The 44,544-nt window shown below is 68.0% G+C and carries 40 protein-coding genes, 3 pseudogenes and 1 riboswitch; of the genes and pseudogenes, 12 read left to right on the top strand and 31 right to left on the bottom strand.

The genetic code is table 11. The features are described 5' to 3' along the window. Window positions 1-135: 135 nt before the first annotated feature. The 8 genes from ABZ297_RS28225 to ABZ297_RS28190 all read right to left on the bottom strand — a co-directional run bounded on the left by ABZ297_RS28225 (window position 136) and on the right by ABZ297_RS28190 (window position 11,662). A complete protein-coding gene (locus ABZ297_RS28225; RefSeq protein ID WP_355351772.1) occupies window positions 136-378 on the bottom strand; it encodes a hypothetical protein in 243 nt (80 codons plus the stop codon). 377 nt (window positions 379-755) lie between these two features. Beyond that, window positions 756-4,274 (bottom strand): discoidin domain-containing protein, encoded by a 3,519-nt coding sequence (locus ABZ297_RS28220; RefSeq protein WP_355351770.1) that lies wholly within the window; start codon window positions 4,272-4,274, stop codon window positions 756-758. Between the two features lie 75 nt (window positions 4,275-4,349). Next, window positions 4,350-5,123 carry a hypothetical protein gene (locus ABZ297_RS28215; protein ID WP_355351768.1) on the bottom strand — a complete coding sequence of 258 codons (774 nt, stop codon included), beginning with the start codon at window positions 5,121-5,123 and terminating at the stop codon, window positions 4,350-4,352. After that, window positions 5,120-7,099: a hypothetical protein gene (locus ABZ297_RS28210; RefSeq protein WP_355351766.1), complete on the bottom strand. Its 1,980-nt coding sequence runs from the start codon at window positions 7,097-7,099 to the stop codon at window positions 5,120-5,122. Before ABZ297_RS28210 ends, ABZ297_RS28215 begins: the two co-directional genes overlap by 4 nt. A gap of 88 nt (window positions 7,100-7,187) precedes the next feature. Then, window positions 7,188-8,492, bottom strand: a complete 1,305-nt coding sequence (locus ABZ297_RS28205; RefSeq protein WP_355351764.1) for a Gfo/Idh/MocA family oxidoreductase — start codon at window positions 8,490-8,492, stop codon at window positions 7,188-7,190. Between the two features lie 8 nt (window positions 8,493-8,500). Next, window positions 8,501-9,334, bottom strand: a complete 834-nt coding sequence (locus ABZ297_RS28200) for a carbohydrate ABC transporter permease (protein ID WP_355351762.1) — start codon at window positions 9,332-9,334, stop codon at window positions 8,501-8,503. Further along, window positions 9,331-10,260: a sugar ABC transporter permease gene (locus ABZ297_RS28195; protein WP_355351760.1), complete on the bottom strand. Its 930-nt coding sequence runs from the start codon at window positions 10,258-10,260 to the stop codon at window positions 9,331-9,333. Before ABZ297_RS28195 ends, ABZ297_RS28200 begins: the two co-directional genes overlap by 4 nt. 94 nt (window positions 10,261-10,354) lie before the next feature. Further along, the gene (locus tag ABZ297_RS28190; protein ID WP_355351759.1) at window positions 10,355-11,662 is read right to left on the bottom strand and encodes an extracellular solute-binding protein; all 1,308 of its coding nucleotides are present in this window, start codon (window positions 11,660-11,662) and stop codon (window positions 10,355-10,357) included. 157 nt (window positions 11,663-11,819) lie between these two features. On the opposite strand from ABZ297_RS28190, the gene ABZ297_RS28185 reads away from it, so the two are divergent. Continuing rightward, window positions 11,820-13,109: an ROK family transcriptional regulator gene (locus tag ABZ297_RS28185; RefSeq protein WP_355351757.1), complete on the top strand. Its 1,290-nt coding sequence runs from the start codon at window positions 11,820-11,822 to the stop codon at window positions 13,107-13,109. A gap of 188 nt (window positions 13,110-13,297) precedes the next feature. Here ABZ297_RS28185 and ABZ297_RS28180 read toward each other — a convergent pair whose 3' ends face one another. Further along, window positions 13,298-13,801 carry an integrase core domain-containing protein gene (locus ABZ297_RS28180; RefSeq protein WP_355351755.1) on the bottom strand — a complete coding sequence of 168 codons (504 nt, stop codon included), beginning with the start codon at window positions 13,799-13,801 and terminating at the stop codon, window positions 13,298-13,300. Window positions 13,802-13,914: 113 nt separating this feature from the next. Here ABZ297_RS28180 and ABZ297_RS28175 point away from each other — a divergent pair, with 113 nt between their 5' ends. The 5 genes from ABZ297_RS28175 (at window position 13,915) to ABZ297_RS28155 (ending at window position 18,831) form a co-directional block, all read left to right on the top strand. Beyond that, on the top strand, window positions 13,915-14,376 hold the full coding sequence (locus ABZ297_RS28175) for a hypothetical protein (RefSeq protein WP_355351753.1): 462 nt from the start codon (window positions 13,915-13,917) through the stop codon (window positions 14,374-14,376). Between the two features lie 682 nt (window positions 14,377-15,058). Continuing rightward, window positions 15,059-15,661, top strand: a complete 603-nt coding sequence (locus ABZ297_RS28170) for an RICIN domain-containing protein (RefSeq protein ID WP_355351751.1) — start codon at window positions 15,059-15,061, stop codon at window positions 15,659-15,661. Between the two features lie 405 nt (window positions 15,662-16,066). Then, on the top strand, window positions 16,067-16,579 hold the full coding sequence (locus ABZ297_RS28165; protein WP_355351749.1) for a helix-turn-helix domain-containing protein: 513 nt from the start codon (window positions 16,067-16,069) through the stop codon (window positions 16,577-16,579). A gap of 212 nt (window positions 16,580-16,791) precedes the next feature. After that, a complete protein-coding gene (locus ABZ297_RS28160) occupies window positions 16,792-17,853 on the top strand; it encodes an integrase core domain-containing protein (RefSeq protein WP_355351747.1) in 1,062 nt (353 codons plus the stop codon). 288 nt (window positions 17,854-18,141) lie between these two features. Continuing rightward, window positions 18,142-18,831 carry a DJ-1/PfpI family protein gene (locus ABZ297_RS28155; RefSeq protein WP_355351745.1) on the top strand — a complete coding sequence of 230 codons (690 nt, stop codon included), beginning with the start codon at window positions 18,142-18,144 and terminating at the stop codon, window positions 18,829-18,831. Between the two features lie 7 nt (window positions 18,832-18,838). Here the strand turns inward: ABZ297_RS28155 and ABZ297_RS28150 are convergent, their stop codons facing one another. From ABZ297_RS28150 to ABZ297_RS28125, 6 genes and pseudogenes are all read right to left on the bottom strand, one after another. After that, window positions 18,839-18,982, bottom strand: coding sequence for a hypothetical protein (locus tag ABZ297_RS28150; RefSeq protein WP_355351743.1), 144 nt, complete (start codon window positions 18,980-18,982; stop codon window positions 18,839-18,841). 23 nt (window positions 18,983-19,005) lie between these two features. Then, the gene (locus ABZ297_RS28145) at window positions 19,006-19,266 is read right to left on the bottom strand and encodes a hypothetical protein (RefSeq protein ID WP_355351776.1); all 261 of its coding nucleotides are present in this window, start codon (window positions 19,264-19,266) and stop codon (window positions 19,006-19,008) included. Window positions 19,267-19,361: 95 nt separating this feature from the next. Continuing rightward, window positions 19,362-19,451, bottom strand: a pseudogene (locus ABZ297_RS28140) (hypothetical protein); the annotation flags it as partial. A gap of 459 nt (window positions 19,452-19,910) precedes the next feature. Next, the gene (locus ABZ297_RS28135; RefSeq protein ID WP_355351741.1) at window positions 19,911-20,537 is read right to left on the bottom strand and encodes a sigma-70 family RNA polymerase sigma factor; all 627 of its coding nucleotides are present in this window, start codon (window positions 20,535-20,537) and stop codon (window positions 19,911-19,913) included. Between the two features lie 717 nt (window positions 20,538-21,254). Further along, the gene (locus ABZ297_RS28130; RefSeq protein WP_355351739.1) at window positions 21,255-21,818 is read right to left on the bottom strand and encodes an MFS transporter; all 564 of its coding nucleotides are present in this window, start codon (window positions 21,816-21,818) and stop codon (window positions 21,255-21,257) included. Between the two features lie 359 nt (window positions 21,819-22,177). Beyond that, entirely contained in the window at window positions 22,178-22,720 is a 543-nt protein-coding gene (locus tag ABZ297_RS28125; RefSeq protein WP_355351737.1) for a CU044_5270 family protein, read from the bottom strand. A 74-nt stretch (window positions 22,721-22,794) separates the two neighbouring features. Here ABZ297_RS28125 and ABZ297_RS28120 point away from each other — a divergent pair, with 74 nt between their 5' ends. Continuing rightward, window positions 22,795-23,058, top strand: coding sequence for a hypothetical protein (locus ABZ297_RS28120; protein ID WP_355351780.1), 264 nt, complete (start codon window positions 22,795-22,797; stop codon window positions 23,056-23,058). A 175-nt stretch (window positions 23,059-23,233) separates the two neighbouring features. Here ABZ297_RS28120 and ABZ297_RS28115 read toward each other — a convergent pair. Beyond that, window positions 23,234-23,317, bottom strand: a pseudogene (locus ABZ297_RS28115) (ATP cone domain-containing protein); the annotation flags it as partial. Between the two features lie 174 nt (window positions 23,318-23,491). Continuing rightward, window positions 23,492-23,698: riboswitch (cobalamin riboswitch) on the bottom strand. A gap of 156 nt (window positions 23,699-23,854) precedes the next feature. Then, the gene (locus ABZ297_RS28110) at window positions 23,855-24,175 is read right to left on the bottom strand and encodes a hypothetical protein (protein ID WP_355351735.1); all 321 of its coding nucleotides are present in this window, start codon (window positions 24,173-24,175) and stop codon (window positions 23,855-23,857) included. A gap of 144 nt (window positions 24,176-24,319) precedes the next feature. On the opposite strand from ABZ297_RS28110, the gene ABZ297_RS28105 reads away from it, so the two are divergent. After that, window positions 24,320-25,384, top strand: a complete 1,065-nt coding sequence (locus ABZ297_RS28105; RefSeq protein WP_355351733.1) for an integrase core domain-containing protein — start codon at window positions 24,320-24,322, stop codon at window positions 25,382-25,384. 63 nt (window positions 25,385-25,447) lie between these two features. Here ABZ297_RS28105 and ABZ297_RS28100 read toward each other — a convergent pair whose 3' ends face one another. The 9 genes and pseudogenes from ABZ297_RS28100 to ABZ297_RS28060 form a co-directional block, all read right to left on the bottom strand. Next, complete coding sequence (locus ABZ297_RS28100; protein ID WP_355351731.1) at window positions 25,448-25,888, bottom strand: nuclear transport factor 2 family protein; 441 nt, start codon at window positions 25,886-25,888, stop codon at window positions 25,448-25,450. Further along, window positions 25,885-26,484 (bottom strand): hypothetical protein, encoded by a 600-nt coding sequence (locus ABZ297_RS28095; RefSeq protein WP_355351728.1) that lies wholly within the window; start codon window positions 26,482-26,484, stop codon window positions 25,885-25,887. The genes ABZ297_RS28100 and ABZ297_RS28095 overlap by 4 nt, the downstream gene beginning before the upstream one ends. A gap of 13 nt (window positions 26,485-26,497) precedes the next feature. Continuing rightward, window positions 26,498-27,319 carry an SDR family NAD(P)-dependent oxidoreductase gene (locus tag ABZ297_RS28090; RefSeq protein ID WP_355351726.1) on the bottom strand — a complete coding sequence of 274 codons (822 nt, stop codon included), beginning with the start codon at window positions 27,317-27,319 and terminating at the stop codon, window positions 26,498-26,500. A 30-nt stretch (window positions 27,320-27,349) separates the two neighbouring features. After that, window positions 27,350-28,723 carry a hypothetical protein gene (locus ABZ297_RS28085; RefSeq protein WP_355351724.1) on the bottom strand — a complete coding sequence of 458 codons (1,374 nt, stop codon included), beginning with the start codon at window positions 28,721-28,723 and terminating at the stop codon, window positions 27,350-27,352. After that, complete coding sequence (locus ABZ297_RS28080; RefSeq protein WP_355351722.1) at window positions 28,720-29,430, bottom strand: helix-turn-helix domain-containing protein; 711 nt, start codon at window positions 29,428-29,430, stop codon at window positions 28,720-28,722. The genes ABZ297_RS28085 and ABZ297_RS28080 overlap by 4 nt, the downstream gene beginning before the upstream one ends. Before the next feature lie 237 nt (window positions 29,431-29,667). Beyond that, a complete protein-coding gene (locus ABZ297_RS28075; protein ID WP_355351720.1) occupies window positions 29,668-32,421 on the bottom strand; it encodes a family 20 glycosylhydrolase in 2,754 nt (917 codons plus the stop codon). A gap of 85 nt (window positions 32,422-32,506) precedes the next feature. After that, window positions 32,507-33,334 carry a hypothetical protein gene (locus ABZ297_RS28070; RefSeq protein WP_355351718.1) on the bottom strand — a complete coding sequence of 276 codons (828 nt, stop codon included), beginning with the start codon at window positions 33,332-33,334 and terminating at the stop codon, window positions 32,507-32,509. Window positions 33,335-33,418: 84 nt separating this feature from the next. Beyond that, on the bottom strand, window positions 33,419-34,954 hold the full coding sequence (locus ABZ297_RS28065) for an alkaline phosphatase D family protein (protein ID WP_355351716.1): 1,536 nt from the start codon (window positions 34,952-34,954) through the stop codon (window positions 33,419-33,421). A gap of 234 nt (window positions 34,955-35,188) precedes the next feature. Beyond that, window positions 35,189-35,577 (bottom strand): annotated as a pseudogene (locus ABZ297_RS28060) (transposase). Window positions 35,578-36,394: 817 nt separating this feature from the next. Here ABZ297_RS28060 and ABZ297_RS28055 point away from each other — a divergent pair. After that, on the top strand, window positions 36,395-37,177 hold the full coding sequence (locus ABZ297_RS28055) for an integrase core domain-containing protein (RefSeq protein ID WP_355351714.1): 783 nt from the start codon (window positions 36,395-36,397) through the stop codon (window positions 37,175-37,177). 381 nt (window positions 37,178-37,558) lie between these two features. Here ABZ297_RS28055 and ABZ297_RS28050 read toward each other — a convergent pair whose 3' ends face one another. From ABZ297_RS28050 to ABZ297_RS28040, 3 genes are all read right to left on the bottom strand, one after another. After that, window positions 37,559-37,768, bottom strand: coding sequence for a hypothetical protein (locus ABZ297_RS28050; RefSeq protein WP_355351712.1), 210 nt, complete (start codon window positions 37,766-37,768; stop codon window positions 37,559-37,561). A 129-nt stretch (window positions 37,769-37,897) separates the two neighbouring features. Then, window positions 37,898-39,313 carry a hypothetical protein gene (locus ABZ297_RS28045; protein WP_355351710.1) on the bottom strand — a complete coding sequence of 472 codons (1,416 nt, stop codon included), beginning with the start codon at window positions 39,311-39,313 and terminating at the stop codon, window positions 37,898-37,900. An 8-nt stretch (window positions 39,314-39,321) separates the two neighbouring features. Next, the gene (locus ABZ297_RS28040; protein ID WP_355351708.1) at window positions 39,322-40,005 is read right to left on the bottom strand and encodes a sensor domain-containing protein; all 684 of its coding nucleotides are present in this window, start codon (window positions 40,003-40,005) and stop codon (window positions 39,322-39,324) included. 665 nt (window positions 40,006-40,670) lie between these two features. Here ABZ297_RS28040 and ABZ297_RS28035 point away from each other — a divergent pair. Next, window positions 40,671-40,805 carry a hypothetical protein gene (locus ABZ297_RS28035; RefSeq protein WP_355351706.1) on the top strand — a complete coding sequence of 45 codons (135 nt, stop codon included), beginning with the start codon at window positions 40,671-40,673 and terminating at the stop codon, window positions 40,803-40,805. Window positions 40,806-40,837: 32 nt separating this feature from the next. Beyond that, window positions 40,838-41,170: an integrase core domain-containing protein gene (locus tag ABZ297_RS28030; RefSeq protein ID WP_355351704.1), complete on the top strand. Its 333-nt coding sequence runs from the start codon at window positions 40,838-40,840 to the stop codon at window positions 41,168-41,170. 508 nt (window positions 41,171-41,678) lie between these two features. Here ABZ297_RS28030 and ABZ297_RS28025 read toward each other — a convergent pair. Further along, window positions 41,679-43,490, bottom strand: coding sequence for a serine/threonine-protein kinase (locus tag ABZ297_RS28025; RefSeq protein ID WP_355351702.1), 1,812 nt, complete (start codon window positions 43,488-43,490; stop codon window positions 41,679-41,681). Further along, a complete protein-coding gene (locus tag ABZ297_RS28020) occupies window positions 43,491-44,360 on the bottom strand; it encodes a WD40 repeat domain-containing protein (RefSeq protein WP_355351774.1) in 870 nt (289 codons plus the stop codon). It lies immediately after the preceding gene. Here ABZ297_RS28020 and ABZ297_RS28015 point away from each other — a divergent pair. Further along, a partial coding sequence (locus ABZ297_RS28015; RefSeq protein WP_355351778.1) for a hypothetical protein occupies window positions 44,305-44,544 on the top strand: 240 nt, incomplete at its 3' end. The two genes, ABZ297_RS28020 and ABZ297_RS28015, sit on opposite strands and share 56 nt — an antisense overlap.

The following is a 44,544-nucleotide window of genomic DNA, read 5'->3' as shown; positions in this document are numbered from 1 at the left end:
TTGCTACTCGAAGGATCACTCGATGGCCGTCTTCATTTCACGACGCCACGCCTGTGACCAGGCCAGACTCGTACACCACTCCCGCGGACGCAACCAGCCGGGACAAGCCACTGCCGGACTGGGCTGTCAGGGCGTTCACCCAGCTGGCAGAGGATCCGCTACATCCGTCTCAATCGCCAACTCCGCCAGCGTGATGTCGATGGTGTGGCTGGGGGAGTGCCGCACCATGAAGGTGGGCTGGCAGCCGTACGGGATCTGCGCGAGCACTGGGCCGGTGAGTGCGGAGTAGCTCGCCGACGTCGAGACCGATGTGCCGGCAGGGTTCGTGTTCGCGTGGGCCTCAGCCGGGCTGGCCGACAGCACCATCCGCAGCGACACCAACCACTTGGAGCTGATCCGGAGCTGGTTCGGCCGGCCGCCTGCCGCTTGGTCAGGCGCGCTGCGCAGACGGGGTGCGTGAGTAGGTCTCGCGCGGCGTAGGCGCCGCCGGGCGATACAGCTAGACCCAGGTGTAGTTGTCGTTGGTGATAGCTCCTATCGCGATACGTGCGCGCTAGGGAGCTGGGGAGGAGTACGACGAACTGCCCGACGGGAGCCGCGAGGTCGGGCCGAAGGCGGGCAGGTCAAGGGGGTTGGGCCGTTGTGGCGGGCCGAGGCTCGTCACCGTGTCTCCTCGTCAAGGGCGGGCTGGAACGTGCGCGGTTGGCGGGGAGGCCGCCGGCTCATGCCGGCCGGGCAGCCTCCCGATCGGTCGTTCAGACGGCGACCAGGTCGAACTCCTCCCACGGACCGATGGCGGTGCGGTTGGCGATCAGGGGCGACGCGCCGGCGTCGGCAGCGGTCACGTAGCGGTCGTTGGACAGCGACTTCAGGCTGACGCTGCCGTCCGCGTTGTGGATCAGCTTGTACGTCTCCCACGGGCCGACGGCGGTGCGGTTGGCGATCAGCGAGGACGTGCCGCCGTTGTCAGCGCACACGTACTTTCCGTTCGCGTGTGCGCGCAGCGCGATGTCGCCGTTGCCCTTGTCGATCACGTCGAACACGCTCCACTGGCCGACGGACGAGCTGTTGGCGATCAGCGCGGACGCGCCGCCGCTTGCCGCCGTGACGTACGCGCCGTTCGCGTGCGCCCGCAGGACCACACCGGTCTTGGCCGCGCCGTCGTCATACACCTGGAACGAGTACAGGGAATAACCCCACGACGTGCCGCGGGCGGTCCCGTACATCCGGACGTAGCGTCCGCTGGCGGTGAACCCGCTCAGCGTGTCGGTGCCGCCCGATCCCCCGGTGCGCGCGGCGACGGTGGTCCAGGTGGTGCCGTCGTTCGAGGTTTGGATCTGGTAGTCCTTGCCGTACGCGGCCTCCCACGCCAGCACCACCCGGTTGAACGTCTTCACCGACCCGAGGTCGACCTGGAGCCAGGTCGGGTCGGCGTACTGGCTGGACCAGCGGGTGGCCGGGTTACCGTCGGTGGCGTTCGAGGCCGGGAACGACGACGTCTCCACGGTGGAAGCGGTGGCCGGCGCGTTCTGCGCCAGGTCGATCGACGGACCGGGCAGGGCGGGAGCCGTGCCGGTGCCGGTGCCGCCGTGGACGGAGACCCGGTCGTAGAAGGTGATGCCCTTGCCGTCGGCGTTGCCCAGTTCCAGACGGCTCACGCCGGCGAGCCCGCCGACCGTGCCGACGACGGTGCCGTCGATCGAGACCGTGGCGCCGGTCCCGCCGGTGTAGTCCCAGGTGAACCGGTGCCAGCCGTAGGTGCGCGGCACGGTGGTGGCCGTCTGCGTCGCACCGTTCTGCAGGACGTAGGCCGTCGAGCTCACCGCGGTGTCCACGCCGAGGCCGACGACGCGCTGCCCGTCGTCCGCGCGGGCGAACGACCTGACCGTGGTCGGCCGGGGAACCCCCGAGTTGTACGTCGCCAGAACCGAGCTCTGCCGGTCGAAGAAGTCGACGGTGACGATCCGCTGCAGCGGCTGGCCGAAGTCGCGGACGAGGACAGGCTTGGCCCCGGCCGGAGAGTTGTCGCTGTCGAGCTGCAGGGACCGCTTGCCACCGAGGACGCCCTCGGCGATGAACTCCGTGGAGATCTGCGGCGCGGCGCCGCGGTAGGTCCACTTCGTCAGATCGAGCCCGGACTCGAAGGCGTCCTGGAAGTAGACGTTCAGCGGCGGAACCGGAGTGGTCACCTGCGGCCTGTACCCGCTCGGGAACGACGCCGTCAGCCCGATGTTCGCGTAGTCCATCCTGGTGTCGTCGAACGTGGCCAGCTGGTTGACGGCTGAGCCGTAGTCGATGTTCGTGTTCGTGAGGCTGATGACGTCCGAGTACTGCTCGATCGTCATCAGCTCGGCGTTGAAGTTCTGCGGGTTGACGGCCTTCAGATTGCTGATCGTGAAACCGGAGCAGCCCATGTCGAGGTTGAGGTCGTTGGGCGCGTAGTCGGCCATGGACGGGTTCGCGCCGACGTCGTCGATCAGCATTTGGTCGATGGTGTTGACCCGGTTCGCGGTGGCACCGTCGGTGCCCCGGTAGAGCATCGCGCAGAAGAACCCGCCGTCGTCGCCGCCATCCTGCTGGAGGTCGTGCAGGTAGTTGCGGGTGAAGACGTTGTGGTGGGCGTACAGGTCCGTCATCCGGTTGTAGCCCTTGTCGTTAGGTGTCGCGGTCCCGGTGTTGCGGGGCCAGCCGCCCATGATGAACAGCCCGCGGCGTGGGGAGTTGTAGATCTCGTTGTTGGACACCGTGGTGGCCGTGGCGTTGTTGATCGTGATGCCGGCGGTCTGGCCGACGAGCTGTCCGACGTCGTGGATCAGGCTGTTGGTCACCGTGTTGTCGGTGGTGTACCCGTTGCCGGAGGCGTCTCCGCCTGTTCCGGGGTATCCGCCTTCGACGTTGACGCCGCCGTGCCCGGTGGCCTCGATGAGGGAGTTCGAGACCGTGACGTGGTCGACGCCGAGGTAGAGCTCGACGCCGAACATCCCGGCGTTCTTGATGTGCGCGTTCGTCACCGTGATGCGGCTGGCGTTCGTCATCACGATGTTGCCAGTCTGGAACTCCACCCGCTCGGTGGACTCGCTGTAGGACGGCAGGGTGGCGCCGGCCGCCTCCGGCGGGTAGGTGCCCATGCCCGCGCCGGCGTCGCCCCAGTTCCAGCCGTAGGAGTAGTAGTCGGGGAAGTCCGTGCCCTCGAACGCCAGACCGTCGAAGGTGATGTTCGACGCCTGGTTCGTCCGCGAGGCTCCGGCGACCCGGAGGATGCTCTCGGTCGTGGGGACGACGATCGACTGCTGGTTGGGGTCGGCCCCGTTCACGGGGTAGTAGTAGAGGTCGCCGGTCGTCTTGTTGTAGTAGTACTCCCCGGGCGCGTCAAGGAAGCCCAGGTTGCCCTGCACGAAGTAGCGCGATCCGCTCGCCATCGGGTATTTGGGCCGGTTGAGCTCGGGATGCCCGGCGACTGCCTTGAAGGCGAATGTGCGGGTGGAGGTGCTGACCGACCCGAGGGGGATGGTGTCGGTCATCCAGGCCTTGCCGTAGTCCCAGGCGACGAGCTGGGCGTCGAGCTGGTTGGCCTGCTGCGCGCCGGTCAGCCCCTTGATGGAGGCCGAGGTGTTGGGCAGGTCGGTGGCGCTGTAGACCAGGCTGGTCATGCCGCCGCCGGTCGCGTTGAAGTAGCCGCCGAGCGCCGAGGGGAAGCGCGGGTCGACGGCGTGGTTCGGCGTCCTGGCCGTCGTCGCGCGGGTGCCGTCGACGTAGAGGGTGTTGAAGGGGGTGCCGGTGCCGACGTTGGTCTTGTACACGCGTCCGGCGGCGCTCGCGGGCAGCGCCGCGTCACTGCCGGTGGCGGCGGTGACGAGGTTCCAGGCGGAGGTGACCGGGTTGCCGCCGACGAACCTCGCCGAGCCGACGGCGCTGCCGGGCGCGTTCCGGTAGATCACCTGGAAGCCGCCGGTTCCGGAGTCGGCGTCTGTGAACTCCACCGGTGCGGGGGTGTAGTAGGTGCCGGGGCCGATGTTGACCACGATGTCGCCGGTCTGCGTGCCACCGGCCCGGAGGCTGTTCACCATCTGCCGTGCGTGGTTGAGCGTGGCGAACGGGTGCTGCTGGTCACCGACGTTGGTGTCGCTGCCCGGTGTCGTCGGATCGTTGGGCGGGGCGACCCAGAGAGTCGTCTGGGTCGCTGCCTGGGCCACGGGGTGACCCGGGACCATGCCGACGAGCACGAACAGCCCGAGTAAGCCGGCCGTGCCACGGCGTAAGCGGAACGTCGTCATTGCTGAGGACTCCTCACCACTGGTGCCGACGATGTGCTGGACCGGGGCGGCGTCGGCAGCCGGATCCCGTTCGCATCAGCGCCCGTCCCGCCGCCACTGCTCGTATTCGGCTCGGGTGGCCCGGGTCAGCGGATAGTAGTCGCTCAGCCGTGCGCCCTCGTCAATCCGCTGGCGACTGAACACCTCCCACTCCTCGTGGTCGCGGGCTTCGGCGACGACCGCGGCGGCCTTGCCCGCCGGGACGACCACGGCGCCGTCGTCGTCGGCGACGACCAGGTCACCGGGGAGGCACAACACGCCGCCGACCGCGACGGGGACGTCGTAGGCCCACGGAAAGAGCTCGGACTGGGAGGCGTAGTGCGGGGTCGTGCCCCGGCACCAGATCGGGACGCCGAGCTGCCGGACGCGTGGCGCGTCGCGGATGTAGCCGTCGACGACGATCCCGGCGCCGCCCTTACGTTGGAAGTAGCGGACCAGCATGTCCCCGAAGCACCCGGAGAAGGGGCTGCCGAAGGCCTGCACGACCAGGACGTCGCCGGGTTCGACGACCTCGAGCACCTCCCACAGGGCGGTGTGTTTCTCCACGTCCTCCTGCCCCAGCCCGGTCGCCACGTCTTCGCGTTGGGGCATGAACTGGAGCGTCCGCGCGACCCCGGTGACGCGGTGTCCGTCGACGAGGGGGACGGGCCCCTGCACGAAGGTGCGGCGGACGCCGTCCGCGTGCAGCTTCGCGCAGGCCGTGGCGGAACTGACCCGGGCTAGTTCGGCGACCAGGGCCGGGTCGGGCGTGGCGGGGCGCGTGCCACGCACCGGGATGGGCCACACGGCGTCGGACGGATGGGTGCTCATGCGTTGTTCTCCGAAGGTCTGATGGCGTCGAACGTCTGATGCTGCGGTGGGTAGGCGCGCAGTGTCATGTCCAGTTCGAGGCGGATGGTGTGGGCCGGCGGCAGGGACACGACGAGCCTCGGGCCGTCGACGCTCTCGCTGAACCGCTCTGCGGCCGGGGCGGGCAGCGCGTAGCCGAGCGGATCGCCGGGGTGGCTGTCTTCACGGCGGTCGTAGGTCACCCGGTCGATGCGGTGCTCGCCGAAGGCGCCCGCGCTGAGCCACAGCAGCCGGGGCCGGGTCGGGCTGAGGTTCACCAGGGTCACGTGCGTCGAGCGGTCGTCGAGGTGGTCGATCAGGGCCGCGACGTCCGGCGGCAGACCCGGCCGGCCCGCTTCGGCGTCCCCGTACCGCAGGCGCGCGTGCTGCAGCCCGCCGTTGTAGAGCACCTGCGGGGCGCCCGTGGTCAACTGCGTCAGGACTTCGGTGACCACCGGGTTCTTCCGCTGCCACCAGTGGATGTCCTCGACGTCCCGCTCGTCGTCGGCGGCGACGAGCGCCAGCCGGTGCGCCGCCTGGGCCGCCGCCATGGCCAGCGCTTCCTCCGGATAGCGCGGGTTGTCGCCGTTGAGGTACGCCAGCCACGGCGCCTCGTGCCCGGCCTCCTCCTTGTCGCGGAACGCGCGCACCCGGGCCCAGTCGTACCCGCTGCGCGCACCGATGTCCCGCAGCACCTCGGCGTCGCCCTTCTCCATCGAGTACCACCACAGCCACGTCGGGAACGCGGTCTGCATCGGCTGGAAGTCGAACCATCCCGACGGGCCGTGGCGGTGCGGGTACAGCATCACCGGGAGCTTCGCCTCGTCGGCGAGCCGCTCGGTCCAGGGCCGGCGCTGGCTCATCTCGGTCTCCGGCACCACGCCGGGGCGGCGTTGCTCCATCACCTGACGCAGCGGAAGCCGGGCGAGTTCCAGGAACTCGGTGTCGCCGCTCACGAAGGCGGCGTTCATGCCGCCGATCAGCGCGGCGGCGCCGACGGTGTGGTAGCCGTGCGGCCAGGTCCACCCGTAATGCCCGCCGTACCAGCGGCCGTCGTGGTACTCGCCGACCTTTCCCGACAGCCCCACGTTGTCGGGGAAGACGCCGCCGAGGTCGCGGCCGCGGGAGAGCCATCCGCGCACGTAGGTGGTGATCCACTCGGCGTAGGCGGCATCGTTGCCGTACAGCCAAGCGTTTGTCAGCAGGGACGTCGCGCACAGGTTGATCGCGGTGTCGCCGCGGCCCAGGCGCTCTCGCATCGCCTGCCCCATGGTCCGCGCCTTGACGTCGTCGGCGAGGTCGTCCCACTCGGTGATGCCCGGCACGTCGTGCAGCGGCAACCCGTAGGGGTGGAAGATGTCCGCGTCGGGCGGGAAGGCGTCCATCTCCTCGCCGAGGCAGGGACGGGGCCCGTCGGCGCCGTTGTGCGGGGCCCTGATGATGTTCCGTTCGGCGTCGTAGTTCCCTTCTGGCGCCCCGGCCAGGTACAGACGGGCGAAACGCTCGGCCCGCTCCCGGAAGTCCGGATCCCGCGGGTCGGCCGCGCAGATCCCGTAGAGGAACAGCAGCGACTCGCCCTGATGGAACCAGTCATAGCCGCGGTCGAACTCGTCCTTGAGCAGGCCGAGCTCGGTGAGCTGCGCGGTGACGCCGTTCCAATGGCGTTTGGCCGCGTCCAGTACATCGGAGGAGCCGCCGAGCAGGTACAGGGCGGGCCAGTTGAAGAAGGGTTCGTAGAAATCGTCCGCACCGTCCCGGCCCATCGGATGGTCGCGGTAGGCCAGCCGTCCGTCCGGCTCGCAGTAGCGGCGCTCGAAGACTCGCCATGCCTCGTCGAGCACGTCGAACAACCGGCGCTGCGACACCGCCCAGGTCGGCGGTGATCCCAGCGGGACGGTCGCTGCGACGCGAACCTCCGCCCCGGATCGCGGCAGCTCGACCGCCAGGTCGTCACCCATGTCCGATCAATGTCCTTTCACCACGCCGGGCCCTCATCGCCACGCGGCCCCGGCAGTTCATTTCAGGAGCTCTCGCCGAACGCCTGAATCACGTCTGCGCCGGCAGTTCGATGACGGTCCCCTCGGTCCGCGCGCGTTCCGCGGCGAAGACGACCCGGTGGCTGGCCAGGCTCTCCTTCAGGCCGGACGGGATGCTCCCGGCGGTGCCTTCGCGCAGTCCGCGGACGAATGCCTCCAGCAGCGCGCGGTCGCCTCCGCCGTGTCCGTCGGCGGCCGTGTGGCCCGTGCCGGCGTCGGAGTCGATCACCGTGGTCCGCTCCGACAGGAAGTCGAACAACTCGAGGTATCGCCCGTCGCCGGTGATCTGACCCCGGGTGCCGAATACGCGGGTCTTGCGATTGGTGCCCTCGGCGAACGCCGTCAAGGTGAAGCTCACCGTCGCACCGCCGTCGAATTCCATCTGGACCGCCTGGTGGTCCACGACGTCGTTGTCGCTGGCGTAGACACACCGTCCGTACGGTCCGTGCGCCAGCGCGTCCTCGACCGCTTCGGCGGTGAGCTGACCGGCCATCACCAGCGCGTTGTAGCCGTCGAAGGAGTCCGGGGCGGCGACGCCCCGGCGGTAGACCCGCGCGGCGGAGAAGGCGCAGTCCGGCTCGATCGAGCAGTCGACACACCGGTCGGCGGCGCCCTCGGGCCGGTTCGCGGCGTTGAAGTGCTTCAGGCTGCCGAACGAGGAGACCCGCTTCACCGGGCGGCCGATCAGGGACATCAGCCAGTCGATGTCGTGACAGGACTTCTGCAAAAGCAGCGGGCTGCTCTCGTCGGCGCGGCGCCAGTTGCCTCGCACGAACGAGTGGGCGAAGTGCGAGTGCCCGATCGGCTCCAGGTGCTCGATCGAGACGATCTCCCCGATCGCGCCGTCCGCGAGCAGCTTCTGCAGCGCGACGGTGTAGGGCGTGTAGCGGAGCACGTGGCACACCGCGGCGTGGACGCCGGCCGCCTCGACGGCCTCCAGGATCCTGACGCAGTCCTCCTCTGTGGTCGCCATCGGCTTCTCCAGGAGGATGTGGTAGCCGCGTTCGGCGAAGGCCAGGACGGCCTCCACGTGCTGGTGGTCGAGCAGGCTGACGACCACCATGTCGGCGAGCCGGGGCGCCGCGGCCAGGTCGCGCCAGTCCTTGAAGACGTTGTCGGCGGGTACATCGAACCGGGCGGCGAACCGACCGCGCGCGATCGTGCGGGGCTCGGCCACCGCCACGACGCGCACCGGTTCTGGCAGGCGGACCACGGTGTCGGCGTAGGCAAAGCCGCGCGCCCCTCCACCGGCCACGGCCATGGTCAGGAGCCTGCCAGGCGAGTCGACGGCATTGGTGAACTGCGAGCCGGACATGCTGTGGATCATCCCTTCGTGGCCCCGCCGAGCAGGCCTTTGACGAAGTAGCGCTGGAAGAACAGGAACAGGATCAAGATCGGGATGGTGGACAGCACCATGAACGCGAACACCGCTCCGAAGTCCGAGACGTGCTCGCTGATCTGGCGGTACATGCCGACGGTCACGGTGCTGCCGTTGGCCGGGCCCAGCACGATCAGCGGTGTGATGAAGTCGTTCCACACGCTGACCGCCGCGAAGATCAGGACGCTGGCCGCGGCGGGTCGCAGCAGGGGGAAGACGATGGACCAGAACGTCCGCAGCGGCCCGGCTCCGTCGAGGGCCGCGGCCTCCTCGAGATCCAGCGGGATGTTCTTGATGAAGCCCATGAACAGCAGGGCGCCGAACGGCAGGTTCGCCGCGACGTTGACCAGCACCAGGCCCAGAACCGTGCCCATCAGGTGCAGTTGCCCGAGCACCTCGGTGATCGGTTGGAGCGTGACGGCGCTGGGGATCATCAGGCCGGCCAGGATCAGGACGGCGATGAAACGGGCGCCGCGGGTCTTGGTACGCACCAGGTAGTGCGCCAACATCGCCGAGAGCATCGTGGAGAAGACCACAGACAGGGCCGTGACCTGGACGCTGTTCAACAGGCCCGCCCAGAACAGGTGGTCGGTCCGGCCGGTGACGTTCCGGATGTTGTCCAGCGTCGGGTGCAGGGGAAGCGTTCCGGGGTGGGCGAAGATCTCCGTGCCCGGCTTGAAGGTGTTGGCCAGCACCAGGTAGACGGGCAGAATGAACACCGCCGTCACCGTCAGGGCCGTGAGGGTCCGGACCGGGCCGGTCCAGGTCTGCGTGGTCACAGTTCGACCTCCCGGCGGCGCAGCAGGCGGAGCGCGGCGAAGGAGACGGCCGCGATCAGCACGAGCAGCAGCGTGGCCTTGGCAGCGCCGTATCCGATGTGCGCCCCATCGATGCCGGTCACGACGACGTCGAAGGCGAGGGTGGTGGTGGTGCCGATGCCCGGGCCGCCGTTCGTCATGACCTTGACCTGGTCGTAGGCCTTGAATCCGCCGATCATGAGCAGGACGGTGCAGATGGTGACGGCCGGGGCGATCATCGGCCAGGTGACCGCGCGGAAGCGGGCCACCGGGCTGGCGCCGTCGATGGCCGCGGCCTCCATCAGCTCCTGCGGGACACCCTGCAGGCCCGCCAGGTAGATGACGACGCACAGGCCGAGCATCTGCCAGCACATGATTGAGGCGACGCTGTACAGTGCGATCCCCGGATCGGACAGCCACCCCGGCGGATGCGCGACGCCCAGGCCGCGCAGGACCCGGTTGAGCAGTCCGTCATCGGTGATGATCGTCTCCCAGATGACGCTGACCACGACCGAGGACAGCACCACCGGGACGAAGAACACCGCGCGCATCGCGTTGAAGGCCCAGCCGCGCCGGTCCAGCAGCTGCGCGATGGCCAGCCCGAGGACGTTCGGGACGATCGTGACGATCGCGGTGAGGATCAGCGTGTTCCGCAGGGTCAGGAGATACGCGGGGTCGGAGAACAGGTCACCGTAGTTCCGCAGGCCGACGAAGTGGGTCGCGGGGCGGAACCCGTTGCGGTCGGTGGTGCTCGTCCCGATGGCCATCACCATCGGGACGAGCACCAGGCCCACGTAGACAGCCATGCCTGGCAGCGCGAACACCAGGAAGCGGTACGTCCCACCCTCCCGCCTGCGCTTGGCCGCGACGGGCCGCGAGGCGCCGATCGGCGGTCTTGCCCGCTTCACCGATCCGAACGGTCCCCGCAGTCCGGCCGCGGTCGGCCGATCATGGTTCTTGACGCCTTGCATGTGCGGCTCCAAGTTCAGGTCCCGATGGGATCTAGCGCGTCGCCGCGGCGTAGCGCTGGTCGAGATACGCCGCGAAGGCCTGCGGCGACTTGCGCCCGGTGATCAGGTCGACGATCGCCGCGTTCAGCTGGTCGGAGAAGCCCGGCGGCAGGGAGCCGTCGCCGGCCGTGTTCATCCAGGCCGGCACCGTCTGGCCGCTCTGCTGCGCCTTCTGGTAGATGTCGAGCGTCTGCGTGTACATCGCCCCGACGTTGGCCGGCGGCGTGTAGCCCTTGATGCCGATGATGAGCCCGTCGGCCAGGACGCTGTTGTCGAGATTGGCCTTGTCTTCGGCGAATGCCAGGGCCCACTTCTTGGCGAGGCCGACGTCCTTGGCCTTCGAGTTGACCATCAGACCGCCGCCGGTGACGACCGGGACGACGTTCTGCCCGGCGTCGCTGGGCCAGCCGAAGACGCCGACGTCGAACGACGGCTTGTTCTTGTCGAGGGAAGCCGAGAACCACGAGCCCATCGGGTACATGGCGGCCTTCTTGTCACGGAACGCCTGCTCGACGTCGGAGTAGGAGCGGCTGAGCCCGGCGGTGTCGATGTAGCCCTTCTTGGACAGGTCCGCGGCCTTCTGGGCGGCTGCCACGAAGTCCGGGTCGGAGAATTTCACCGTGCCGGCGGCGCGCTTGCTGAACCAGTCAGGGGTCTTGGTCAGCATGTCGGACGACACGATGGCCCCGAACCCGAACGCCGCCGCCCAGGTGTCCTTGCCTCCGCCGCCGATCTCCAATGGGATGATCCCCGCCGCCTTCAGCTTCGCGCAGTCGTCGAGGAACTCCGCGTAGGTCTTGGGCGCGGTGGTGATGCCCGCCTTGGCGAAGTCGTCCTTGTTGTAGTAGACCAGCGGGATCGGCTGCACGTTGAACGACAGCGCGTACGTCTGGCCCTTGATGGCGCCGGCGTGCGGGTCGATGAAGTTCTTCATCTCGTCCGCGCTCCACGGCGCCAGCTCGCCCTTCTGCGCGAAGCCGTCCGGCGAGATGCTCGTCATGATGTCGGGCGCCTGGCCGGACGCGTAGAGCTGCTGGAGGTACGCGGTGCTGTTGGTGCCGACCAGCTTCTTGATCGTCACCCCGGGCACCTTCGCACTCGCGCGGGCGATCGCGGCGTCCCAGTACTCACTGGTCAGGTTGGGGTTCTCGAACGTGAGGAACGTGAGTGTGACGGCGCTACCGCTGCCTGACGCCTTGGTGACGTTCCCGTCTCCGACGGTACAGGCGCTGAGAGCCAGCGCCGCGGCCACCGCGACCGCGGCGGCCGTGCGAAGCCTGGTTCCACGCGGTACGTACATGCTGATGCTCCTTCGAAGGGGGGCGGGCCGCCTAAATCCGGCGGAGGCTGGGTCTTCCCCGTGGCGCGACGTAGGGCAGGTTTATAAATAAAGTTTGTTTTATATCTCGGATGGCTGGTAGTGTTGCAGCTCACATCGGGACCGTCAAGAGGTGGAGATGGCTGGTCTGAACGGGGATCCCTCGGTGCTCCGCAAGCTCAACTCGGCGGCGGTGCTGCGCGTCCTGCACAGCGCCCTACTGTCCGGGACGGCGACCGGGTCCGGCACACCGACGCAGCCTGGTTCGATGACGCTCACCGAGATCACAAAGGCGGTGAGCGTCTCCCGGCCCACCGTCGAGGATGTCGTGGAGTCGCTGCTGGAGCAGGGTCTGCTGAACGATCTGGAGCCGATGGGCGGGACGGGCCGCGCGGCCGGCCGGCCGGCCCGGCGGTTCGGCTTCCGGGCCGACGCCGGCCACGTCGTCGGCGTCGATGTCGCCCCCGACTGGGTCCACGTCCTGACGGCTGATCTGGTCGGCACGATCGTGGCCTCCCACCACGCGCCGGTGTCCCGGCGGGCCGACGGACCCGAGCGGCTGGAAGCGGTCCGCCGCGCCGTGGCACGCGTCCTCGACGACGCCGCGCCCGGACGGCGACCCGTCCTGGGCGCGGCGGTGGCGACCACCGGCATCGTCGACGCCGCCGGCCGCGTCCTGCTGTCCAATCTCCCCGGCTGGACCGGCGTGGATCTCTCGGCGGAGCTCGGCGACATCATCGGCGCGCCGATCGTCGTGGAGAACGACATGCGGGCCGGCGCGGCCGCCGAACGCTGGATCGGGGCGGCCATGGCCGCCGACAATGTCGTGTATCTTCACGCCGGGCTGCGCATGGGCACCGGCTTCCTGATCGACGGCCGCATCCCGAAGGGCCAGCACGGCGCCGCGGGAGAACTCACGCGGGCAGGTGGGAAGCGGGCGCTCAAGGCGTACCGCCGTCTCCTCGATCACCTACCGCCCGCCGACCCCGAACACGGCAGCGGGGCGGACGACCCCCCTCAAGATGTGCGGCCGTTGTTCGAGGCCGCCGCCCGCCACGAGCCCGCCGCCGAGCCGGCGGTGAAGGACTTCGCTCGCCGTTTCGTCAAGGCCGTCGAAGGCCTCATCGTCTCGATCGACCCCGAGGTCGTGGTCGTCGGCGGCAGCCTGGCTCTGGCCGGCGACATCGTGGCAGAACCGATCCGGAACCACCTGGCCAAGGCATGCGTCTTCCCCCCGCGCATCGAGGTGTCTGGGCTGGGCGACGACTCCGTCGCCCAGGGGGCCATCCGGATAGCGCTGGACCAGGTCGAGGCCCAGCTGTTCCTCACCGGGAACGGTCGATCAGATCGCGACGCCCGCTTCGGCACCCTCCCCGCCGGAGCGGATCTGGAGGCGATCATCGACCGGGTTCGAGAGTCCAGGACATGAGCAGCTTGGCCGAGTAGAACGGGTCGTCCTCGATATCGGGCACGTGTGGGTGCCCGAAACTCGGCCGGCGGGCTGATCTGGGGTTTGGCGTTTCCGCGCTGGCGGGCGTGATCGCTGTTCATGGCGTTGCAGCTGGTTTATCTGAGCGCCGTAGCCAGGTGCAGGTGCCGATTAATCATCCGGCCAGGTCAAGCTACGTGTCGGTATTCCTTCAGGACACCTCCGAGTCGATCACGTCGGCGGACGTCGAACGAGGTGATCGACGCCAAGTCGATGTCGGGATCGGAGAGTGGCCGAAGCGGGGCAGCCTGCCGGAGAGCCCGATGGGGCCGGTGTTCGTTGTAGAAGGTCTCGAACTCGCGTAGCGCATACAGGAGGTGGCGCTGGTTCCAGATCAAGGTTCGGTCCAGCAGTTCGCGTCGACAAGTCTGAATCCGTCGCTCCATGATGGAATTCATCCTTGGCATCCGTACGCCGCTCTTGATGATGTGCACTCCGGCATCGGCCAGCACGGCGTCGAGCGCCGCGGTGAACTTGGCGTCCCGGTCACGGATGAGGAACCTCGCTGCGGTGCCCGCATCCTGCAGGTCCATGACGAGATCGCGGCCGAGCTGGGTGACCCACTGCCCGGTAGGGCGAGGGGTGACACCGAGGATCCGCACCCGGCGGGTGGCGTGCTCGATGACCGCCAAGACTGCGCCTGCCGATAATGCCATCCGTGCAGGTCATCCGGCTTGCCCGGCTGGTCCTGGTGTGCTCTGGCTTCGGCCCTCGGAAGGGGCCGATCGCGGCAGAATGATCGGTTGTGCTCGTTCGCCTGGCCTGTCTGACCGTCACGAATGCCTTTGTCGCGCTGCGGTTGTTGCGGATGGGGGATAGGGACAAGGACGCCGAGATCCTTGCTCTACGTCACCAGATCACCGTTCTTGAACGGCAGCTCGGCGCCGCTACCAGAGTGAGGTTCGCTGCCGAGGATCGGGCCTTCCTGTCCGCGTTCCTGACGTCGTTACCGCGCGAGGTTCTGCGTCGGCTGCGGCTCCCCGTGCGTCCGGATACCGTCCTTCGCTGGCACCGCGATCTGCTGAAGCAGCGCCACGCTCGCTCCGGTCGGCCCACGCGGCCTGGGCGCCTGCCCACCGTGCGGTCCATCCGCGTGCTCATTTTGCGGCTGGTTCGGGAGAACCCCTCGTGGGGTTATAGGCGAGTGCACGGTGAGCTCGCCATCCTGGGCATCAAGGTCGCGCCTTCCACTGTCTGGGCTGCTTGAACTGCGTGGATGGGGTTTTCGGCAGGCGCAGGGCCGGATCGAGCGCCGTCAAGTCCTCGGCGGGCTGATCAGCGAGTACCAGCGAGCTGGCTGACCAGCGGGGTGCAGTCATGAAATACGCAGGTCAGAGCCTTGGACCCCAATTTTGACACCCTTCACGCACTTTCAGGATCTTCACCCCGTCCATGGCCTTTGCCCTGAAGGACCGGGCTCGGCTCTCCCTTTGCCCCGCACATGGCGGGCACACTAACGGCGCGGCAGACTTCGCTTGACGCTGCGGACCGCACAGTCGCCTCCCCTTATAGGGCCTTCGACGCTGGACTTCGGCCCGGCCCGTTTCCAGGCCGGGCCGCCAGCCTGCTACCGGGCTCCCTGACGATTACCCGGACCGGACTTGCACCGGCTGGCGAAGACGAGCTTCCGATCAGGTCATGACCGCATCAGCGATCACCTCCAGATCTCTGGGCGTACTCCACGGAGCGGTGTAAAGGCCAAGCAAGTGTGAGAGGGACAGTGGCGCTGGTGAGAGTAGACGGTGGCCTGCCGTAGAGGCCTCGGGCTGGCTCACGCCACAATCGGCGTAGCCCGGTGTAACCAAAAGGTGTGGACGAGAGCGACCGAGGCGCACGGAGATCACTACCTACGGCTAGTAGTCGATCACTCATTGTATAAATGCTGGGGTGTGCTGCCCAAGCTCAAAGGGCGGCCTGAACCGAGGGAGATCACCTTGAAGGCACCCAGACGAGCGTTCGCCGCCAGCCTGTGCACCCTAGCGGTCAGCGGGGCGATGCTGAACGCCGGCTCGGCCGCGCTGGCGGAGAACGCCCCGCTGTTCAGGGCGAAGCTGATGGCCAATCACAGCGGCAAGTGCCTGGACGTCGCGGCGGCGAGCCAGCTTGACGCGGCGTTCGTCCAGCAGTGGATGTGCTACGACGCGCCCGATAACCAGACCTGGAACTTCGTCGCTGTTGGCGACAGCGACCTCGCCGACGGCTACCTCGCCGACGGCTACTACACCATCCGCGCCGACCACAGCGGCAAGTGCTTGGAGGTCGCGGGTGGGAGCACCGCCGACAAGGCGACGGTGCACCAGATGACGTGCGGCCCTGCCAAGACCAATCAGCAATGGCGGCTCGTCCAGCGGCGCAACGGCTTCTTCAGTGTGGTCGCCCGCAACAGCGGCAAGTGCCTGGAGGTGCCGGACGGGAATCTCAATAACGGGGTCGGCGTGGTGCAGCAGGGGTGCTCCAAAGACCGGCCCTATCAGGAATGGAAGCTCCTCTGAGCCGCCGGTCATGACCGGACGCTGCGTGGGCGCAGGCACGCCGGGCGCGGAACCGGCGGGGGCCTCGCGCAGCGCCCGATCCGGGCCAACGGGCTCGGCCGCTCAGACAGACTGTTGAGCTGGGCGTCGGACCAAGGACACCTCCGAGGGACATACGGTAGCCCCGTGTCCCTCGGCTGTCCCAGATAGGCAACCGCATTTTGCGCAGGTGGGTAGCGCTTCGGGGACGCGGGGACACCTCTCAATAGCGGACGGGCCTGCGGTAAGGGTCGACGAACACGGCCGATTCTCCGCGCGAAGCGCGTTGGAAGGCGTGCGAAGCACCTGTAGCGCGTCAAAACACCTTCGCTATCGCATCGAGCTGCGGTTGGACCCAGCCCCCCCGCGCCGACAAGATCACGTCGTGTGCCTCTTCGCCTGCTCTGTCTGCTCACGGTCCGGGTGTTCGGCTGGCTGATGCTGCTGGGCCGTAGCCAGGCGTCGAAGGATGTGGAGATCATGGTGTTGCGGCATGAGGTGGCGGTGTTGCGGCGTCAGGTCGGGCATCCGAAGCCGGACTGGGCCGATCGGGCCGTTCTCGCGGCGTTGGCCCGGTCGCTGCCGGCGGTGCTGCGCGCTCATCGGCTGGTCACTCCGGCGACGTTGCTGGCGTGGCATCGTCGCCTGCTCCGACGTGCATGGATCTACCCGCATCGTGGCGGACGGCCGAGGACGAGCCGGGAGACCCGGGACTTGATCGTCCGTCTGGCGCGAGAGAATCCGGCGTGGGGCCATCGACGGGTGCACGGTGAGCTGGTGCGGCTCGGCCACCGAGTCAGTGGGGCGACCGTGCGGCGCATCCTGCGCTCGCGGCCGCTTCCGCCCGGCGCCCCGATATCTCGATACCTCCTGGCGAAGCTTCTTGAGGGTGCAGGCTGAAGGGCTTCTGGCCTGCGATTTCTTCCATGTTGACACGATCTTTCTGAAGCGCCTGTACGTGTTATTCGTGATGGAAATCAACACGCGGCGCGTGCACATCTTGGGTGTGACCTCCCTGAAGGGTGTCAATACTCCGTTCACGGCTGTGATCTGCGGGTTTGTCCCGGCTTCTTGGTCGAAGCAGTGGTCAAGGTCGGGCATGCTCGAGGCTCGTGGCGCTTCGTCTCTTCTATTTGATCTTCTGTCGCATCGTGGGCTGGTTGGCACTGCTGGCTCGTGGCGACGCGTCCAAGGCCTTGGAGATCCTCATACTGCGGCATGAGGTAGCAGTGCTGCGCCGTCAAGTGGGCCGTCCGAGGCTGTCGTGGGCGGATCGAGCGATTCTGTCCGCACTGGCTCAGGGACTGTCGGCGGCGCTCCGCACTCATCGATTGGTGACGCCTGGGACGCTGCTGCGTTGGCACCGGCGTCTGATGGCGCGTCACTGGACCTTCCCGGACCGGGGAGTGGGACGGCCTGCGACCGATCCGGCGGTCGTGGCGTTGATTCAGAGGCTGGCGCGGGAGAATCCGCGCTGGGGTTACGAGCGTATCCGCGGCGAACTGCGGTATCTGGGCCATCGGGTCAGCGGTGCGACGGTCCACCGCATCCTGAAACGAGCACGCCTGGGGCCGGCGCCGCGACGTGCCGATGACCGATGGCGCGATTTCCTCCGCGCCCATGCCGCGGGCACGCTGGCCTGTGATTTCTTCACGGTGGACACCGTCACGCTGCGCCGGTTGTACGTCTTCTTCGTGGTGGAGGTCGGCACTCGGTTCGTGCACGTGCTGGGCGTGACCGCCCGCCCTGATGGTGCGTGGGTTGCCCAGCACGCCCGTAACCTTCTCGCCGATCTGAAGGACCGGGCCGGGACGTTCCGAGTTCTGATTCGGGATCGGGATGCGAAGTTCACCGACAGCTTCGATGAGGTTTTCGCAGGCGACGACATTCACGTGCTGAAGATCCCGCCGCGGTCGCCTCGCGCGAACGCGTTTGCCGAGCGATGGGTGCGGACCGCACGCGCGGAGTGCACCGATAGGCTGCTGATCTTCGACGAGTGGCACCTTCGTACTGTGCTGGACGAATATGCCGATCATTACAATCGGCACCGGCCGCACCGCTCCCTCGGCCTTCGAGCGCCCACCGGGTTCGACGTGATTCCGCTGCCGGTGGGCCGGATCGAGCGCCGTCAAGTCCTCGGCGGGCTGATCAGCGAGTACCAGCGAGCTGGCTGACCAAGGGAGTGCAGTCATGAAATACGCAGGTCAGGGCCCTGGGCCTAGTTTTGACACCCTTCAGGCTTCGCTGTGACCCTCGGGGCCGCGATCTCGCTCGGCGAACCCACAGCGCCGGGCCAGGGACCGATCGGAATGGCCGGCTCGATGACCGACACCAGTTCCCGGGGAACTTTTGCAGCGGCTCATGCGACCACTGGGAGACAGCCTCAAGAAAGTTGGACCATGAACAGAAGATCGATCCTGAAAGCGGCAGCCGTCAGCGGTGTGGGGGCGAGTCTGGGAGCGATGGGCTTGGAAACGCCGGAGGCGGTCGCATCGCCGCGGCGCGGGATGCAGGTGGCGATCCTGCTGTACGACGGCTTCACCGCGCTGGACGCGGTGGGACCGTACGAGGTGCTGTGCCGGGTGCCCGACACATCGGTGGTCACCGTGGCCAAACGGGTGGGCCCAGTGCGCACCGACACCGGAGTGCTCGGCCTGGTCGCCGACCGCGCGCTGCACCAGGTGCGCCAGGCGGACGTGCTGCTCGTGCCGGGCGCGGGCAACCGCGGTGTCATCGCCGCCATGGAGGACGCGGAAATCGTGGACTGGGTACGCCGCCTGCACAAGCACACGACCTGGACGACGTCCGTGTGCACCGGCGCGTTGATTCTGGGCACCGCCGGGCTGCTGCGCGGCGTGCCCGCCACCACGTACTGGGCGTCCCGCACCTATCTGGAGACCACGTTCGGCGCCCTACCCGCGCCAGGCCGCTTCGTCGAGTCAGGGAAGATCATCACGGCTGCGGGGGTGTCCGCCGGCGTCGACATGGCGCTGCACCTGGCCGCCAAGCTCGCCGACGAGCGGACGGCGCAGGCGCTGCAACTGGCGATCGAGTACGACCCGCAGCCGCCCTTTGACACCGGCAGCCCTGAGAAGGCCGGACCCGACCTGCAGCAACTCGCCCTGAAACTTCTCGAGGACGCTGCCGTCTAACTGTGTGTCAGAACATCTGGCGAGCCGGTTCGACGTCCGACCGGTTGGGTTCGTCCAGGTACTCGGTGAGGAAGTCAGCGGTCGCCGGCGGCGGGGCGAAGCGGCGCAGCCGCAGGCTGTTGGAGACCACGAACACCGAGGACGATGCCATGGCGGCACCGGCGATGAGCGGGTTCAGCAGGGCGGCGACGTTGTAGCCGAACGCCGGATGAGATTGCCGCGGAGGGGCGCCAGTGTGGCGCGGGCCGGGGTCAGGGCGGTGGGCACGGTGTTCAGATCGTCGCAGATCAAGATGAGGTCGGCGGCGTCCGGCGCCATATCGGTGCCCTCGACCACGGCCAGGCCGAGGTCGGTGCGGGCCGGTGCCGGAGCGTCGTTGATGCCGTCGCCGACCATGGCAACGCGGTGCCCTTCGCTCTGGAGGCGGGCGACGATGGCCTGCTTGTCGCCCGCCTCACCTCGCCGCTGACCTCGACGATGCCGACCTGGTCGGCCACGGCTCGCGCGGTGGTGACGTTGTCACCGGTGAGCAGCAGGGTGTTCAACCCCAACGCGTGCAGTTCGTCGATCGCCTCGGCGGCCGAGGGCTTGATGACGTAGGCGAGGGCGAGCGCCCCCATGGCCGCGTCGTCGGCCGCGACGAGGACGCCGTGCAGCCCCGGCACGAACGCCATCCCCATGGACAGGTCCATCGGTGCCACGGCCAGCCTGATCGCGACCACCATGCGCCGTCCCAGCGTCCGCACCCGCCGGTCGTCGATATCGTCCGGGGCGTCGGAGGAGTGCGGCGTGTACGGTTCCGCGTTGTCGCCGGTCCGCTCGATCTCCCGGATCAGCTCCTCAACCGAGACATCGCCAGCCTGGATGGTCGCCTTCTCGGTCACGTAGTTGACGCTGGCGTTCACCCCCTATCCGGTTGAGCTCGCGTTCCACCCGTGCGGCCCAGGACGCGCAAGTCATCGCGCCGATGACGAGCTGGATCGTAGGTGTCATGCGGCTTCCTGCGTGTTGTGATCAGACGTTCGAAGCCAGTTGACGCGGTGGGGCCGGAGCCGTGTGTCCGGCCCCACCGCGGGTGATCAGGCGGCGGCGAGCCAGGATGCGGACAGCTGGTGCCGGGCCCGCGCCACCCTGGATCGCACCGTGCCCACCGGGCAGCCGAGCAGTTCGGCGGCCTCGGCGTACCGCAGCCCCAGGATCTGGGTCAGCACGAAAGCGCGTCGGCGTTCCGGCGGTACTTCGGCCAGCAGTTCGGCCAGATCCACCGCGTCCTGCGCGCCGGGCAGGTCATGCGGCTGGCACCGTTCCACGGCCGCCTGCCAATCGGCCAGATCCGCCACCACGGGCCGCGCTCGCGCTGCCCGGAACCGGTCGACGACCACGCGACGGGCAATGGACAGCAACCATGCTCTGGCCGACGACTCTCCGGCGAATCCGGGAAGGCTGCGCAGAACGCGAAGGAACGTCTCCTGGGTGAGGTCATCGGCGGACTGCACATCGGTCAAGTACGCCAGGAATCGGCGCAGATCGCCGTACACCGCCCGGGCAAAGGCCTCCACGTCGGCGGGGTCACCGTCGCGGGCGGCCAAGGCGAGCAAGGTCAAGCGGCGGTCGTCGGCGGCGCGCTCATCGGTGACAACAGGATTCAAACCAATCACTCCCTGAGTGACAAGAGGAAGAACCGTCTGCGGCGGAGAAAGGGACATGGGGATACGTCTGGCAGGTAGCGTCCGTGCTGACTGGAGTGGCGGCCTTCTCGGCCCTGAAGCAACCCGCGGCCGTACAACGGCAGCACCAAGCGCCCGGCACACCGATAGAGGGGCCACGCAACCACGCCGAGATAGTCCCTCCGGCTCGCCCAGCCTGGGCTGGGTGTGCCACTGGTGGCCGGCAGCTCACCTCCGACAGGCGTGATGCTGCGGGCACGGCCCTTCAGGTTCGGGCGTAAATGACTCCGTTGAGGCGTACCTCGATAACCGGGCGGAGCGAGTCCGTCCGGTGCAGCGAAGAGAGCATCTCCACGCCCGGGACGAGACCGGGGTGCACATGCCTGCCGGGCACGCCCGCGTGGAGGAAGAAGAAGACCCGAGTCCCCCGCTGGCGGCACGTCACCGGGAAGACTGCGACGAATGAGACCGCCAGAGCGGTCACCGCCATTGGCTTGGCCATGCTCCCGCCCCCGAACAGGTGGGCCGATGTGCCCAGGCCGGAGCACATCGCGGCGAAAGCCGTGACGCGACTCAGGCGGAACATCACTTCAGCGGACATCACTGGCAGTCGCTCCAGGGCGGGCGGAGACGGTCGCGCCGACCACGTGCGACTGTCTTGAGGCGTGCCGCGACAGGCGACAGGTGTTCGACATGCCTTGTGCACGAGCACGTCGGCTACGCGAGAATCCCCCGACAGACTGGCGGGGACAGTCGTCAGTGAACGCTCAGCAGTGCCGGCGGCCCACGCCGCCGGATTGCCCGGACAGGTTCAGGGCCCCGGTGCACCTTCGCCTCGGCGACGAGCACGACGCCGACCGGGGTCGTCAACGGCTCGACCGCCCCAACGAGCAGCCGACGCAGCTTGGGCAGCGGAGCCAGCCCCCACAGCCGCACCATCAGCCAGAACGCGCTCTCTCCTCGGTGCAGCCACCATCCGCTCACCACCGCGACCACGAGGTGCGCCACGGTCATGCCGACGCCCGGAGTACCTCCATGCGCGTGATCTGCGTACATCACGGAGGCTGAAGCACTGCGGGTGAACAACTCATGCAGCAGGAGCTGAGCACCCGCCGTCACTCCGATGATGACCTCAGGCCCACGCTCTCGTCCGCTCAGCATGAAACCCAGGCCAAATGCCGTCAACAGGGCGCTGAACAATGTCGGCACCGTGACCGGAGCGCCTCCGGCGAGAACATGGCCGCCCGCGGACACGACCACGCACACCGCGGCAAAGACAGCGGCGCGTGCCAGGCGCGAGACCCGTTCCAGGGCGGACACGGCACTCATCCTTCCAGCTCGACGACTCGGTAAGAGAACCGCCCCTCTACCGAGCTTCCTTCTCTCAGCTCGGGAGTGTAGGAGCCTGATGACGAAGGCTTACATGGGCCATAGAGGGCTGCTCCGATCTTGTTTGATGTTTCCGCGGCGGCGGGTTCGCGGCCGTGGGCGGCGAACAGGACGAGGGCTCACGAGCGGTCGTCGGCGGGCGGGCCGCCGTCGGGACGGGCGACACCGAGGCCGGTGACGCGAGGGCCGTCGGCGCCCAGGATCACCCTGGCGGATGTCAGCGCCCCGTGCACCGCCCCGGCCTCGTGGATCGCCGCCGACGCCGTGGCGGTGGCCGCTCCGGACGAGTGTCAGCGCGTGACCTGAGGGGCACGGTCGACGACCGAGACCTTGAGCTCTGCGCTGGACTCCAGGACGCTCCCGACCGGGGCTTTGGCCTGTGCTTCGTCGACGACGACTGAGCGCTTGCCAAGGTACCGGTAGGTGTCCCGGTCGAAGATGTACTCCTCACGGACGCCGCCGATGGTCTTGGCGGCGGCGATGCCCGTGCGGCTCGCCGCGTCCACGGCATGGTCCACCGTGGTGACCCCGAGGATGGCAGCGGCGGCCCGGTACAGCGCGGCTCGCTGCGCCGCGGGCAGGTATGCCTCCGACAGCAGACCGCCGACCCGCGACCACGCCTCGACGTCGGCCTTGGCGTCGGTGCCGAGACCGGTGTAGAGGTGCTCGTACATCTTCTGCGGATCGGTGGGCAGAGCGCTGACGTAGGCGTAGTCGCTGCGCAGGTACTCCGGCCTGAGATCGAAGTCGGCGAGTCGCTCCGGGCGGCCGGTGGAGTTGTGGTCGTATGCCTCCGGCGGGATCGGCCAGCCCGGGTAGGGCTTGGGCTCCAACGGCCTGTACTGCAACCTGTCCGGTGCCAGAACTGGTGCAGAGGTTCTGACCTGGTCTTCTAGGCTCGGCTCTCGTGCTGTTTCGCCTTCTGTATCTGCTGGTAGTCAGGGTGTTCGGTTGGCTAATGCTGCTCACCCGGGGCAGCGCTTCCAAAGCGGTGGAGATCTTGGTGTTGCGGCATGAGGTCGCGGTGCTGCGTCGCCAGGTCACCCAGCCCAGGCCGGATTGGGCCGATCGGGCGTTGCTGGCCGCGCTGGCCAGGCTGTTACCTGCTCGCCTTCGGCTGCATCGCATTGTGACGCCTGGCACGGGCACGAGCTGGCCAGACTGGAGATGAGGGCGGACATGTTCTGCACCCTAGACGCACCGGGGTCCGTGTGATCATCTTTTGAGCTGGAACTACCGGAACTGCTGGATGACTGGCTAATCGCAAGCAAAACCGCAGGCACCACGCATTGCGCGACCTGGCTCACCCGGGCATGTCGTTCGCCCAGCGGATCGATGTTGGTGAGACCGGTCGCCCAGTGCTCCACCGCCCGGACGATCTTGTTGACGTCGACGGGTTCCGCTCTGCCGTTTCGCTTGCGCACCTGCATCTGCGCTCTTCTCGGCGACGGCTGGTCCCCGCCGGCAGGCGCCGTACTGGTCAGGTCTGTCGATGATTCCCCAGTGACCGTCAGAGCTCTCTCCTCGCGAGCTCGGTCGTGAACCGAAAGTCCGCGCAGGAGGCTACGGCAAGGGACACTGCATAACCCTCGCACCGGTGCCGTCGACCGTCCCGCGCAACCGGCAGGTCGTCGGACTCGTGTGCGTCGCACAGGCTCCTCATGGCCGTCGCAACCTGGGCACGTGGCCCAGTGCGTTCTGGCGGCGGTCGTTCCCACTCACCGCTGCGGGGCAGTCCCGGAGTTCCCCCGGATTCCCTCTTACCTCGGCCGCCCTGGATGGGCGGCCGAACCAACTGCGAGGGACACCATATATAGAGGTGGTGGAGAAAGTCACACCCAACATCTTGTGCTTCTGGGGCGTGTCGCTCCCCGCCCGCCGTTCACCTGCGGCTGGCCGGCGGGCGGGGATGCGCTACTCCTGCACGGCCCTGGGCGGGCCATGCCAACCTCCTTCAGCCAGCCGGGTCAGCGCTTGATGTCGTAGCTGTGGCCGACGACCCTGGGGTGAGAGCTCGGGCACCAGGCGGAGGCCTGACGGTCCTCGGGTGCGCCCGCGTTCACCTTCCAGGGGCCGTAGACCTTCTTCTTCGCCGTGCCCTTGGCGCACGTCGCGACCGCCCGGACGTACCCCCCGCCCGTCGTGCACCGGGCCCACGAGTAGGCGTGCCGGTAGCCGATGCCGCTATCGCAGCCACTCGGGAGGGGTTCGGCCTGGGCGGGGAGCGATATCAGAGCCGCAGCGACAGGGAGAACGGACAGGATGGCGAGTTTCTGGATCTTGTTCACATCGGGGTTTGACGCCACGGTCGTGACAAATGTTCGGCAACTTCTTTCACGTTGATTCTGAGCATGTACCGCTTCATAACTCATCGCGTGGTGCCTGATCTGCGGCTTTGACCTTCAGATGTCGTGTGGGCAAGATCCCTGCCTGTGCTGGTTCGTCTGCTGTATCTGACCTTGATTCGGGTGTTCGGCTGGCTGGTGTTGCTGGGTCGTAGCCAGGCGTCCAAGGATGTCGAGATCACGGTGCTCCGGCATGAGGTTGCCGTGTTGAAGCGTCAGGTCGTCCGTCCGAAGCCGGACTGGGCCGATCGGGCGTTCTTGGCGGCCTTGGCGCGCTTCCTGCCGTCGGTGCTGCGAGCTCATCGGCTGGTCACCCCCGGAACCCTATTGGCCTGGCATCGTCGTTTGATCAAACGCGCATGGACCTACCCACACCGCGCCGGCCGTCCTGCGATGAGCAAGGAGGTGCGGGAGCTGGTTCTCCGCGTGGCACGAGAGAACCCTAGGTGGGGGTACCGGCGGGTCCACGGCGAACTGGCTCGGCTCGGCGTGCAGGTCAGCGAGGCGACCGTGCGACGAATCCTGCGTTCACGTCGGCAGCACGGCCCGGTGTCGCGAAACTTCGACACCTCTTGGCGGACGTTTCTACGGCTGCAAGCGAAAGGATTGCTCGCCTGCGGCTTCTTCCACATCGACACGATCTTCCTGAAACGCCTGTACGTGTTGTTCGTGATGGAGGTGGAAACACGACGCGTGCACATCCTGGGTGCCACTGCCCATCCCACCGAGGCTTGGACAGCTCAGCAGGCGAGAAATCTGCTCATGGACTACGGGCACCGGGCCAGGTCATTCCGGTTTCTCCTCCGTGACCGGGATACCAAGTTCACCGCCGTCTTCGACGAGGTCTTCACCAGTTTGGGCGTCACGGTGATGAAGACGCCGCCGCGGACACCTCGTGCCAACTGCTATGCCGAACGCTGGGTCCGAACCGTCCGAGCCGAATGCACCGACCGCATGCTGATCTACGACGAACGCCACTTGCGATCAGTCCTGAACGAATACGCCGAGCACTACAACAACCATCGCCCGCACCAGTCCCGCCAACAACGTCCTCCCGATCAAGATGAGCACGTCGTGGGGCCGCTGGAAGGCCGGATTCAGCGCCGAAAGGTGCTCGGCGGAGCCGTCAACGAGTACCACCGAGTCGCCTGACCAACCCCGAAGAGACACCAGCTCAAACCATGTGCACGAGTTCTGAAGCGGTACAGGCGGTGCTCAGGTCTGCTGGTGGGTGTTGGCGTAGCCGAGCGCGAGATACAGACGGTGACCGATCCGCCATCCGGCGTCGGTCCTGCGCCAGTCGTCGACGTACGTGCCGTGGGTGACGAGCGCGGGCCCGTCCCGATGCTGCCTGGTGGCGATCAGCGTCGCACGGGTGCGAGGCCGGTCGGCCGTGGTGTCGTCGAACACGATGCCGGAGACATGGTGCAGGACGTGACCGACCGTCGCCATCCGCGACTGGGCGAACTCGCGGAGCTCGTCCGAGCCCTGGAACACGGCACGCTGGTCCGGCTGGTCCACGAGGACGACCTCGAAGATTCCGTCGTCGGTGAACACTGCGACGAAGCCCTCGGCGTCACCGCTGTCGAAGGTGTGGGCGTAGCGGCCGATGGTCTCCTGGATCGCGCAGCGGTCCTCCAGGCCGAGGCCCGTCATTGCAGCTCGGCCTGCGGATCGTCCACGCCGATCCACCGGTTGATCGGGCCGGCGAGCAGGAAGCAGCCGTTCGGCCGCGTACGCCCGGTGCCCGTCTCCGTCAGTGTTGTCGCGGTCGCGACGTAGAGCCCGGTCGAGTAGCGCCGTACCTCGTCGATGAGATCGTTCTGGCCGACCTGGTTGTCGAACGCCCCGTACCGCATCATGAGCGAGGGCCTGCCGTCCACGTATGACTCGGCGATGTCGGTGGCGAACCTTCCCCTGCGGAGGTAGGTCTGGCTGACTCCGTCGCTCCCGAGCCGCCGGAAGACGTTGTATCCCTCGCTGGTGGTCCCGTCACTGCCCTTGAACGCCTTGCCCACCCAGGAGCCGCGCGAGGAGGTCTCCTCGTACAACTGGGCGATGGTCGCCCGGACCTCGTCCGGGGAGAGGTGCAGGATCGGGATGTAACCGGCGTACTCGCCGTCGAGCTCGCTCAGGTCCGGGGCCGGCAGCGTTTTCCACAGCGCGAGCAGTTCGGGATGGGGGAGCGCCAGCAGTTGCTGGACGCCGATCGCCGGGACCGGGTCGATCGGCTGGTCGGTGATGGTCGTCATCTGTGCTGTTCTCCTAGGCGTTCTGGGGGGTCTTGGCGGTGCTCGGCCGGGCCTCGGGACCCGCCAGCCAGCCGCCGTCAATGGTGTAGACGCTGCCGCTGATGAACGATGAGCTGTCGCTCGCCAGGAACGCCACCAGGTTCGCGACCTCCTCGCTGCGGCCGGCCCGCCCGAGCGGGAAGCGGCTGCCGACGTCGCGCTCCTCGCCCATCTTCCGCATCATCTCGTTGCTGGCGATGAACCCGGGGCAGATGGCGTTGACCCGGATGCCGCTCGGCCCGAGCTCCATGGCGGCCGTCTTGACCAGCCCCAGTACGCCGTGCTTCGCCGCCGAGTACGCCGCCGCCATTCGTACGCCGATCAGGCCGGCCGTCGAGGAGGTGACCACGATCGAGCCGCCACCCACGTCGAGCATGGCCCGGCCCGCCGCCTGCAGACCGAGCAGGACTCCGCGCAGGCAGACCGCCATCGTCCGGTCCCACGCGTCCAAGGAGTACTCAAGGACGGTTGAGGGCACCCCGGTTCCGGCATTGAGGTGCGCGATGTGCACGGCGCCGTAACGTGTGATGGTCTCGCGGACCATCGCGTCGTTGTCCTCGGGCAACGTGACGTCAGTCCGGATCCCGAACGCGTCGCCGCCTGCCGCGACGATCTTCTCGGCCGTACGGTGCGCGCTGTCACCGTCGAGGTCCGCGCAGCACACGCGCGCTCCCTGGGCGGCCAGCGTCGCCGCGGACGCCGCGCCGATGCCCGATCCGGCGCCCGTCACGACGGCCACCCGCCCGTCGAGCGTTACGTTCGCCTGCGGTCCTGTCGTCGTCGATGTTGTGGTCATCTATCGCTTCCTCTCCATGGTGAGTGGTGATCACGGCTTGGCCAGCGGGATGACCCTGCGGAACTTGCCGCCGGGCTCCTGCTGGGGTGCTTCGCCGGAGCGTTCGAGGGTGACGTCGCCGGCCCCGTGCTCTCCGAGGAGCTGGGTGAGGTCGGCGAACACTGCCCGCCACACGTGGTCTGGGTCGGCGCCGCCGGCGAGCTTGAGGCGTACACGCAGCGTGCCGGGCGCGGTCTGGACGATCTGAAACATCTCGACGCCGGTCGTGCGATCCATCAACGTGCCGAAGACCATCGGTGACATGTTCACCGTTGATCCGTCTCGAGCGGGGAACGTGAGCAGGTCCGCGGAGCGGCCCTGCACCCGCAGCGCCGGGAGAAGGTTGCCGCACGGGCAGGGATCGGGACGGAACATGACGCTGTCCCCGAGGTCGTACCGCAGGAACGGCTGAACCCGGTTCGCCAGGTTGCTGATCAGCACCGTGTGCGACTGCTGACCAGGCGGAACGGGCCGGTAGTCGGCGTCGACCGGCTCGACCACGGCCCAGTCGCTGTTGATGTGGTACCAGCCCTGCTCGCAGCCCATCCCCAGATAGCCGCACTCGGTGCACGCGTAGGCGGCTCGTACATTGGCATCGAACGCGGTGGCGAGCCGCTCCCGCGCCTCCGGCGTCAGTGTCTCCCCGCCGGGGATGATGAGCGCCGGACGGATGTGGAGCCGACCGGCGGCCTGTTCCCCGGCCAGCACCGTGAGCATGCCGGCGAAACCGCTGAGGATGGCGGGCTTGAACCGGTTGAGGTCGTCGACCAGCTCGGGCAGCGGTTGCCGGATCGAGAACACCTGCATCCGCCGACCGAGCCGCGGATGATCCAGCTGAAACCGGGCGGTGCCCGCGACCGTGTAGAAGTGCCCGCCGGGCGCGGTGACCACGGCGATACGGCCGCCGCCGGTGACCATGCGGAGGACGTCGCGGGCCTTCAGCACGCCACTGGCGCGGGACGCGAGCACGCCGTCGATCGAAAGGTTCTGCTCGTCCAGCACGAACAGCCCCCGTACACCGCTGGTGCCCGAACTCGTGGCCACCAGGTACTTGTCCAGGAACCGCGCCCCCACGCGAGCGGGGTCGGCCACGAACCTCTCGACCTGTTCCCTGGTCACCTCGCGGTCGGTGACCCAGTCGTCGAAGTGGCCCATCAGCAGTTTTTTGTTCGTGACCGGGAGTAACTCTGGGTCATCGACTTGGGCCGGCAGGTTTCGGTACAGCTCGCGGTAGTACGGCGAGCGGGCGCGGGCGTAGGCCACCATCTCGGTCAGCCGGGCTCGCTGCCGCCGTATGATCGCGTCGAGACCTCCCCGCATGTCATTTCGTGCGTCCCGGGTGAGCTGACGAGTGTTCACGGTCATGGCGTCCGCTGTTTCTTGTCGTAGGTGTAGATCTGGGCGCGGTACTGCGGCAGCGGCTCTTCCAGCAGCGCGATCGCCCGCTCCGCGACGGCTTCCAGCGCGTCGCGGCCGGGCGGCACCGGCGGCTCGAACGCATGCTTGACGGTGTACGCCAGCGCGTCGGCTCTCTGCCGCAGGTCGGAGTCGGCGGCGGGCGGGTCGAGCCAGTCCAGCAGGTAGAACCCGATGTTCGAGGCCGTCACCGTGTACACGAGGTCCGGCACGTCGGGACGGATCAGCCCGTGCTCGGCCAGCAGCCCGAACAGGCGATCCTGCATGAGCATTTCCCGGTTGTGCAGCCCGGGATCGAGCCCCATGCTCTCCAGCTCGGGCACCCCCCAGGTCGACAGCGCCCGCAGCACCGGCCGGCCCATGATGATGAGGAACGTGTTCGCCATCAGTTGATGCGGGAGCACGACCTCAGGATCGGCACGGAGCCTGGCCACCAGCTCCTCGACATAGGCGATCCCCTCTCGCAGGACCAGCGCCTCGAACAGCCGCCGCTTGGTGGGCCAGTGCAGGTAGACGGTCCCCTTCCCGATCGCCGCCCGCGTCGCCACATCCTCTACGGCCACCCTTCGGTAGCCGCGCTGGACCAGCAGTTCGACTGCCGCGTCCAAGATCCGGTCCCCCCGGGCGTCGGTACCGGCCGGCACATGGTCTGTCACGCCCCACCTCCCTGTCGACCTGTTGACTGGTTTCGGAATCGCGTCAACAAGTCAGAAAGCTATCACAGAGATCACGGGTTGGGCACTCGGGTATGCCGGATCCGTGATGCGGGGCGTTCATGGGTTCTCGGTGGTCAGATGAAGCGCCGGCACGGTGATCAACGTGTCACCGTGCCGGCGCTTCACCTGTCACGAGGGTCGAACCGGTGCGCCACATGCGGGCGGCGCGGGTTCGGCTCAGCTCGTCGAGGCTGCGTACTGAGCCCGGACCTGCTCCTCGGTCAGCGCTTGTGCGTAGACGGCGGCGTCGTCCACCGCTCCGTTGAGGGTGGTGCCGTTGAGCTGGCCGAAGTACGCCTGAGGCAGCGGGATGGTCTGCGGCAGTGTCTGGCGGCGCTCCCCGTCGACGTACAGGGTTGTGGCCGTGCCGTCGGAGACGAAGGTGAGCTGCGTCCATCGGCCCAGCGGTACCGCGTAGTCGAACGCGTAGTCCTTCACACCTACCTGGGTGAAGCCGACCTTGCCGCCAGTGCCGTACTGCTCCAGCTTGATGTTGCCCTGCCGGGAGCCCAGCAGGTTGGCGTCGTTCTGCGTTCCGTCCTTACGCACCCACTGGGTGTAGGTCCACGGTCCGGAGATGTCGAGGCCGCCGATGCCCAGCCCGTCACCTTGGCCCTTGAACTTCAACGCCTTGCCTGATCGGCCGTCGACGTAGGAGGGCAGAGCGTTGATCTGGGTCGACATGTGCAGGGATCCGGTTCCGTCGAGCACCGGCCGTACGTTCATGCCAGGCGCGCCATCGTGCCAGCCCTCGGGGTACGCCGCGGGCTCGAAGGAGTAGGTGTGGATCGGCTTGCCGTCGGTAGTGGGCTGCCGCGCTTCGAAGCCCTTCCACCCCGGCGCCTTGCCGATCTTGCGCTTCAGCTCGACGAACTCCGCGTAGGTGGTCGCAGGAGCGGCGTTGTGCCACATGGTGTTGCCGGCCGCGTCGCGCAACGGTGCGGAGTACTGGTCGGAGTACGCGTCCGGCGCCCACATCTGGTAGTCGTTCCACACGTGCACGACGCCGCCGAGCAGTTTGGGGCTCGCCTTGAGGCGCCAGGACGTGTGCGCCCACGCCGGGTTGCCGTAAAGCCTGTGCACCGCGTTGGCGGTGACGTAGAGGTTGCCCGACGACCCCGCTTGGATCAGGTCGTACGGTGCCAGCTCGGGGTCGTCGGCGTTGCCGAGCCAGTCCATGACGGTGACGTCGGTGGAGACCTTCTGCTCGGGGGCGCTGGAGTGCTCGAACCCGTTGTAGATGATCGAGCGTTTGCCCTTGGCGACGACGTGGTCGTTCACCTTGTTGACGTAGTCGTTGAACAGGTCGCCGAACGTGCTGTACCGCTCGGAGTTGTCGGCGAGGAACTTCTTCACCGCGGGGCAGTTGGCCAGGTTCGTCGGCATCTCGTCTCCGCCGAGATGGACGTACGGGCTGGAGAACCACGGCATGAACTCATCGAGGATCCGCTTGGCGGCGGTGACCGCCTCGGGCCGCATGATGTTCATCGCGAAGCTGGGGGTCACCCAGCCGTAGGTGTAGTCCTGGCCGCAGGAGTTGTCCGCCGTGGCGCCCGACCCATCGGGGTTGGGCCCGTGCCCCATGCCGACCTTGAAGTAGTCCGACACCGGGTCGGCGTGACCGGGGAACTCGAAGCCGGGGACCACCTGCACGTTGTTCTCCCGGCTGAGCTCGACGAACTCCTGGATCTGCTCGCGGGTGTAGGCGAACTTCTCCGAGGTGAGACCGGGCAGGTTGTCGCTGTGGAGGCGGAAGCCCTCCGGCTCCTCCAGGTGCAGCAGCAGCATGTTCTGCTTGGTCCAGCCCATCTCCCGGATGGTGTCCTTGATGTAGCCGGGCGACCAGTACTTACGCGCGGCGTCGATGGCGAACCACCGCTGCGGTTTGCTGGGGACGTCGACCGCCTGGCCTTTGGGCAGGCGGGCACGGCCCTCGTCCTGGCGCAGCAGTTGCAGCACCGACCGGCTGCCGTTGTAGAGGCCGGCGGTGGTGTTCGCCTCGATGGTGACGCGATCGTCGATGGTGAGCCGGTAGCCCTCGGGGCCCAGCTCGTTCTCCTCGACGAGCCGCAGGCGGATCCCGTGATCGCTTTCCCGTGCGCCCGTGCGGGCCTGCGCCGGCCGCCCGGTCACGGTCGTGAAGTCGGCGGCTGTCGTCTCGGCCACCTGGGCGAGCGTCCGGTCGGCGAGACCGGGCATCGTCACGCCGGTCGTCGACAGGGACTTCTGGTTCGCCGGATAGCTCACCCCGGCGTTCTCGGGAAGGGTGAACGTGCCGGAGCCCGCCGTCCAGCTCGACAGCTGCGGCACCACGCCCGGTACCGCAGCCGCGGCGGCCTTCTGGTCGTAGACCTCCACCTCCGCCAGGCTCAGCGGATCGGTCGCGGACTCGAGCTGGATCCGGAGGTAGCGCCCCTTGACGCCGCCCAGGTCGATGGCGCTCGGCGTTCCGGCCGTCGCCGCCTGCCGGATCGCGGTCACGCCGGGCGAGGACTTCGCCTCATCGAGGGTCTGCCCGCGGATCTCCTGCTCCGACGTCATCACCCAGTAGTTGCGCAGCCGGTCCGCGCAGCAGTCCGTCCGGTTGAAGATGCGCATCTCGGCCAGGTTGCGGGCGGTTCCCAGGTCCACCTGCCACCACGCCTGGTTGGACGGCTCGGCGGTGTGGGTCACCGAGCCCTGCCCGAACACGCCGCTGGTGTTGCCGTCCACCGCCCTTTCCGGCACTCCGCCCCAGCCGAGGCTGCTCTGGGTCACCGGCTTGCCCAACGCCAGGTTGACCGGCGCCACCTCGACCGTGTCGGAGGCGATCACCGTGCGCCCGGAGACAGACGCGGTCACGGTCACCGGCACCCTGCCGAGCGGAACACCAGCGGGAACGGTGACCTGCACGGGGAGTGTGGCCGTCTCACGCGGCTGAAGGGACGCCACCGGCCGAGCTCCTGTCATGCTCCAGCCTTCCGGCGTGACACCGGTGACGGTCAGACCGGTCAGCGCGGTTTCCCCGACAGGTCGGTTACCCTCCGCGGACTTCCATCTCCATGACGCGCGAATACCTGGCGTCGTTCGAGGCGTAAATGACGATCTGTACGGCCTCGGCGGTGGTCGCGGCGAACCGCGAGGTCGCGAGTCCGGAGGTGTTGCCGCGCACCTGGGCGACCGTCTGCCACTGGCCGTCGGCGAGGACCTGGACGTCCCAGTCCTTCAGCCCGAAGCGGGCGGCCGGGGACTTCGCACTGTCCAAGGTCAGGACTTCGACCTGGTCGATCCGCTTCGGCTCCGGGAAACGGACCCCGTAGTTGTCGGGGAAGACCGTCGCCGTGGCGTCGTTCCACCCGGTGTGGGTGTCCCACTGGTCATGGTTCTTGTTCCCGTCGACACCACCGCAGACCGAGAAGTTGCCATGGGTGGAGGAGGCGAACGCCTGCTCTCCCAGCGCCAGGTTGTCGCCGGGCCCCTTGGCCGGGGGCTGCTGTACCCGAACCGGCACGCGGAGCGTCTGCTTCTCCATGGCCAGCAGGACGTCGTAGGTACCCGGCGGAGTGTCCCGGGGGGCGCGAACCTCGACCGGAGTGCTCACCGGCTGGTCGGGATCGACGGCCGGAAGGTAGCTGGAGAAGATGTCCCGGGACAGAGTGATCGGTTCTTGGGCGCTCAGTGTCATATCGGCAAACTGGGCCTGTTGCCCGGTGTTGGTCATAGTGGCTTGGAAGCTGCCGGAAAAGCACGGCAGCGCGATGAGATCGAGCTCGGCCGGATTGGCGGCCATGGTGATCTGTCCCTTCGGCTTCGAGGGGCCGGACGCGCTGTTCGCCGGAGGCGCCATGACCAGCGCGGCGACCATGGCGGTGCACAGGGTCAAGGATGGCAGGGTGGTTCGCGCGATGTGCTGCTTCAGCATGATGGAGATCCTGTCCAGTACGGAGACTCAGGCGGTCTGGATGCCGGCTCGGCCGTCTTCGACGACGAGCTTCGCACGGGTCGTCATGGTGCCTCCGGGTGTCGTGACACGGTCGGCCACTCGGTAGTCCGCGGTCCACTCCCGTTCCGTCACGGTGCAGGTGACGTAGCCTCGCTGGAAGTTGTGGTACTTGATGTGCGGGTTCTCGGCGAGCAGTGTCAGGCCGACCTGGTCGTGGTCGACACCGTCAAGCCCGGAGGTGATGGAGGTCCCGACGAATTCGGCGCCCACGGTGGGCGACGCGGGATCGGAGAAGTCCAGCTTGAGGTCAGAGGCCACGCTGCGGTGGAGGTCTCCGCCCAAGGAGACGAGGTTCCTGACGCCACGTTCGTGGGCGCCGCCGAGCACCCGGTTGCGTGAGCCGACGTAACCGTCCCAGGTGTCCATCGGCACCACCATGTCCGGCCCAGCCTTGACGTCGAGCTGGGCTATGGCGTTCTGCTGCCCGAGGACGTTCCAGCGTGTCCCGGAGGCGGCCAGCCCGTCGAGCAGCCATCGTTCCTGCTCCTCGCCCGTGATGGTGCGGCTGGGGTCCAGCGAGCCCGGGTTGGGCGGCTTCTCGCCGTCGCCGCCCGCCTGGTCCGAGCGGTACTGCCGGGTGTCGAGAATGCTGAACTCGGCCAAGGTGCCATAGCGCAGGCGCCGGTACAGCTGCATGTCCGGTCCGTTCGGCAGCTGTGACAGGCGCAGCGGCATGTGTTCCCAATAGGCCCTGAAGGCATTGGCGCGCCGGACCAGAAACTCTGCCGGCGGGGCGCTCGGGTGCGCCTCGTCGGCCCAGTTATCGACGACTTCGTGGTCGTCGAGCGTGACGATCCAGGGCGCGGCGGCATGCGCGGCCTGCAGATCCGGGTCAATCTTGTACAGGGCGTACCGCTCCCGGTAGTCGTCGAGTGTCACCGTCTGGCGCATGGCGTGAGGCTCCCCGGAGTCGGGGCGTATGCCCTTGTCAGCGCCGAACTCGTAGATGTAGTCACCGAGGAAGAGGATCACGTCGTGGTCGCGGCGGGCCATATCGGCGAGGGCGGTGTAGTAGCCCTCGAACCACGCCTGGCAGGACGCGAAGGCGAAGGACATCGCGGAGATGGTGTCGCCAGCGGCCGGAGCGGTACGCGTGCGGCCCACGGGGCTGATCTGCCCTCCTACCCGGAAGCGGTAGAAGTAGTGCCGCCAGGGACGCAGGCCCTGGACATCGACATGGACTGTGTGGGAGTACTCAGGCCGGGCATGCGCGGTGCCGCGGCGCACGACACGGCTGAACGCCTCATCCTCGGCCACCTGCCACTCGACCGGTACCGGGCGCTGGTCCATCCCACCGAACGGCGCCAGTGGTTCTGGCGCCAGCCGGGTCCAGATCACCACCGCGTCGGGCAGCGGGTCGCCGGACGCGACCCCCAGGGTGAAGAGAGGTTGACGGTCGATGTTCACCGCGGACGCTGCGTGGGCGCTGCGAATGCCGGGAAGGGTGCCGCTTAGGGCTAAGGCGGCGGCCGCGCCGGTCACGGTCAGGAATCTGCGTCTGGTCGCGGCAGCGGCCGCAAGGCCAGCCGGCGATGTGCTCATGAATCGAAATGACATCGAACTATGATGAACCACTCCTACAAGCGGAATGATCGAGTTCATGAACATGCAATGTCAGACGGCTACCCTCGGCCGCGCGAGCCTGACCTGAGCAGCCCTCGATAGCAGAGCTGGAGCAGCCCGAAAAGCCTGAAGGACTCTGCTGGTTAACTCATTTCATGTGGCCAAGGCTGGTTCGAGTTGGGCCAGGTGGCTGGTGCGTTTCCGGGCCAGGGAGTGGTCGTTCCACCAGGCGTCCAGGCGGATCAGGTTGATGGCGATGGCGGAGACGATGTGTTCGAGGTGGACTTTCTTGATGCCGCGGTAGCGGGCACGGCGCATGCCGGTGACCGTGACGGCTTGGTGGATGGAGGCCTCGATACCACACCGGAGGGCGTATTGGTCGCGCCAGGCGGGGTGGTCTGTTCGGCGCGGGCCGCGTCGAGGGTTTCCTGGATTGCTCGTGGGTGCAGGGTGAGGTGGCGGCCGCTGCGCTGGGCGCTGGTGCATAGGGTCCGCACCGGGCAGGGGCGGCAGGTGTTGGGCGGGAAAGCGGCCACGATCATCGGGCGGTTCTTCTGCCGGCAGGGTGTCCAGGAGGTGCTCTTGTGTCCTTGCGGGCAGGTGACCTGCCGGCGGTCCAAGTCGACGGTGAAGGCGGTGCGGTCGTAGCCGTTGCGGGTGCGGGCTTGGACGGAGTTGTCGGTCCGCAACGGGGTGATCAGGTTGATCTGGTGCTGCTCGCGGGCGGCGACGATGAGCTCGGCTGAGGAGTAGCCGGCATCCAGATAGTGCTCGGCGGGCAGCAGGCCGCGCCGGGCCAGGTGCTGATGGATGGTGGCGGTCATCGCCGTGTCGGGCACGGTGGCGTCGGTGGTGGCCTGTACCGCGTCATAATACAGCCACGTCGGCTCTGACCTGTGGGTTGACTGGGTCCGTACCCGCAGACAAGATCGCGTCTTGTGCTTGTCCGCCTGCTCTATCTGATCACGCTCCGGGTGTTCGGCTGGCTCATGTTGCTGGGCCGCAGCCAAGCGTCGAAGGACGCGGAGATCATGGTGTTGCGTCATGAGGTGGCGGTGCTGCGGCGTCAGGTGGGACGGCCGAAGCCGGACTGGGTCGATCGGGCCGTTCTCGCGGCGCTGGCCCGATGGTTGCCGGCGGTGCTGCGTGCTCATCGGCTGGTCACCCCGGCGACGTTGCTGGCGTGGCATCGTCGTCTGCTGCGGCGGAGGTGGACCTACCCGCATCGGCCCGGGCGTCCGGGAACGAGCCGAGAGGTTCATGATCTGATTATTCGCCTTGCGCGGGAGAACCCCGGATGGGGCCATCGGCGGGTGCACGGGGAGTTGGTACGGCTTGGCGTCCAGGTGAGCGAGGCGAGTGCGGCGCATCCTGCGGTCGCGCCGCTTCGGGCCGGCGCCCCGGCATCACGACACCTTCTGGCGGATCTTCTTACGATCGCAGGCCAAAGGGCTCCTGGCCTGCGATTTCTTCCATGTTGACACGATCTTTCTGAAGCGCTTGTACGTATTGTTCGTGATGGAAGTTCGTACGCGGCGCGTACACGTCTTGGGCGTGACCTGCCACCCGACCGGCGCCTGGACCGCTCAGCAAGCGCGCAATCTCCTGATCGACCTCGGCGAGCAAGCAGCATTGTTCCGCTTCCTCATCCGCGATCGTGACGCCAACGCCGTCTTTGATGAGATCTTTGCCGCCGCGGGCATCGCGGTGCTGAAGACGCCACCGCGAACACCTCGGGCGAATTGCTATGCCGAGCGGTGGATCCGTACGGTGCGCGCCGAATGTAGCGACCGCATGCTGATCTACGGTGAACGTCACTTGCGCGCGGTCCTGGACGAGTACGTCGGTCACTACAACGGCCACCGGCCTCACCAGGCGCGAGGGCAACGACCACCTGATCAAGGCGAACAGGTGGAGGTGCCGTTGGAAGGCCGGATCGGACGCCGCAAAGTGCTCGGTGGCGCGATCAACGAGTACCGCCGAATCATAAGCCAGGTGGAGAAACCCCAGCTCAGACCATACATGCGAGTTTTGACGCCCTACAGGTCACCCGCACCCTCGCCCGGTCATGGGACAACGCCGACGCTCGCAACCGAGGCGTCCGACGCGCCACCGCCGCGGTCTTCCGCCGGTACATGTTGAAGCCGGTGGGGGAGCCGTACGACTCCACCGTCGCCTACATCGAAGCCCACTACCTAGTTGATTGACGAGCGGAGGCCCGGCAACCTGTGGCGTGCCTGGCCTTGTCACGCTGCTCGGGCCCTGGCCTATCCCCTGGGCTACACCTGCCGGCGAGCCAGTACTCCAGTGTAGCTTTGTGATCTATCCAGTAGGTCCGCCGGCGGACCGTTGTCGGTGTCAGCCTTGTCTGGACGAGGGGACGTCCGGTGGAGACGTTGGTTGCCATAGCGGCAGCGCAGCCTTATTGAGCACTGCCGCACTGTCGCTTCCAGCGAACTGTCCTCGCCGAGGATCGTTTCGCCGGCGTTCCCCGGCCCCGGGGGTGCCGGGGCCGGGGAAAGATCAGGCGGCGGGCGGGGTCAGCCGCTGCTCAAGGGCGGCGATCCGGTCCCGCAGCTCGTCGAGCTCGCCAGCCACCTCGGCGCGGGCGACCGCCCTGACCTGGTCGACGATCCGCTCCAGCTCACAGTCGTTATTCCTGGTCCAGTTCACTCCCACCCCCTTGCAGGCAAGTCGGAGGTAGTGGGTGAGGATGTTCAGTGGGTCTTGCATGGTTTCCCCTTCGGCTGGTGCGTGTTGTCGGCGTTCAACAGCTCCGGCGGGATGCCGAGGCCGGGATGATCAGTGGTAGTCGACGGCGATCTGCCTGGACATGAGGGCTGTTGAGGTCCCTCCGGACGGTCAGAACGGGTCCGCCACCACGTTGTCGTTCTCGTCGTAGAAGGTGGTGCGCTCCAGCACGCCGGGCAGCGTGTGGATCAGGTACATCTCCCAGTCGGTGACGCCCGGGGCGCGCTCCCAGGTGGCGGCGTAGGCGGGGATCTTCCCGTTCTCGTCGAATGGGAAGGTGCGCATGCCCTCCTCGTAGGCCCGGCCGCGGGCCAGTACGTTGGGCAGGTCGGTATTGCTGAGGTCCTTCAGCGAGACGTGGATTCGGTAGTTCGGGTGCTCCAGCCGGCCGACCAGCTCCCGGCGCAGCTGGGTCTTGGTGAAGTCCATCAGGTGCTCGTAGCCGTACTTCTCGGCGAACGGCTGCACGCGGCCGTTGAGACCGAGGGCGAGGTGGTGCTGCGGCGGGGTGGCCGGTGCGGTGGACGGCGCGGTGGACGGCGCGTCGACCATGTCGACGCCGCTGATCACGGCCTTCTGGCCGTTCACTAGGGCGACGGCCGAGCCGCCGCCGTTGACGGTGGCGTCGAAGGCCTGCTGGGCGGTGGTCGGCGGTCGGGACGGGTCGCGCAGCGACACCGCGCGGTAGCTGCCGTCGCCCTGCTTGACCAGGCCGTCGAATCTGCGGGTCGGCTCGACCACGCCCGCGTTCGCGGCGGAGACCTTGGTCAAGGCGCTGGGGGAGAGCATGGCGTCGACCGGCCGGACGTCGATCCTGACGCCGTGCTGGTCGGCCCACCGGTCGAGCGGCTCGTTGCGCACTGGGCCGGAGACCCGGTCGCCGCCGTCGGTACGGGTGGTCGTGGCGGGCGGGCGGGTGCGGTCGCTGCCGGTGACCAGGCCGGTGGCGGCGGGTGGGGTGGCGAGCTGGGCGACCAGTGCGGTGGCCATTTGCAGGATTAGCTGGCCGCGGGTGGTCTGCAGGCTGCGGCGTTTGCTGGTCAGGGCACTCTTGCGGCTGTCTAGGTTCTGCTGCGCCGACTTGATCGCATTGCCCTCGTCCGCAATCTTTCCGGCCTGCTGCTTGAGCTGCTGCTGCTCGGCGTTGATGGCGTTGGACTCGGCGTTGAGCGCGTCGGCGACGGACGGCGGCGCGCCGTTCGGGTACTGCGCGACCACAGCGTTGTGCTGCTGGATCTTCTCGTCGTTGGTGTTGAGCGCGGTGAGGACCGTCTTCGATTGCTCGTTGTATGCGGCGGTCCGCCGGTCCAAGTCGGCCTGCTGGTCGTCCAGGCTCTGCTGGGTCGGCAATTCCGCCAACTGGCGGTTGAACGCTGTCAGTTGGCTGTTGAGCGAGGGGGAGTAGGCGCTGCTGGTGGCAACCGGCTCAATCGCGGCGGTCGTGGTGTCCCCTGCGGCGCTGGCCACCAGCACCGGCACGAACAGGACACTGACCAGGAGCAGGGCGAAGGTTGCGAAGCGTCGCACCGGGCCGGTCACCGGGCACGCTCCGCTATCTGGTCGGCGATGGCGCGGGCGGCCGGGCGGCCGTCACCGGCCTCGCAGATCGCGGACTGCAGGACGGACGAGCCGGTCAGTCGGGCCTCCCGGTAGCAGGCCCAGCCGTCGCCCTGGTCCTGGACGGCCGTCCAGGACAGTGCGGTGTCCGTGGCGCTGTCTACCCGGTATGTCCAGCGCGACGCGCCCGCGCCGGAGGCGTCCCGGACGGCACTGGGGCAGGCATTGAGGCCGTCGGCGAGGGTGCTGAACACCTCCGCGGCCCGGTCGGCGGAGGCGTACCGGCCAACGGTCTGGGTGACGGTGTGGTCCGCCGAATCGGTGGCGTCCTGCTGCGCCACCGACACGAACGCCGTCCAGCCGCCCTGATAGACGACCGTGGTGGCTGGGCCGACGGCCACCGAGCAGCCGGGCGGATCCGCCGGCAGCGGGGGCGCCGGCTCGCTCGCCCGGGTCAGCGCGTTCAGCGTCGTGCCGACAGCCTTGCTGACGTCCGCTGCCGGGAGCACCACCGCCTGCACCGTCCCCGCCACCACCGGCGGTCCGTCGTCCTTCGGCCACTGCCACCACACCACGCCAGCCGCCACCGCGACCAGCAGCACTGCGGCGGCTAGGACCGCCCACAGCCGCCCCCGGCGGGCGGGCACCGAGTCCTCGCTCATCAGCTCTCCCTAGTTCCACGAGGGCCGGCACCGCCGCTCGACGGTACCGGAAAGGAATTCAGGTGCGGTCGGTGACTCGGTCGTCGCTTACGGCGGTGCCGATGAGGGCGGCGGACACGACTAAGCGCTTGAGCAACGCGATCTCCAAGAACCAGGTGTGGAACGTGACACCGATGAGACGGCGGAGGTCATGTTCAGGTTACCGCGGAAGGCTGGCCAGATGAGGACATGAGGATCCAGGATGCCCCCACGGCATATTGGGCAGAGGGACAGGCGGGTCGTCGATGCCTCGTTCCCGCTCCTGGTCTTCACTCCGGGGAAGGGGGCATCAACAGGAGCAAGCCGCGCGCCCGGCAGACCCGGGGTTCCTCGCCCCGTGAACCGCCAGGCCCGACGATCCGGTCCGGCTCCCCCTCTACCTGCGCGCCCACATCACGCGCTTCGGGGCCTATGCCACCGACGAGCTCGGGCTGGAGCCCGAGGCGTTCAACCCCGTGCTGGCCGAGGCCGACCTCGACGTCGACCTCGCCGCCTGACGAAAGGAGACCCGCCCTGCGCCTGCCGACAATGGCATCCGCCCAGGTCACGGCCATGTGGGGCTTCGCGTGGCGTGCGCGAGCTCCGGCCTCCAGGTGAGGGAGACGCGTGAGGCATGATGATCAGCTGTGCTCCTTCGCCTGGCCTATCTCGCCGTTACGAACGCCTTTGCCGCGCTGCGGTTGCTGCCGATGGGCGATCGGGACAAGGACGTCGAGATTCTCGCCCTGCGGAGGATGCGGGCTGCCGGACGCGCTACCTGATCCGAGACCGGGACGCCGAGTTCCCGGCCCTTATGGACGAGATCCTGTCCGACGCCGGCATCGAGACCGTGCTCACCGGTATCCGGGTGCCGCGCATGAATTCGATCATGGAGCGGTGGGTGCAGTCGTGCCGCCGTGAGCTACTGGACCGCTGCCTGATCTGGAACGAACGCCACCTATGGTACGCCCTGCGCGAGTACGAACGGTTCTACAACCAGCACCAAGCCCACCAGGCCCTGGCCCAAGCGGCCCCGCTGCGTACCGTCCCGGATCCGGTCACGGATCCCGAGCGAATCATCAACCTGAACATACGCCGACGAGACCGGCTCGGTGGCGTCCTTCACGAATACTCACATGCGGCTTGAACTGCGCGGACGGAGTTTTCGGCAGGCGCAGGCCGCCCTCATGCGCAGTCAGTTACGGAACCGCGATCATGATCACGCGCTGTGAGGGCATCACAATCTTTGTGCCAGAGCCACTTTTACATGGCCACGGACACCGATCGCGCCGCTCGGCATTCGCCGACGCGACCGACTGGGCGGTGTCCTCAGGGAGTACCACCATGCGGCTTGACCTGGCCGGATGAATAATCGGCACCCCCAACGTACTAGGGCAAAAGGTTCAACCAAACGCCCTCTGAGTATTCGTGGCGGACTCCGCCGAGGGCAGGGACACGCATGGGGTGGCCGAGTTTTTGGCACCCGCAAGCATGGCCGATCATCATGCCGCACCCGCCCTCCTCTCCTGATGGTCGGAACTCGCACACACACCTCCGAGGCCCTCACAGGGGCATGACCTGGGCGGATGTAATTATCGGCAGGCGCACAGCCGCGCAGTCAGCACCGACGTTTTCGCGCGAATGACCGTATGTGATCAGGGATAGCGCCAGAGGCGGGTCGCTCCGCTGTTGGTGGCGCTGGCGAGGGTACGGCCGTCCGAGCCGAACCCCACCGCGGAGACCACAGAGGTATTGCCGGTCAGGGTGGCGATGACCGCGCCGGTCCGCGCGTTCCACAGGCGGACGGTTTTGTCCCTCCCGCCGCTGGCGAGCGTCCGCCCGTCCGGATTGAATGCCAGGCAGAGGACCTCGTCCTTGTGGCCGTTCAGCGTCCGGATCTCACGCTGGGTGGTCACGTCCCAGAGGCCGACGTCAAGTTCGCCCCCCAGCGTGCTGGCGAGGATCGACCCGTCTGGAGAGAACGCCATGCCACCGGGTCTGTCGGCGGTCAGCATGCCAGCGGCGCGACCGGAGGCCGTGTCCCAGAGCCGTATCTCGGAGGTGTAGTGGCTGCCGGCCGCGAGGAGCCTCCCGTCCGGGCTGAACACCAGGGTCTCGACGCTGCTGGGCCCGGCGGTGAGGGTGTGGAGGGCCCGGCCGGTTCGCACGTCGCAGATCTGGACGGTCTCGTCGTGGCTCGTGGCGAGCCTCCGGCCGTCGTCGGTGAGTGCCATGGAATGGGCCGCCCGGGCGGGCTTGACACGGCTGGTGACCCGGCCGGTGGCTACGTCCCGGATCTCGATGGAATCGGTGTCCCGGACAGCGTTGGCGATGACCCGTCCATTCGCACTGAGCGCCATCGACGCCGCTGTGGGCATCGCATCGGCGACCTCTGTCGTGCTGCCCAGCCCGGTGGCTACGTCCCACCGCCAGATGCTCCGGTGCCCGGCCCCCACGAGCGTCCGGTCATCCGCGGTGAACGCGAGGTGGAACATGCTCACTGGCCCCCCGATCAGCAGCGTGGGCACGGGGACGCCCAGTGACGTCGCCGGGGCTGTTCTCCGGGGACCCGCGCCCGACGACCACAGCAGCGTCGCGGGGACGGTGACGGCGGCCACCGTCGCGGCGGCAACCCCGGTGATGACGGCGCGGCGTGGGATCCGGCGTGGCGGGGCGGCCAGGCGAGCCGCGGCCTCCGCGAGGGGGAGTCGCTCGCGCGGGGACTTGGCCAGGCAGGCCGCAACGATGTCCCGCAGGTCGCCTTCCAGACCAGCGAGGTCGGGAGGCTTGGCGATGATGCGGTGGATGATCGCGGGGATGTTCGTGGCGTCGAACGGCCCTCGGCCGGTGGCGGCGAACGTGAGCACGCAGCCCAGCGCGAACACGTCGGCGGCGGGCCCGGTCTCATCCGCGTTGATCTGCTCGGGCGCCATGTAGGCATAGGTACCGACGACGGTCCCGGTCGCGGTGAGGGTCGAGGCGTCGGCGGCACGAGCGATGCCGAAGTCGATAATGCGGGGGCCGTCCGGCGACATGATGACGTTGCCGGGTTTCAGGTCCCGGTGCACCAGCCCGCACGCGTGGATTGCCGCCAGCCCTTCCACCAGGCCCTTCCCCAGGAACCGCACCCTGTCCGGGCCGAGCGGCCCCTGCCGGATCACCACATCCCGCAGCGACGGGCCGGGGATGAACGCCGTCACCATCCACGGCTCCGGTGAAGCAGGGTCGGCGTCCACCACCTGCGCGGTGTAGAATCCGCCGACCTTGCGCGCCGCCTCGACCTCCCGCGCGAACCGCACGCGGAACCCAGGGTTGTCGGCGTGCTCGGCGCGGATCAGTTTGACCGCGACCGGGCGTCCGCCGGGCGTCGAGCCCAGGAAAACCTGCCCCATGCCGCCCTCGCCCAGCCGGCCTTCCAGCCGATACGTGCCGACCCGCCTGGGATCGCCCGGCCGCAACGCTTCCATCTACTGGACCTTCCAGAGCCGAACGGTCTTGTCGCCGAACAAACCACCGCCGCCCGCCACGGTCGTGCCGTCCCCGGTGATCGCCACCGCCGTGATGGGGTGGTCAGTGCCGTTGAGAACGGCGGTGCTGCGGCGGGCAGCCACGTCCCAGATCCGGATGCTCCGGTCGTCGCTGGCGCTCACGAGGATTGTCCCGTCCGCGTTGAACGCTACAGCCGAGACGGACTCGACATGGCCGGAGAGGGTGGCGGTGACGCGGCGGGCCGCCACGTCCCACAGCGCGACCTTGGGGTACGGGCCGTTGGTAGCGAACGTCTTGCCGTCTGGGTTGAACGCCATCGCCCTGATGGTGGCGGCAGGACCGCGGAGCACGGCGACGCGGCGGAGGGTGGACACATCCCACAGCAACACCGCTCCCCGCCCAAAGCTTTTGGCGCCGAACCCGTCGGTCGCGGCGGCAACGATCTTCCCGTCCGGGCTGAACGCCACGCGGTTCACGCCGTGATGTCCGGCGCCGATACTGAGGCGGGCGACGAGGCGGCCGGTCGTGACGTCCCACAACTTGACGTGGGGATTGCCCCCTGCCAGGAGCCGCCCGTCGGGGCTGAACGCGACCGTGTTCACGCTGGTGTCCTCGTCCCCGGCGAACCTGCGGAGCCTGCGGCCGGAGGCGACGTCCCATACGTCGGCACTGGCGCGCATGTTCCCGGTGGCGACCTGCTGCCCGTCCGGGCTGAACGTCACCCCGCCGACCCCGCCCTCGACATTCAGCGCCCGGTTCTGGGCGCGGGCCTGGACGTCCCACACACGTACTGTGTCGTCATTCATCGAGCAGCTGACCAGGAACCGGCCGTCCGGGCTGAACGCCACCTCGTCGATGGGCGAGGTGTGGCCGGTCAGCGTGGCGAAGGGCGTCACCAGCGCGTTCGACGCGGCGGTTGGGGTGGGGCTGGGGGTGGCCCAGAGCGGTCGCCTAGAAGGCTTCGCGCCTGGTGACTACATGGTGCTGACACTGGAGAATGTCACCGTTGCTCCCACCGCCGGGGTGGCTGTG

It is taken from the genome of Nonomuraea sp. NPDC005983, assembly GCF_040614375.1.
GTDB lineage: Bacteria > Actinomycetota > Actinomycetes > Streptosporangiales > Streptosporangiaceae > Nonomuraea.
Note: the sequence above shows the minus strand (reverse complement) of the source record. Positions and strands in the feature narration are given on the sequence as shown.

Coding starts and splice junctions, on each gene's coding strand:
- ABZ297_RS28070 (WP_355351718.1), bottom strand. CDS start 33,334: ATGGTCGCCGCGCTGGTCATGGCGCCTCCGGCGAACAGCGCGTCCGGC.
- ABZ297_RS28095 (WP_355351728.1), bottom strand. CDS start 26,484: ATGACGACCATCACCGACCAGCCGATCGACCCGGTCCCGGCGATCGGC.
- ABZ297_RS28030 (WP_355351704.1), top strand. CDS start 40,838: ATGGACGAGATCCTGTCCGACGCCGGCATCGAGACCGTGCTCACCGGT.
- ABZ297_RS28150 (WP_355351743.1), bottom strand. CDS start 18,982: ATGGCATCGTCCTCGGTGTTCGTGGTCTCCAACAGCCTGCGGCTGCGC.
- ABZ297_RS28040 (WP_355351708.1), bottom strand. CDS start 40,005: ATGAGCGAGGACTCGGTGCCCGCCCGCCGGGGGCGGCTGTGGGCGGTC.
- ABZ297_RS28155 (WP_355351745.1), top strand. CDS start 18,142: ATGGGCTTGGAAACGCCGGAGGCGGTCGCATCGCCGCGGCGCGGGATG.
- ABZ297_RS28100 (WP_355351731.1), bottom strand. CDS start 25,888: ATGACGGGCCTCGGCCTGGAGGACCGCTGCGCGATCCAGGAGACCATC.
- ABZ297_RS28085 (WP_355351724.1), bottom strand. CDS start 28,723: ATGACCGTGAACACTCGTCAGCTCACCCGGGACGCACGAAATGACATG.
- ABZ297_RS28135 (WP_355351741.1), bottom strand. CDS start 20,537: ATGTCCCTTTCTCCGCCGCAGACGGTTCTTCCTCTTGTCACTCAGGGA.
- ABZ297_RS28185 (WP_355351757.1), top strand. CDS start 11,820: ATGGCTGGTCTGAACGGGGATCCCTCGGTGCTCCGCAAGCTCAACTCG.
- ABZ297_RS28190 (WP_355351759.1), bottom strand. CDS start 11,662: ATGTACGTACCGCGTGGAACCAGGCTTCGCACGGCCGCCGCGGTCGCG.
- ABZ297_RS28025 (WP_355351702.1), bottom strand. CDS start 43,490: ATGGAAGCGTTGCGGCCGGGCGATCCCAGGCGGGTCGGCACGTATCGG.
- ABZ297_RS28210 (WP_355351766.1), bottom strand. CDS start 7,099: ATGGGTGACGACCTGGCGGTCGAGCTGCCGCGATCCGGGGCGGAGGTT.
- ABZ297_RS28215 (WP_355351768.1), bottom strand. CDS start 5,123: ATGAGCACCCATCCGTCCGACGCCGTGTGGCCCATCCCGGTGCGTGGC.
- ABZ297_RS28220 (WP_355351770.1), bottom strand. CDS start 4,274: ATGACGACGTTCCGCTTACGCCGTGGCACGGCCGGCTTACTCGGGCTG.
- ABZ297_RS28050 (WP_355351712.1), bottom strand. CDS start 37,768: ATGCAAGACCCACTGAACATCCTCACCCACTACCTCCGACTTGCCTGC.
- ABZ297_RS28090 (WP_355351726.1), bottom strand. CDS start 27,319: ATGACCACAACATCGACGACGACAGGACCGCAGGCGAACGTAACGCTC.
- ABZ297_RS28205 (WP_355351764.1), bottom strand. CDS start 8,492: ATGTCCGGCTCGCAGTTCACCAATGCCGTCGACTCGCCTGGCAGGCTC.